The organism is Yinghuangia sp. YIM S09857 (assembly GCF_051388915.1).
Taxonomy (GTDB): Bacteria; Actinomycetota; Actinomycetes; order Streptomycetales; family Streptomycetaceae; genus Yinghuangia.
This window is the reverse complement of record NZ_JBPKBH010000015.1, coordinates 56,761-109,201: the sequence shown is the minus strand read 5'-3', so window position 1 is coordinate 109,201 and position 52,441 is coordinate 56,761. Positions and strand designations below refer to the sequence as shown.

At 70.2% G+C, this 52,441-nt stretch carries 49 protein-coding genes and 1 pseudogene; 25 read left to right on the top strand and 25 right to left on the bottom strand.

Going from position 1 to position 52,441, the window contains the following annotated elements; all coding sequences use genetic code 11:
- Positions 1-34 precede the first annotated feature (34 nt).
- Positions 35-247 (bottom strand): hypothetical protein, encoded by a 213-nt coding sequence (locus ACRX5S_RS28050; RefSeq protein WP_436775906.1) that lies wholly within the window; start codon positions 245-247, stop codon positions 35-37.
- Between the two features lie 197 nt (positions 248-444).
- Between ACRX5S_RS28050 and ACRX5S_RS28045 the strand changes: the two genes are divergently transcribed.
- From ACRX5S_RS28045 to ACRX5S_RS28005, 9 genes are all read left to right on the top strand, one after another.
- Entirely contained in the window at positions 445-1,080 is a 636-nt protein-coding gene (locus ACRX5S_RS28045) for a UdgX family uracil-DNA binding protein (protein WP_436775905.1), read from the top strand.
- A gap of 294 nt (positions 1,081-1,374) precedes the next feature.
- Positions 1,375-2,016: a hypothetical protein gene (locus ACRX5S_RS28040; protein WP_436775904.1), complete on the top strand. Its 642-nt coding sequence runs from the start codon at positions 1,375-1,377 to the stop codon at positions 2,014-2,016.
- A 170-nt stretch (positions 2,017-2,186) separates the two neighbouring features.
- Positions 2,187-3,143, top strand: coding sequence for a hypothetical protein (locus tag ACRX5S_RS28035; RefSeq protein ID WP_436775903.1), 957 nt, complete (start codon positions 2,187-2,189; stop codon positions 3,141-3,143).
- Between the two features lie 264 nt (positions 3,144-3,407).
- Positions 3,408-4,052, top strand: a complete 645-nt coding sequence (locus tag ACRX5S_RS28030) for a GNAT family N-acetyltransferase (protein WP_436775902.1) — start codon at positions 3,408-3,410, stop codon at positions 4,050-4,052.
- Positions 4,053-4,533: 481 nt separating this feature from the next.
- Positions 4,534-5,835 carry a serine/threonine-protein kinase gene (locus ACRX5S_RS28025; protein ID WP_436775982.1) on the top strand — a complete coding sequence of 434 codons (1,302 nt, stop codon included), beginning with the start codon at positions 4,534-4,536 and terminating at the stop codon, positions 5,833-5,835.
- A 180-nt stretch (positions 5,836-6,015) separates the two neighbouring features.
- Positions 6,016-6,357, top strand: a complete 342-nt coding sequence (locus ACRX5S_RS28020) for a hypothetical protein (protein WP_436775901.1) — start codon at positions 6,016-6,018, stop codon at positions 6,355-6,357.
- A 350-nt stretch (positions 6,358-6,707) separates the two neighbouring features.
- Positions 6,708-6,968, top strand: coding sequence for a DUF6480 family protein (locus ACRX5S_RS28015; RefSeq protein ID WP_436775900.1), 261 nt, complete (start codon positions 6,708-6,710; stop codon positions 6,966-6,968).
- A 7-nt stretch (positions 6,969-6,975) separates the two neighbouring features.
- On the top strand, positions 6,976-7,449 hold the full coding sequence (locus ACRX5S_RS28010; RefSeq protein WP_436775899.1) for a DUF6098 family protein: 474 nt from the start codon (positions 6,976-6,978) through the stop codon (positions 7,447-7,449).
- A 140-nt stretch (positions 7,450-7,589) separates the two neighbouring features.
- A complete protein-coding gene (locus tag ACRX5S_RS28005) occupies positions 7,590-7,985 on the top strand; it encodes a DUF2795 domain-containing protein (protein ID WP_436775898.1) in 396 nt (131 codons plus the stop codon).
- A 189-nt stretch (positions 7,986-8,174) separates the two neighbouring features.
- On the opposite strand, the gene ACRX5S_RS28000 is transcribed toward ACRX5S_RS28005, so the two are convergent.
- Both ACRX5S_RS28000 and ACRX5S_RS27995 read right to left on the bottom strand, forming a co-directional pair.
- Complete coding sequence (locus tag ACRX5S_RS28000) at positions 8,175-9,152, bottom strand: L-threonylcarbamoyladenylate synthase (protein ID WP_436775897.1); 978 nt, start codon at positions 9,150-9,152, stop codon at positions 8,175-8,177.
- A gap of 270 nt (positions 9,153-9,422) precedes the next feature.
- Positions 9,423-9,707 carry an isoamylase early set domain-containing protein gene (locus ACRX5S_RS27995; RefSeq protein ID WP_436775896.1) on the bottom strand — a complete coding sequence of 95 codons (285 nt, stop codon included), beginning with the start codon at positions 9,705-9,707 and terminating at the stop codon, positions 9,423-9,425.
- A 306-nt stretch (positions 9,708-10,013) separates the two neighbouring features.
- On the opposite strand from ACRX5S_RS27995, the pseudogene ACRX5S_RS27990 reads away from it, so the two are divergent.
- Positions 10,014-10,247: pseudogene (locus tag ACRX5S_RS27990) on the top strand (thiamine pyrophosphate-requiring protein); the annotation flags it as partial.
- A 27-nt stretch (positions 10,248-10,274) separates the two neighbouring features.
- Here ACRX5S_RS27990 and ACRX5S_RS27985 read toward each other — a convergent pair.
- A complete protein-coding gene (locus tag ACRX5S_RS27985; protein WP_436775981.1) occupies positions 10,275-11,366 on the bottom strand; it encodes a Rieske 2Fe-2S domain-containing protein in 1,092 nt (363 codons plus the stop codon).
- A gap of 267 nt (positions 11,367-11,633) precedes the next feature.
- Between ACRX5S_RS27985 and ACRX5S_RS27980 the strand changes: the two genes are divergently transcribed.
- Together ACRX5S_RS27980 and ACRX5S_RS27975 are read left to right on the top strand one after the other, a co-directional pair.
- Entirely contained in the window at positions 11,634-12,200 is a 567-nt protein-coding gene (locus tag ACRX5S_RS27980) for a hemerythrin domain-containing protein (RefSeq protein WP_436775895.1), read from the top strand.
- 427 nt (positions 12,201-12,627) lie between these two features.
- Positions 12,628-13,209 carry a nuclear transport factor 2 family protein gene (locus ACRX5S_RS27975; RefSeq protein ID WP_436775894.1) on the top strand — a complete coding sequence of 194 codons (582 nt, stop codon included), beginning with the start codon at positions 12,628-12,630 and terminating at the stop codon, positions 13,207-13,209.
- 178 nt (positions 13,210-13,387) lie between these two features.
- On the opposite strand, the gene ACRX5S_RS27970 is transcribed toward ACRX5S_RS27975, so the two are convergent.
- Positions 13,388-13,741: an SPW repeat domain-containing protein gene (locus ACRX5S_RS27970; RefSeq protein ID WP_436775980.1), complete on the bottom strand. Its 354-nt coding sequence runs from the start codon at positions 13,739-13,741 to the stop codon at positions 13,388-13,390.
- Positions 13,742-14,162: 421 nt separating this feature from the next.
- Here ACRX5S_RS27970 and ACRX5S_RS27965 point away from each other — a divergent pair, with 421 nt between their 5' ends.
- Positions 14,163-14,663 carry a VOC family protein gene (locus tag ACRX5S_RS27965; protein WP_436775893.1) on the top strand — a complete coding sequence of 167 codons (501 nt, stop codon included), beginning with the start codon at positions 14,163-14,165 and terminating at the stop codon, positions 14,661-14,663.
- 47 nt (positions 14,664-14,710) lie between these two features.
- Here the strand turns inward: ACRX5S_RS27965 and ACRX5S_RS27960 are convergent, their stop codons facing one another.
- From ACRX5S_RS27960 to ACRX5S_RS27950, 3 genes are all read right to left on the bottom strand, one after another.
- On the bottom strand, positions 14,711-16,279 hold the full coding sequence (locus tag ACRX5S_RS27960) for an FAD-dependent oxidoreductase (RefSeq protein ID WP_436775892.1): 1,569 nt from the start codon (positions 16,277-16,279) through the stop codon (positions 14,711-14,713).
- 233 nt (positions 16,280-16,512) lie between these two features.
- The gene (locus ACRX5S_RS27955; RefSeq protein ID WP_436775891.1) at positions 16,513-17,745 is read right to left on the bottom strand and encodes a cytochrome P450; all 1,233 of its coding nucleotides are present in this window, start codon (positions 17,743-17,745) and stop codon (positions 16,513-16,515) included.
- A 150-nt stretch (positions 17,746-17,895) separates the two neighbouring features.
- Complete coding sequence (locus tag ACRX5S_RS27950; RefSeq protein WP_436775890.1) at positions 17,896-18,474, bottom strand: TetR/AcrR family transcriptional regulator; 579 nt, start codon at positions 18,472-18,474, stop codon at positions 17,896-17,898.
- Between the two features lie 557 nt (positions 18,475-19,031).
- Between ACRX5S_RS27950 and ACRX5S_RS27945 the strand changes: the two genes are divergently transcribed.
- From ACRX5S_RS27945 to ACRX5S_RS27930, 4 genes are all read left to right on the top strand, one after another.
- Positions 19,032-20,249, top strand: a complete 1,218-nt coding sequence (locus ACRX5S_RS27945; RefSeq protein WP_436775889.1) for a zinc-dependent alcohol dehydrogenase — start codon at positions 19,032-19,034, stop codon at positions 20,247-20,249.
- An 84-nt stretch (positions 20,250-20,333) separates the two neighbouring features.
- Positions 20,334-21,059 carry a hypothetical protein gene (locus ACRX5S_RS27940; RefSeq protein WP_436775888.1) on the top strand — a complete coding sequence of 242 codons (726 nt, stop codon included), beginning with the start codon at positions 20,334-20,336 and terminating at the stop codon, positions 21,057-21,059.
- Between the two features lie 457 nt (positions 21,060-21,516).
- Positions 21,517-22,707 carry an IS110 family transposase gene (locus ACRX5S_RS27935; protein WP_436775887.1) on the top strand — a complete coding sequence of 397 codons (1,191 nt, stop codon included), beginning with the start codon at positions 21,517-21,519 and terminating at the stop codon, positions 22,705-22,707.
- 507 nt (positions 22,708-23,214) lie between these two features.
- Positions 23,215-24,138 (top strand): zinc-binding dehydrogenase, encoded by a 924-nt coding sequence (locus ACRX5S_RS27930; RefSeq protein WP_436775886.1) that lies wholly within the window; start codon positions 23,215-23,217, stop codon positions 24,136-24,138.
- Between the two features lie 603 nt (positions 24,139-24,741).
- Here the strand turns inward: ACRX5S_RS27930 and ACRX5S_RS27925 are convergent.
- Positions 24,742-25,362, bottom strand: a complete 621-nt coding sequence (locus tag ACRX5S_RS27925; RefSeq protein ID WP_436775885.1) for a TetR/AcrR family transcriptional regulator — start codon at positions 25,360-25,362, stop codon at positions 24,742-24,744.
- Between the two features lie 223 nt (positions 25,363-25,585).
- Between ACRX5S_RS27925 and ACRX5S_RS27920 the strand changes: the two genes are divergently transcribed.
- From ACRX5S_RS27920 to ACRX5S_RS27910, 3 genes are all read left to right on the top strand, one after another.
- On the top strand, positions 25,586-26,284 hold the full coding sequence (locus tag ACRX5S_RS27920; RefSeq protein WP_436775884.1) for an ATP-binding protein: 699 nt from the start codon (positions 25,586-25,588) through the stop codon (positions 26,282-26,284).
- Complete coding sequence (locus ACRX5S_RS27915; protein WP_436775883.1) at positions 26,188-27,081, top strand: alpha/beta hydrolase; 894 nt, start codon at positions 26,188-26,190, stop codon at positions 27,079-27,081. Before ACRX5S_RS27920 ends, ACRX5S_RS27915 begins: the two co-directional genes overlap by 97 nt.
- Before the next feature lie 117 nt (positions 27,082-27,198).
- Entirely contained in the window at positions 27,199-27,339 is a 141-nt protein-coding gene (locus ACRX5S_RS27910; RefSeq protein ID WP_436775882.1) for a hypothetical protein, read from the top strand.
- Positions 27,340-27,369: 30 nt separating this feature from the next.
- Here ACRX5S_RS27910 and ACRX5S_RS27905 read toward each other — a convergent pair whose 3' ends face one another.
- From ACRX5S_RS27905 to ACRX5S_RS27895, 3 genes are all read right to left on the bottom strand, one after another.
- Positions 27,370-27,855 (bottom strand): nuclear transport factor 2 family protein, encoded by a 486-nt coding sequence (locus ACRX5S_RS27905; RefSeq protein WP_436775881.1) that lies wholly within the window; start codon positions 27,853-27,855, stop codon positions 27,370-27,372.
- A gap of 114 nt (positions 27,856-27,969) precedes the next feature.
- Positions 27,970-29,757 carry an acyclic terpene utilization AtuA family protein gene (locus ACRX5S_RS27900; protein WP_436775880.1) on the bottom strand — a complete coding sequence of 596 codons (1,788 nt, stop codon included), beginning with the start codon at positions 29,755-29,757 and terminating at the stop codon, positions 27,970-27,972.
- Positions 29,758-30,256: 499 nt separating this feature from the next.
- On the bottom strand, positions 30,257-31,108 hold the full coding sequence (locus ACRX5S_RS27895; protein ID WP_436775879.1) for an IclR family transcriptional regulator: 852 nt from the start codon (positions 31,106-31,108) through the stop codon (positions 30,257-30,259).
- Between the two features lie 279 nt (positions 31,109-31,387).
- On the opposite strand from ACRX5S_RS27895, the gene ACRX5S_RS27890 reads away from it, so the two are divergent.
- The 3 genes from ACRX5S_RS27890 to ACRX5S_RS27880 all read left to right on the top strand — a co-directional run bounded on the left by ACRX5S_RS27890 (position 31,388) and on the right by ACRX5S_RS27880 (position 35,854).
- Entirely contained in the window at positions 31,388-33,760 is a 2,373-nt protein-coding gene (locus tag ACRX5S_RS27890; RefSeq protein ID WP_436775878.1) for a CoA transferase, read from the top strand.
- A 124-nt stretch (positions 33,761-33,884) separates the two neighbouring features.
- Entirely contained in the window at positions 33,885-35,057 is a 1,173-nt protein-coding gene (locus tag ACRX5S_RS27885) for an amidohydrolase family protein (protein WP_436775877.1), read from the top strand.
- Positions 35,054-35,854, top strand: coding sequence for an enoyl-CoA hydratase/isomerase family protein (locus ACRX5S_RS27880; protein WP_436775876.1), 801 nt, complete (start codon positions 35,054-35,056; stop codon positions 35,852-35,854). Before ACRX5S_RS27885 ends, ACRX5S_RS27880 begins: the two co-directional genes overlap by 4 nt.
- A 48-nt stretch (positions 35,855-35,902) precedes the next feature.
- Here the strand turns inward: ACRX5S_RS27880 and ACRX5S_RS27875 are convergent, their stop codons facing one another.
- From ACRX5S_RS27875 to ACRX5S_RS27860, 4 genes are all read right to left on the bottom strand, one after another.
- On the bottom strand, positions 35,903-36,739 hold the full coding sequence (locus ACRX5S_RS27875) for a hypothetical protein (protein WP_436775875.1): 837 nt from the start codon (positions 36,737-36,739) through the stop codon (positions 35,903-35,905).
- A 127-nt stretch (positions 36,740-36,866) separates the two neighbouring features.
- Positions 36,867-37,637: an enoyl-CoA hydratase-related protein gene (locus tag ACRX5S_RS27870; RefSeq protein ID WP_436775979.1), complete on the bottom strand. Its 771-nt coding sequence runs from the start codon at positions 37,635-37,637 to the stop codon at positions 36,867-36,869.
- 457 nt (positions 37,638-38,094) lie between these two features.
- Positions 38,095-39,198, bottom strand: a complete 1,104-nt coding sequence (locus ACRX5S_RS27865) for a GDSL-type esterase/lipase family protein (protein ID WP_436775874.1) — start codon at positions 39,196-39,198, stop codon at positions 38,095-38,097.
- Positions 39,199-39,579: 381 nt separating this feature from the next.
- Positions 39,580-39,720, bottom strand: a complete 141-nt coding sequence (locus tag ACRX5S_RS27860; protein WP_436775873.1) for a hypothetical protein — start codon at positions 39,718-39,720, stop codon at positions 39,580-39,582.
- Between the two features lie 209 nt (positions 39,721-39,929).
- Between ACRX5S_RS27860 and ACRX5S_RS27855 the strand changes: the two genes are divergently transcribed.
- Positions 39,930-40,649, top strand: coding sequence for an LppU/SCO3897 family protein (locus ACRX5S_RS27855; protein WP_436775872.1), 720 nt, complete (start codon positions 39,930-39,932; stop codon positions 40,647-40,649).
- Between the two features lie 199 nt (positions 40,650-40,848).
- Here the strand turns inward: ACRX5S_RS27855 and ACRX5S_RS27850 are convergent, their stop codons facing one another.
- The gene (locus ACRX5S_RS27850) at positions 40,849-41,433 is read right to left on the bottom strand and encodes a carboxymuconolactone decarboxylase family protein (protein ID WP_436775871.1); all 585 of its coding nucleotides are present in this window, start codon (positions 41,431-41,433) and stop codon (positions 40,849-40,851) included.
- 153 nt (positions 41,434-41,586) lie between these two features.
- Between ACRX5S_RS27850 and ACRX5S_RS27845 the strand changes: the two genes are divergently transcribed.
- Positions 41,587-41,910 (top strand): winged helix-turn-helix transcriptional regulator, encoded by a 324-nt coding sequence (locus ACRX5S_RS27845; RefSeq protein ID WP_436775870.1) that lies wholly within the window; start codon positions 41,587-41,589, stop codon positions 41,908-41,910.
- Positions 41,911-42,174: 264 nt separating this feature from the next.
- Here ACRX5S_RS27845 and ACRX5S_RS27840 read toward each other — a convergent pair whose 3' ends face one another.
- From ACRX5S_RS27840 to ACRX5S_RS27805, 8 genes are all read right to left on the bottom strand, one after another.
- Positions 42,175-43,014, bottom strand: a complete 840-nt coding sequence (locus tag ACRX5S_RS27840) for a hypothetical protein (RefSeq protein WP_436775869.1) — start codon at positions 43,012-43,014, stop codon at positions 42,175-42,177.
- Between the two features lie 41 nt (positions 43,015-43,055).
- A complete protein-coding gene (locus tag ACRX5S_RS27835; protein ID WP_436775868.1) occupies positions 43,056-43,544 on the bottom strand; it encodes a hypothetical protein in 489 nt (162 codons plus the stop codon).
- 341 nt (positions 43,545-43,885) lie between these two features.
- Entirely contained in the window at positions 43,886-45,046 is a 1,161-nt protein-coding gene (locus ACRX5S_RS27830; protein WP_436775867.1) for an acyl-CoA dehydrogenase family protein, read from the bottom strand.
- A 41-nt stretch (positions 45,047-45,087) separates the two neighbouring features.
- A complete protein-coding gene (locus ACRX5S_RS27825; protein WP_436775866.1) occupies positions 45,088-45,945 on the bottom strand; it encodes a 3-hydroxybutyryl-CoA dehydrogenase in 858 nt (285 codons plus the stop codon).
- A 227-nt stretch (positions 45,946-46,172) separates the two neighbouring features.
- Entirely contained in the window at positions 46,173-46,796 is a 624-nt protein-coding gene (locus ACRX5S_RS27820) for an isochorismatase family protein (protein WP_436775865.1), read from the bottom strand.
- Complete coding sequence (locus tag ACRX5S_RS27815; RefSeq protein WP_436775864.1) at positions 46,793-48,679, bottom strand: hydantoinase B/oxoprolinase family protein; 1,887 nt, start codon at positions 48,677-48,679, stop codon at positions 46,793-46,795. Before ACRX5S_RS27815 ends, ACRX5S_RS27820 begins: the two co-directional genes overlap by 4 nt.
- A gap of 3 nt (positions 48,680-48,682) precedes the next feature.
- Positions 48,683-50,788, bottom strand: coding sequence for a hydantoinase/oxoprolinase family protein (locus ACRX5S_RS27810; protein WP_436775863.1), 2,106 nt, complete (start codon positions 50,786-50,788; stop codon positions 48,683-48,685).
- A gap of 146 nt (positions 50,789-50,934) precedes the next feature.
- Positions 50,935-52,161 carry a CaiB/BaiF CoA transferase family protein gene (locus tag ACRX5S_RS27805; RefSeq protein WP_436775862.1) on the bottom strand — a complete coding sequence of 409 codons (1,227 nt, stop codon included), beginning with the start codon at positions 52,159-52,161 and terminating at the stop codon, positions 50,935-50,937.
- Between the last annotated feature and the right edge of the window lie 280 nt (positions 52,162-52,441).

Sequence of the window (52,441 nt, the reverse complement as noted above, 5' to 3'; positions counted from 1 at the left end):
CCCCCCCCCCCCCCCCCCCCGCGGCCCGGCGGCGTCAGTGCGGGGCCCCGCCGGCGGAGATGCGTACGCTCCAGCCGTCCTCCAATTCGGCGCCGTCGACCGTGACGGCTTCGACGGCGAGGGTTTCGGGATCGATCTCGGCCTGCACTCCATCGCCCGCGTACCGGGGGTAGCCGGAGACCCCGCTCTCCCCGGTGCGCCGCACGACCGCGGACCGGACCGCCGGCCCGCGAGCCTCTTCCGGCATGTCCTGCTCATTGAACGGAAAGATCAGAACCTCATATCGCTCCATGATCGGCGTCTACCCGCCGACCACGTGTCGACGCTCGTGGCCGGAGGTCCCCCCGGGTGATCCAGTACAAATGGAGGTAGCACCCGGCGGTCAGGGGTTCCGCAACGGGCGCACCGTCGTGTCACACGGGCCGCCGGGGGTAGCCGCAACGCATGGCGGCACGGTTCCAAGGTGCAGGACGCTACGTACCGGGCGACGCGCACCGTACGGTGGACGAATTGCGCGCGGCTGTCGAAAAGTGCCGCGGCTGCGACCTGTACAAGGACGCCACCACCGCCGTGTTCGGGGACGGCCCGCCGGGTGCTTCGCTCATGTTCGTGGGTGAGCAGCCCGGCGACCGGGAGGACCGCGCCGGAGAGCCGTTCGTCGGCCCCGCGGGCCGGCTTCTGGACCGGGCGTTGGCCGAGGCGGACATCGAACGGGCGGACGTCTACGTCACCAACGCGGTGAAGCACTTCCGCTTCCACCGCGAGGGCCCGGGCGGCAGACGACTCCACCGCGCGCCGACGTTGTCGCAGATGACGGCATGCCGCCCCTGGCTGGAGGCGGAGATCGACGAGGTGGACCCGCAGGTCGTCGTGGCCCTCGGCGCGACTGCGGCACGCAGTCTGTTCGGCCGGGACTTCCGCCTCACCGAACACCGCGGCGAGGAATTGAGCCTCCCCGGCGGAAGCCGGGCCGCCATGGCCACCATCCATCCGTCCGCGGTATTGCGCGCACCGGATCGCGATGCCGCGTTCGCCGGCCTCGTCGACGACCTGCGGCGTCTTCCCGGTTTCGGGAGCTGACCCAGGTGGCGGTCACCAGTTCGAGGGTGAGTTGCCCGACTTCGGGGTCGTAGGCGCCGCTTGTCGTAAGCGTGGCCGACGACTGCGTGCCCGGCGCGCACGCCGGCGAAATCCTTGCTGTTCAGGGACAGTTCGCCGATCGATCCGGCTGACTCACGGTCGACGCACGCGTCCCACCGGTGCCTGACAGCCGACCTGTTTGCTCAAAAACAGTATGAAAATGTTTGGTTTTTCCATGACCTGCTCACCTTCTCCGGAAACGATCGGCCGATCCGCCGGTTCGAGGAGGAGCACATGACGCGACCGCAACGCCTGGCGGTCATCGCCGTGGCGGCCATGCCCCTACTGCTGACGGCCTGCGGCGACGACAGCTCCCCCGACGCGGCGCCGACGACGCCGGCCCGAGAGTGCGCCTCCCCGTCAGGGATGGCCCAGGACGACTGGCTGGCACTCTGCGGGCCCAGTGGTGCCCGCCGGGCCCCGGGACCCGCCGACACGGCACCGGTCGGAGGCTGGGTCGTCCAGCCCAACGGCGTGCTCGTGTCCGTCTCGCGGGTCGAACCCGCCCCGGCCCCGCAGGTCGAGCCCGACGCCACCCGAGCAGGAGCCACGCTCGTGGTCGTCACACTGACCGTCACAAACCGTTCCGCCGCCCCCTACGATGTGTCCGGCGTGACCATCCGCGAGATGAGCCGCGTGGACGGCACCCGCGCCGAGCGCATCACGCACAGCCGACTTCCGCAGCAGGAACTCTCCGGCATGGTCGCCCCCGGTCAGACCGTTTTCGCGCAGCAGCTCTACAGCGTTCCCGACGCGCTGCGCCCCGGCTTCCGCATCATCGTCGCGATGACACCGCTCCCGTCCGCGCTACCGGACGCCATCTTCACCGGAACCGTCCCCGCCGCCGGGACCGGCACCGCCCCGGCGCCCTCCTGACGCAGGTTCCACCAGCCGCGGGCGCCCGCGGCCGTGGTCTTGATCTCGGCCCGCCCACCGTCGCCTGACACCCACCACGCCGCCGACCTGACGCTTCTGGAGCGTCGCCCGCCCGCGAGGGCGTCAACGACGCACAATCGTTCGACAGGGGCGATACGGGAGTTGATGGCATGTCAGGGCACGGCCGGTACGCGGAGGAATTCGTTCAGGCGTGGCGGGAACTCGACCTGATCTACGCGGACTTGGTTGCCGCCGCGGTGTGGCCCGGGGAGGCGCGCAGATGGGAGGCGAGGCGGCGCGAGCATGAGGCGGCGCGGAAGGAGACCGTCCCCACGCAGGCGGGGTTCGAGGCGAACACCGACCGATGGCGCAGCGAATCCCTGTGTCTGGCAGGCGAGTTGGAGAAGATGCGTTGCTCGACACCCGAACAGCGGGCGCGATCGCTCGATCCGTGGACCGCGCTGCGCCGGACGGGGGCGCAGCCGCAGGACGGCCAGAAGGAGGAGTACGACGCGACGCCGCGGTGGCCGGGATGGCGGGAGCGGCTCTGGCGCATGGCCCTGCACGCGGACGTACAACTCCCCAGACCGCTGCTGCCGGGAGAACTGGCGGAGGCGGAGGAGCAGTTGGCCGTACGGCTTCCTCGGGACTACCGGTGGTTCTTGCTGGAGGTGGCCGCAGGGATACCCAGCGGCCTTGCCGCGCCCAACCTCGCCCCACTGGTCCGGGACGCGTCCGGTGTATGGAGCTGGGACGGCATCGGCACCCGCACCGGTCTGCTCCGGCTGACCGAGGAGTTTCCCGCGCGCGAGGTCGATGCGCCGCCCGAGGACGAGCCGCAGCGCGGGGACTTCGCCAGCGACGAACGTTATCTGGCCGAGTTGGGCCGGTGGGAGAACGAACAGCCGCCCTATGACCGGGACCCCGTCGACGATCTGACCTGCGGCGCGCTGTGCCTGCACTCACTCGGCTGCGGGGACGCGGTCTGGCTGGTCGTCAGCGGGCCCCATGCGGGGCGGATGTGGGCCGACCACCTCGTCGTCGGAGGGGGTCTGTACGCCCTGCGCGGACGTCGGCGCTCGCCTGTGTTCTTCCGTGACTGGTTCCTCGACGCGTACGGCCGATGACACCGGACGGAGAGGTGCGTGCGACACCGCCAGTGACGAACAACCCGGCGACGCACGCTCCAACCGGTCCTACCTCGGCTGCATCCTGCACGAACTCCTCACCAGAACACGCCCGTTCGACGCTTCCGGAGCGGTGGCGACGATGAACTCCCACCTACGTCGAGCGCCCGCACCGCCCGGCCTCGACGCTCTCGTACTCGCACTGTCGGCCGCCCGGCGATCGGCCGTCGACCCCACGGAGGTCCGGTCGTGGAGAATGCGCGCATGGTGATCGCCATCCGCACCTTCACTGATGCAGACAGGACTGCGCTGCGCGCGCTCGCCCCGCGGGTCGGCGAGGGATCGCCGAGCGGGTCGCTGTGGGGCCACCCCGAGTCCGAGGCCGCCGTGTACCTCGACCCGTATGCGGACCTGCTCCCGGACTCACTGTGGCTCGCCTTCCTCGACGGCGCACTGGTCGGGTACCTCGCCGGGTGCCCTGACAGCGCCGAACTCCCGTCGGAGTCCCGGCGCATGGACCGCGCCATCCGGGAGCACCGCCTCCTCCTGCGCGCCCGGCCGGTCGCGTTCTTCGCACGGGCACTGGCCGACACCGGGTGGGCGGCGCTGCGCCGCCGACCCACCGCAGGCGACTTCGCCGATCCGGCCTGGCCGGCCCACCTGCACATCAACCTCGTCCCCGAGGCCCGCGGCACCAGAGCGGCGGAAGAGCTCATGACCCACTGGCTCCAGCAGCTCCGGACCGCCGGAACCCCGGGCTGCCACCTCCAAACCCTCGTGGAGAACACCCGCGCCGTGCGGTTCTTCAGCCGTATGGGCTTCACCCCGCACGGTCCGCAGCCGATGGTGCCCGGCCTGCGGTACCAGGGACGGCGGGTGCACCAGTTGACGATGGTGAAAAGCCTGTGACGTGGTTGCCGATGGTGATCGGTGACGTCCTCGACGAGGCGGGCCGCACCCGACGTGAACTCCCCCGGGGCCGCACCAGGGCACCGCCGCCCAGGCTGCGTGTCTGCCGGATCTTTGCACCGCTCACGAGCCCTGGATACCGCGCCTCGCGGCGTTGCGGACCCTTGCGGGCACGCGCGAGTACGCGCTTCGAGCCTGCGTTTGGGAGGGCCTCCATACCCGGCGAGCGACGCGCGACACCGGAGACCGGGAGCGGCACCAAGATCCGACAGACACGGCCTCGTCGTTCCCGGGCAGCCACGCCCCGCCTCGGCGACACCCGGTCTCCGGCGACCACGCCCGCAGCGCCGGTGCGATCGACAAGTCGGGGTCCGAGTCGGCTCACGGTTGCAGGCAGGCACGGGAGTGCGATGGGCTTGGCCGTTCGAGCAGCACCCGCCTGTTGGGCGGCGGGGCGGCGGGGCGTGGAGACGGGGGCGTGATGGAGCCGTTGGGCAGCGGGGATCCGCAGCAGGTCGACCGGTTTCGGCTGGTGGGCGTTTTGGGGGCCGGCGGAATGGGGCGCGTGTTTCTGGGCCGGGCACCGGACGGCGCGGCGGTGGCGGTGAAGGTGGTGCACCCGTACTTGCTGAACGGCGACCAAGGCGAGTTCCGGGCCAGGTTCGTTCGAGAGGTCCACACCGCTCGGGGAGTGGACACGGCGTTCACCGCGAGGGTGGTCGCCGCGGACGCGGACGCGGAGGTGCCTTGGCTGGCGACAGAGTTCGTTCCCGGGATTCCGCTGAGTGAGGCGGTGGCCCGGTTCGGGCCGCTGCCGCAGGAGTCGTTGCTCGCGTTGGGGGCGGGCCTGTTCGCCGCGCTGGCCGAGATCCACGCCGCCGGGTTGGTGCACCGGGACGTCAAGCCGTCCAACGTGATGCTGGGCGTCGACGGCCCGAAGGTCATCGACTTCGGGATCGCCCGCTCGGCCGGGGCGACCGGACTGACGCGGACGGGGCAGACCGTGGGCACGATGGGGTTCATGTCGCCCGAGCAGTTCGAACGCTCCGACGTCGGGCCGGAAAGCGACGTGTTCTCCGCCGGCGCGGTCCTGGCCTATGCCGCCACTGGCCGCCCGCCGTTTCCCGGCGACACCCTGCCCGTGCTGTTCGCCAACCTGACCACCCGCGACCCTGACCTCGCCGGCATGCCGGCGGCGCTCGCACCGCTCGTCGAGGCCACCCTCGCGAAGGACCCCGAGGACCGCCCCACGGCCGCATCCGCCCGAACGATGCTCCCCGCACCGCCGACCCACGTCGGGGCGGACCACGGATGGCTGCCCCTCGCGGTCACCCACGCCATCCTGCGCGCCGCCGCAACCGCACTCCGCACCCCCGGGGCCGCGCAGGACAGCGCAGCCCGCGACGCCGCACCGCCCCCGCAGAACTCCGGAAGGCAAACCGCCGCCGCTGCCCGATCCCAGCAGGTACCGAACGACATCACGCAGAATCCCGACCAGGCCACCTGGCCGCCCCCAGGCTCCCTCTGGGACGTTCTGGGGTCGATCTCCTTTGTGGTGCTCGGTCTGACCTGCCAGGTCCTCGTTGCCCGAAGGGCCCTCCATGGGTACCCGGGTGGGATGGACACGGCAAACTGGGTAGCTTCCATTGTTCTGGGATCAGGAGCCCAAATCGGAGGCATACAGCGTCTGCTCCGACCGCGCCTCGGGGAGAGGGACTCAAAGGTGCTGGCGGTCTTGGCGGCCGGGCTCGTCTTCGCCGTGTTCGCCTCATACGTCACGTAGCAAACGCACTATGACGTCTTGAGGTACGTCCCGCGGACTCCCGCGCGGACCGGCGCGTCCACCGACCGCCCACGTCTGAATTCCACCCACCGAAACGCCTGTTGGTCGGCAGGGATTTCGAACCGCCTAAGTTGCTGTCGGCACTGGTCGGTTCCGCGTGCCGGATTTGGGAGGTAGCGCATGTCACGTGTGCCGTTCGCTTCGTCGGCGGATACGGCCGCAAAGGACCAGACTCTGGAGGTCATCGGCAACGGGGTATATGCCTTCACCGCCGAGGGTGACCCGAATGTCGGGGCCGTCGAAGGCGAGGACTTTCTGGTCTGCTTCGAGGCGCTGGCCACTCCGGCTGCCGCGGGCAAGTGGCTGGAGCGACTGCGGCGGCACACGGACAAGCCCGTGCGCTTTCTCGTGCTGTCGCACTACCACACGGTGAACCGGAGTCGGGAGAACGATCCCGGCGCCGCGGGTCGCCGCGGATGCCGCATCGGCCGACCGCCCGGACGCCGCCGTCGCGTGCGGTAAATCGATATGAAATGACTGATTTTGACCAGGCGCGGCGTGCCGTCGGTGCTGCCGTTCGTGCCTACCGTGGATGTTCGGGAAGGCGTACGGTGCCCCGGGCCTCAGACCGGACGCCGGGCGGTCCTCCACCCGCGTGCCCCTCACTCCCCCACGGGCGCGCGGCTTTCCCGCACGGCGGCCCGGACGTCATCCCCCGAGCGCCCGGGCCGCCACACCCTCCATCCACCGCCGGGTCGCCAGGGGTGTGGTCTGCGACCTGACCGCGCTCCTCATCAGCTCCCACGCGTTGCGTTTCCCTCCACGGGGGTAGCCGCCGCAATACGACAGATCCGCGATCGTCGGAGGCCGCCATGAAGGGCACATTCCCGCGGCGCAGACACAGCGGCGCCGCCCACAGGGAAGCCACTCCCCCGGGTCTGGGTTCCTCCCGCGTCCCCAGCCACTCAGGCTTTGCGGGACACCCGGAACGGGCGGGGACCAGCGGCCTGTCCACCGAGGACGAACCCAATCCCTCGCCCCGCTGGGCTGTCGCCGGCCTGACCGGAGTCGCTCTTGTCGCCCTGGTGGTCGCGGCCATGCTCATCGGCATGGCAGTCGTGCTCCTGGTGTGAGGGCCACATGACGCCGGATGCGCGGAACAGCCGTCCCCGGCCACCGCGAACGCCCGACGGGACGCTCCCCGAACTCGCGTCCCTGAGCGAACTCGCGGGCATGGTGCGGGACTCCGACGAGGAGTTGTTCCTGCGCTGGTCACACGGACCGGCCGCCGACTCCGGGACGAGCATCGACCACGAGAGCGGCCTGGAAATGCCCGGCCTGTCGGCGACTGTCCTGGACGCACCGGCCTGGTGGACACGCCCACCGACGGAATGGCTGGCCCGCCAGATCCACAAGTACGCGCAACTCGGCGCCGAACCGGGCCGCTACGGCTGGGTTCTCACCGGACGCCAGGTCGCCCGCGGCGTGGACCACGAGCCGCTCCTGGACAAGGTCGTCCCAATCGCCCGGCTCGGCGAACCGCTGGTACGGGAGGCGCGACACGTCTACGAAACCCGGTTCCAGGTCGGCCGGGACTCCCGATCGCCGCCGTGATCGGCAGACGTGTCACCGCCGTTTCACTCGCGCACCGGCGGACAGCCGCGCAGGCGAGGTGGCACGGCCGTGTCCGCGCGGCCGTGGTCACCGGGCGGCCGAGACACGGTAGGCGATACCGGAGACCGAAGGGAGACGCCATGTCGGTCGAACGAGGCAGCGACAAGCACGGGCCGCGTCTGGACGACGCGATGAAGGCCGAGGTGGAGGGCCAGGTCCGCAGCGGCCACAGCACACGCGCCGAGGAATGGCACGAGCCGGAGCCGGAAGGGGAGGACCAGCGCGGGACGTACTCCCGCGGCGGCCCCGAGCCGGGTGCGGTTGAGGGCCTGGAACCCGAGCTCGTGGAACTCCGCTCCGAACTGGCCAGCCACCTCGACCGCCGGACCTTCCCGGCCGACCGTGCGGCGCTGGAGCGGGTGCTCGCCGAGCACCACGCCCCTGGGCCGCTGGTGGACGCGGTTCACGACCGGCTCCCGGAGGGACGTTCGTACCACAGCGTCGACGAAGCGGTCGTGGCGATGCGCGGAGCCTGACGACCCCGGGCCTGACAACGCGAGGCCTGACGACGCCGGGCCTGACGACGCCGGGCCTGACAGCGCGGGGCCTTGACAGCGCGGGCCTGACGACGCCGGGTCTGGCAGCGCTGGGCCCGGCAACGCGGGCCTGACGACGCCGGGTCTCGCGAGGAGTGACGGCAGCCGATCCGTCAGCCCGTGGGCCCGTCAGCCCGGGTCCCGGGGGCCCGCGGCCCGGCGGAGCCGGTTGGCGATCGCCAGGCCCAGCCCCTCCTCGGCGGGCAGGGACGCGACGATGAGGTCGCAGCCCCGCCGATCGAAGTCGCGCAGGAACACGTACAACCCGCGCGCGTACTCGGCCGACGCGGCCGGAACGGCCACGACAGCGTGCGCCTCGACGCGAGCTCCCGCGAAGGCCGGGGGCAGCAGGACACCGACCCGGTGCCCGAGCCCCTGCGCGAGCTCCGCTTCGGCGACGACGTTCTCCGGCTCGACCAGGACGACCCGGGCTCGCGGCGCATAGTGCGACGGGTGTTGGCCGGGCACCCGGACGGGGCTCGACTCGGGGACCGCGAGCGGGCGTCCCAGCGCTGCTTCGAGTGCCTCGCGGGCGACCCCGCCGGGGCGCAGAATCCCGGGCACCTCCCCCGTGACGTCGACGATGGTCGACTCCACGCCGACGTCGCACGGGCCGCCGTCCAACACGAAATCGACGGCATCGCCGAGCTCGGCGCGGACGTGGTCCGCCGTGGTGGGGCTCACCGACCCGAAGCGGTTCGCGGACGGAGCCGCGACACCCCCGCCGAACGCCGACAACAGGGCGAGAGCGACGGGATGGTCCGGCACGCGCACCGCCACCGTCTCAAGTCCGCCCGTCGCCTCCGGCGGCACCCGGCGGCCACGTCGCAATACCAGCGTGAGCGGTCCCGGCCAGAAATGTTCGGCCAAGACCCGGGCGGTCTTGGTGATGTCCGCGGCCCACTCCCCCAGGTGGTCCGCGTCGCCGAGATGGACGATCAGCGGATGCGAAGGCGGGCGCCCTTTGGTCCGGAAGACGCGCGCCACCGCGGCGGGATCCTCCGCGTTCGCGCCCAGTCCGTACACCGTCTCGGTCGGAAACGCCACCAACCCGCCCGCGCGCAGCACACCGGCCGCCGCCCCGATCTCACTGGTCTCGAATGCCACCCCCGTATCCTCCCACCGCTCGGCCGCGGCCCGGCGCGGGCCCGACACCCCGTTCCGGCGGCACGGGAGCGGCATCGAACGGGCGAGATCAACCACCATCCGTGCGCCGCGAGGTGGGAATCGACGCGGGGAGCGCGGCGACAAGGGCGATGACCAGCGCTTCTGCGTGTGCGCGGGCACCGACTCCACGAGCGGCCTGCTCCGGTCGTGAAGTCGGTGCCGCGCTGTCCGTGTCGCCCGCCGTCCGGGCGGGCGGCCGAGATGGCCGGGTCACGCGCGGGACAGGTCCAGGTAGCTGTTGCGACCGTCGTGCCCGTCCGCGTCCGGTTCGTCGAACCAGTGGCCGCCGTGCGCCAAGTACCGGAAGGACATGCGCTGTTCGTCTGGCAACGCCACGGTCACCGCTCGGCTCCCGTCCTTCCGCGTGGTCAACTCGTGCGTCCCGGGCGTCCATTCGTTGAAGTCGCCGACCACGCTGACCGCGGCACACGAGGGGTCGGGCGGCAGGACGAAGGTGACCTGGGTGGTGTTCTTGCGGCGGATGCGTTCCAGCACGGCGGGCTCCTCGGACGGATCGGTACGTGAACCACCGGACGGCGGCTTCGGACTGCCGCACATCCTGCGCCCGCGGCCTTCCCGCGGCGGCCACCCGGGCCACGCCGCGCCGAGGCTTCACCCGCACGGCCTTCACCCGGTCCGGCAGGACGGCCAGTACGCCCATGCCTCGCGGCTACCCACCGATCGCGAGAGGAACCCGCCGGATCGTCGTCCGCGGGACCCGCTCCATGGCCACACCCGCGACGCACAGTCAGGCGCGGGCCGTGGTGGCGGGCACCGGCCGGACAACGGGACGGCGGGGTGTCCGACCGGCCGTTCGTCGTCGACTTCGTCACCGACCCCGCCGTGCCGCCGATCCCCCCGCACGCGACGCTCGACCGGATCGAGGCGGCAGCGTCCAGCATCGTGCACGGCGACAGCGACCGCGGCGGCATGGTCCGCCAGGGCATCAAGGCCAAGCTCCAGGAAATGCCGCCCGGCGGCCGCGACCGCAGGAGCCGCCGCGAAAGCCGCCGCGGCGCGCGCGAAGGACAGTGATCCCGACGGGCGAACGCCGGCGCCGCCTCACGACGCGCCCGGCGCCACCCCGTTGTTCCGCAGGACGTCGCGGACCCGCAGAATCAGCGGGAAGACCTCGTGGTTGCGGTCCTCGCCCTGCTCGTCATAGGCCCGCTGCTCCGCCTCGACCGCCATCCGGTCCTGGGCGAACACCCGCTCGGTGAAACGGCGGATGAGCGGCCAGGCGAGATGGAGCACCCCGGGGACGGGCGGCTTCTCGATCATCAGCAGGCCGTACGCGTGACAGGTGCGCTGTTCGGCGTCCTCCGGCACGTAGGCGGCCCACAGCGAGAACGCCGGCAGTTCGGCGCCTTCGGGAACGGCCTCCAGCGTCTGGTACGGGTATTCGGTGCGGATGGTCACCACGTCGGGATTTTCCCGGCCGCCACGGCCCTCCGCGGACAGCAGTCCGGCCCCGCGGTCCTTGCGCCCTCCGGCCGGCACGAACAGGTAGCGGGCCTCGACGAACCGTTCGCCGCTGTCGTAGCCCAGCAGCTCGGGACGGATCCGGCCCAGCACCCGCCGGTGCAGGAACTGGTGGTTCATGTCCAGAAGGTTCTCGTGCATGAACGAGTAGTGGCACCGCACCGTGCGCGAGAACGTCATCGTGCGGTGCGTCGCCGCGTCGTACTGCGGAAGCACCGGGAACGGCGCACCGTCCGCCTGCTCCGGATCCCCGGGAAACACGAACACCAGGCCGTACGCCTCGCGGACCGGGTACGAACGCACCCCACGCGGCGGCCGTTCGCACCCCCGGGGCAGGTACGGAATCTGCGAGATGCGGCCGTTCCCGCGATAGGCCCAGGCGTGGTAGCAGCAGCGCAGCACGTCCCCCTCGACCACGCCCATGCTGAGCGGCACCTGCCGGTGCGCGCAGCGGTCCTCCAAGGCGTGTACCGCTCCGCCGCGCCCGCGGTACAACACGATCCGCTCTCCCGCGAAGACGGCCGCCACCGCTCGCCCTGTGCGCACAGCCCGTGACAGGGCGACCGGATACCAGAACTGCGTCGCGATCCCGACCCTGCGCAAGTCGCCGTGCCTTGGTCGGGTCTGTGGCGACCGCACGGAAGCAGCCGCGTCGACCCCGGTCCGAGACATGGAATCGGTCATGTGCCGCCCTCCGCACTCCAAGGGCGTGCGCCTGGCGCGAAGACGGGCACCAGGTTGCCGACGTGCGAGCACGAGGTCGCCGAATCACGAGCGTGTCCGTGTCGCACGATCCGCCCTTCTCTCCACGGTGGTCGCGATCACGGCGAACGGCAACTGCGGGGGCGAGGCGCGGCGGGGGTGTAACGCCGCGGTCATCGGGCAGCCGCATCTCGACGAAACACGCCGAAACCAACCAAGATCCCGGGAGTGAGCGGCATGGGTGCGAACGGCCACGGCGGCAACGTCGTCGACGAACTGACGGCGGACCACCGCGAGGTCGAGGAGATGTTCCACCGCCTGGAACTGTCCGCCGATGCGGAGGAACGCCGCAAACTCGCCGAGCAGTCCACCATCGAGCTGGTTCGCCACTCGGTCGCGGAGGAGGAGTACCTCTATCCCGCCGTCCGCGAGCACCTGCCCGACGGCGACCTGGTCGCGGACAAGGAACTCGCCGACCACGCCGGCGTGGAGAAGCTCCTCAAGGAATGGGAGAAGACCCCCGAACACGAGCCGCGCTTCAGCGAACTCCTGCGCGAGATCTCCACCGAGGTACGCGCGCACGTCGACGACGAGGAGAACCGCCTGTTCCCCTCGCTGGCGGCCCACTGCGGGCCCGACGTCCTCGACGACCTGGGGGACAAGGTCCGCAGGGCCAAGAAGCTCGCGCCCACCCGACCGCACCCCTCGGCCCCCGACACCCCGCCCGCCAACAAACTCCTCGCCCCCGGAACCGGCCTGGTCGACCGCGCACGCGACCTGGTGACCGGACGCGGCAGGAGCTGAAGCAAGCCACGGCGCTGCGGCCGACTCCTGATGGTTCGGCTGACGGACCCGGACACGGACGCCTGCAACCATGCTCACCGGCCCACCGCCCTCGGGCGGCGGATCCACGAAACACCTTCCAAACAGGCAGGCGTCGAACCACCGGACGAGCCGCTCGGCCGCTGGAGCTCCCCGCAAGTCATGGCCGCGCGCACGGCCAGTCCGACCGCCCGGAGCCAGGCTCCCTTCGTGCAGATGCGGGCGACCATCTGCCGGGTGAGCCGCCGGGCGTGCCGCTCCTCGCCGGTGGCGAGGAGGAGGCGGGCGAGGCCCGCGGTCGCGGCCGATTCCCAGAACAGGTCGCTGTGGTGCTGCCGCCGAGAGAACCGTTGTTCCGCCTCTTCCCAGGGGGGCGAATCCCGGCACATCCAGGCGCTATGCGCTCCCTTTGAACCCGGACATCAGGGTCGCCCGTGCGCAGGATTGCCCCAAAGCCGGCCCCGCCATCAGCCATCAGCCATCAGCCATCAGCCATCAGCCATCAGCCGTCAGCGAACAACGCGTCACCGAGATCATTCGTAGGCATAGTGAGACCATGTCGAACCGTGACCTGAGTTCTGATCTGTCGGACAGCCTGGGCGAGGCCGAGCGACGGCTGCAAGCCGCCCAGCTGGCATCGAACGTCCGGGAACTGACGGACTTGATCGACGACGCGGCCTGGTTCACCGGCCCGGACGGGAACATTTACACCAAGCAGGATGACTTGGACGCGCACAGGACCGGTTACCAGGTGTTGAGCCGCGTCCATGAGGAGGAGCTGCGGATCCTGGCCACATCGGACCTGGGGGTCACCTGGTTCCTCGGAGTGCTGGAAGGTGTGGTCGGCGGTCAGCCCATGGTCGCCCGCATGCGCTATACGCGGACCTGGATCCGCGGCGAGTCAGGGGATTGGAAGATCATCGCGGCGCACGCGATGCTTCTTGCCGATGGCGGGGATACGGACGCGAAGGCGGAGCCGGGAAACGCCTGAGACCACGGGCTGCGTGGTGCGCCGGCGGGTGCCGGGATCACGGACGGTCACCGGGTTCGCCCGGCCGACACGGCATGGCCTCCCGCGAGCCGTCTACTCGCAACGGATGGTGAAATCGGCACTCACAGGGTCGGCCCACCGGGGTACGGGGCCTCGCGGGTGCCGAGCCGGATCGCCCTCACGGGTGGTCGTCCCGGATGTGTTGGCGGCGCTCCTGGACCGACACGGCCAACGAGGCGGCAGCGAGTGCGAACAGCACCGCTCCGGAGGCGATGTCGTTGACGGGGGCCGCACCGGCCTGCGAACCGTCCGCATAACCGAAGACGAAAGGCGCCGCGACAAGCCACCCTCCGACAGCGGCGACCACCACGTCGAACGCGGGGCCGCGTCGCCGGACGAACTTCGCGCACGCCACCGCCACCACGATCATGCCGCCCAAGACCTCTTGCAGCCGCGCGTCGTCCGCCGGGTCGCTGAGCGGGTACGCGAGGAGCCATGACCCGGTGATCAGCCACACGCCGGTGACCAGCATCAAGGTGTTGAGTGGGCCGTCACGTATGTCAGCGGCGTGGGCAAGCGTTTGTGCGTGTTGTCGCCCCAGGTGGAACGAGTGACTGGGCATGACAGCGTGATCCCTCCTCCGCTTGTCTCCCGGGTCTCCTTGATCCGAGTCCTCTTGAGAGGCCGCTGCCCGCTTCGGCCCTCGCTACGCCCTGTGCCGCGGCAGAGATACGGGGCCGCGGAATCCCGGCGATTCACCGAGGAGGAGTGGGGTAGCCGCGTTCCACGAACGAGCAAGCCACCGATGATCCACGCCTCACCGCGCGGGAGGTGCCGGTCCCGCATGCAGTCGAACACTCGCTGAACGAGGACCGGCGACCGAACCGGGCGATGCGGCACGATGCGGCCATCCGTCCTCGGAATCGCGGTGTGCTCTGCCGTCCGGTCCGGCCATGGCAATGCGACCGTGTCGATACGACCGTGGCGATACGCCGCTGTGCGGTCCGCTCGTCGCGGTGCGGCCTGGTCGACCGGCTCCATCGACCGAAACACGTACCCGAAAGATCGGCGGACTCACGGTGCAGGTCAACGCGCTCATCATCGACTCCCAGGACCCCGAAAGACTGGCCGCGTTCTGGTCGGCGTTGCTGGGCAGGCCGATCGCCCGACGTGGAGGTCCCTATGTTTGGTTGCGTCGAGACAACGACCTCGGCCTGGGGTTCCAACAGGCCGAGACGCCCAAGCCGGACAAGAACCGTGTGCACCTCGACATCAGTTCGCCCGACCCGGCCGCCGAGCAACAGCGGGTGGAGGCACTCGGCGGTCGTCGGCTGGAGGAGTACTCAGACGGCGGCTTCCTGGTGATGGCTGACCCTGATGGAAACGAGTTCTGCATCATCCCCACCGGTGCCTTCGAGATGGACGACAACGGGCGTGCGAACTACCTCGATTGACCGGCCCGACGCCAGTGGAGACAATGCCCGGCGCCGTCCGCGTCCGGTCAGGCCTCGCCCGCTTCCTCGCCACCGCGTACGGCCGTCTCGTCGTCGACCGCGATCGGTTCCAACGGCCGGGTGGCCGGGCCGTTGAGCACCGCGCCGTCGACACCGAAGCGCGAGCCGTGGCACGGGCAGTCCCATGTACGTTCGGCGTCGTTGAAGTGCACGGTGCATCCGAGGTGGGTGCAGCTTGCCGATACGGCCCGCAGCCCGGTTTCCGCATCGTGGTAGACGGCAGCCCGGCGGCCGTGGACGCGGAGTACCTGGCCCGTGCCGGGCGCAACCTGCGCGGCGGCGTCGAGCTTCGGCACGCCGATCCGGTCGCCGACGAAGTGCCTTGCCACCTCGGCCTGTGCCTTGACGAGCGACGGGGCCTCGCGCAGCGGGTGCAATCGGCGTGGGTCGTAGACATCGGTCCAGGGGAGTTTCCCGCCGGTGATCATCCCGGCCAGCAGCCGGCCGGCCATGACCCCACCGCTCATGCCCCACCCGTCAAAACCGGTCGCCACGTACACGTGCCTGGTGCCCGGGTGGAAATGGCCGATGTACGGGATGCCGTCGGTGGTGGAGGTGTCCTGCGCCGCCCAGCGATACGTCGGCCGAAAACTCGGGAAGCGGTCGCGGGCCCATTGCGCCAGGCGGTCCTGACGGCGGACGACTCCGCTCGCCCCTGGGGTGAACTTCTCACCGGTCAGGATGAGCAACCGCTGCCCGTCCTCCGACGACGGCGCGCTGCGTACTGAGCGTGTACGCATTTCCGGGGTGACGTACATGCCGTCGGGGGCCTCATTCGCGGGAACCGGCCCGGCGACCACCAGCTCACGTACGGGGCGCAGTCGGGCGAACAACAGGGCGCGGTCGAAGACCGGGTAGTGGGTGGCCACGACGACATCGCGAGCGGTGACCTGTACGCCGCTCTCGGTGGTGACGCGGCATGGCGCGCCTTCGCTGAGCGCGACCACACGCGAGCCTTCGAACACCTGGCCGCCGTGGGCCAGGATGTCCGCCACCAGGGCGAGGAGGTACTTGCGCGGGTGGAACTGCACCTGATCGCGCAGCCGGACCGCACCGAGAACCGGGAACGGCAGGTCCGTCTCCTCGGTGTAGACGGCATCCAGTCCTGCCTCATGCGCGGCATCGGCCTCGGCGCGCACCTCGTCCCGCGTCTCGGGCGATTCCGCGTACACGTATGCGGCCGCGCGCTCCAGGTCGCAGTGGACGCCGAGTTCATCGGCCGTCGCGGCGACGTGCTCCACGGCGTCCTGCTGCGATCGGGCGTACAGACGTGCGGTCTCGCGCCCGGCCTCGCGGATCAAACGGGCATACCGGAGCCCGTGGAGCGAGGTGAGCTTCCCGGTGGTGTGGCCCGTCACGGACTCGGCCACGCGCAGCGCTTCGAGGACGGCCACCCGCTGCCCGGCGCGACTCAGTTCCCATGCAGTGCACAGGCCGGCGATGCCGCCGCCCACGACGGCCACGTCCACGTCCAGCGGCTCGCGGAGCGGCGGATGGTCTCCGCGCCGGGTGGTCGCCATCCAGTACGACTCGTACCGTTCGTTCTGCCGCGGCATGGCCGACCTCCGTTCGCGGCGGCGATGTGCCCGCTCAGGCGGCTGTCCGCGGCAACCCCCCGCGAAACGCGTCCGGCCTCCGGACACGGCCGCCACTCGGACACGGCCGCCACTCGGGGACGTGTCGCGGCGGCAGGTCGTGGGCGGGGTCCACGACCACAGCCGGCCCGCGGTCGGAAGCGGCCGCGGACCGGCTCGGCCGCGACGGACGCAGTCGCCCGGCGGCTTCGTCGTCAGACGTAGTTGACCTGGAGTTCCTTGATTCCGTTGATCCAGGCGTGGCGGAGGCGGCGGGGTTCGGCGGCCTTGGTGATGTCGGGCATCGCGTCGGCGATGGCCTCGAACATCAGGTTGATCTCCATGCGGGCGAGGCTCGCGCCGAGGCAGAAGTGCGGGCCGCCGCCGCCGAAGCCGAGGTGCGGGTTGGGGTCACGGGTGATGTTGAACTTGTGCGGGTCGGCGAAGACTTCGGGGTCGTAGTTCGCCGAGCTGTAGAACATCCCCACGCGCTGGCCCTCCTTGATCTCCTGACCGCCCAGAACGGTGTCGGCGGTCGCGGTGCGCTGGAAGGACATCACCGGGGACGAGCAGCGGATGATCTCGTCGGCTGTGGTCTCCGGGCGCGTCGCCTTGTAGAGGTCCCACTGCTCCGGGTTGTCGAAGAACGAGACCATGCCGTGGGTGATCGCGTTGCGCGTGGTCTCGTTGCCGGCCACGGCGAGCAGCAGGACGAAGTAGCCGAACTCGTCCGAGCCCAGCGAACCCTCCGATTCGGCGGCGACGAGTTTGGAGACGATGTCGTTCGCGGGGCATGCCTTGCGCGCCTCGGCCATGCCCATGGCGTACATCATGACCTCGGCGGCGGCCTGCTGGCCGACGGACTGGTCCACGGCGTAGTCGGGGTCGTCGTAGCCCATCATCTGGTTGGACCACTCGAATATGCGGCCGCGGTCCTCCTGGGGAATGCCGATCAGCTCGGCGATGGCCTGCAACGGCAGTTCGCAGGCGATCTCGGTGACGAAGTCGCCGCCGCCCTTCTTGACGGACTCGTGGACGATCCGAGCGGCGCGGTCGACCAGCGCGTCCTTGAGGGCGTTGATGGCGCGCGGGGTGAAGCCGCGCTGCACGATCGACCGCAGCCGGGTGTGCTCCGGCGGGTCCATGTTGACCATCATCACCTTGACGGCGTCGATGCCGCCGGGGTCCATCCCCTCCGCGAAGCGGATGATCACGTTGTTGCGGTGCGCGGAGTACAGCTCCGGCTTGGTGGAGATCTCCTTGACGTCCGCGTGCCGGGTGACCAGCCAGTAGCCGTCGTCACCGAAGTTGGACACCTGCGGTGACTGCGGGATCCACTTGACGGGGGCCGTCCGGCGCAGTTCCGCGAGTTCCTCCAGCGGCAGACGCTCGGTGTACAGGTCCGGGTCGGTCGGGTCGAAGCCGTCGTGGGCGACCGGACACGTCATGGGGGCCTCCTTGGGCGGGTTGGGGGCGGTGCTGCGGTGCCACGCGGCAGGTCGCGCTGCCACGGGGTGCGGTGAGCCGTGCGGTGGCGCGGGCGGATCGGCCGCCGGGCGGACGAGACGGGTTCGCCCTGCGGGGTGGGGCAGGTCGTGTCAGTCGGCGCCGGACGCGGCGGCTCTGCCGCCGCGCGGGGTGAGCAGGCGCCGGACGATGTCGAGGAGTACGGAACGGAGTTCGTCGTCCGGGAGGTGTGGGAACACGGCAACGGCGGAGTAGATGCCGCCCATCGCGACAGTCGAGGCGACCCGGAATTCGACGGGCCGTTCGCTGTCGTCGAGGATGCCGCGCACGCGCACGGTGATCGATTCGAGCCGGGGCCGGATCGCCGGGTGGCTGCCGACGGAGACGTCGCGGTCGAGGACGACGGCGAGGGTGCGGTGGCGGAGCAGGAAGTCGACGTACCCCTCGAACAGGACTCGCTGGCGCACCGCCTGCCCCTTGCGGCGCTCCGCGGCGTCCAGGACGCGGTCCAGCTCGTTGAGCGCGGGGCGCAGCAGGGCGTCGAGGAGTTCGTCCTTGGTGCGGAAGTGGTAATACAGCGCCGCCTTCGTGACGCCCACCCGGTCGGCGATCGCCTGGAGCGACGTACCCGCGAAGCCCTGCTCGGCGAACAGTTCGACGGCTGCGCCGAGGACTTTGTCGTACGTGTCCTCAGGTGCCGGTGCGGCCATCGCCCCTCCTCCCCTGCCAGTGTGCCCACTCGGCGGCGCGGGCTGGGCCTGCGGTGCGCACCGAACGTACGTCGAAGATTGACGAATGACAAGGCATGGCATGCAGAAAGTTGCATCGAATCCCGGTTTTGCAAGGGATTCATGCTTGCCAAGCGGCAAGTTGTCACGACGTATTGCCCATCTGCTTGCGTGGGTCCGGCAGCCCGCGTCGCAACCACCGGCCGGGCCTCCTCACGCGACGAGTCCTCGGGACGGCGAGGCGGTCGGCGTTCACATTCCGGTGCGCCGGGGCCCGCCCACGCTTCGCGGCGCCCTCTTCGGGTCACGCGGTTCGGGTCACGCGGTTTGGGTTGGGTCGCGCGGTTTGGGCCACGCGGTTTGGGCCACGCGGTTTGGACCACGCGGTTTGGGCCACGCGGTTTGAGTCGCGCGCCGGCGGACAGCCGCGCCGGCGGGGCGGCGCCGATCTGTCGGTCGGACCGCGCGGCGCCGGAGACGAAAAAGGACGAGGCCGCTCGATACGTCCACGCATCCGCGAACCACGGAAGAGGATGATCATGAAGGCAGTCGTTTGGCACGGCGTCGGCGACATCGCGCTGGAGGACGTACCGGATCCCGGGCTCCGGAGCGACGAGGACGCGGTCGTGCGCATCACCGGAAGCGCGATCTGCGGCACGGACCTGCACTTCATCAGGGGCACCATGCCGGGGATGAAGCCGGGTACCGTCCTCGGTCACGAGGCCGTCGGCGTCGTCGAGGCCCTGGGGTCGCAGGTCCGCAACTTCGAGGTGGGCGACCGCGTGGTGATCCCCTCGACAATCGGCTGCGGCCGATGCGTCTACTGCCGGGCCGGCTATTACGCGCAGTGTGACGAGGCCAATCCCCACGGGCCGTCGGCGGGGACCTCGTTCTACGGCGGGCCGGAACCGACCGGGCCGTTCGACGGACTCCAGGCCGAGTACGCGCGGGTGCCGTACGCGCACACCAACCTTGTGCCCATCCCGCCCGGCGTCAGCGACGAACAGGCGCTGATGGTCAGCGACATCCTGCCCACCGCATGGTTCGGCGCGCGGCTCGCCGAAGTCTCCCCCGGGGACGTCGTCGTGGTGCTCGGCGCCGGCCCGGTCGGTCAACTGGCGGCGCTGTCGGCACGTGTGCAGGGCGCGGGCCGCGTCCTCATCGTCGACGGGTACCGCGACCGCCTCGACACGGCCCGTCTCCAGAACGCCGAGACCATCGACTTCACCACGGAGGACCCGGTCGCCGCCGTGAGAGACCTGACCGGCGGCATCGGCGCGGACCGCATCGTCGACGCCGTGGGCGTGGATGCCCGGCGTCCGGCCCCAGGGTCCTCCGGTGGCGGCGCCGACGACGGAAGCGAAGAGGAGTTCGCCGCGGAACGCAGGCAGGCCGCTCCGGAGACGAACGAGGACGGCGACCTGTGGGTGCAGGGCAACGCCCCGAGCCAGGCGCTGCGTTGGGCCGTGGACATGGCCGCAAAGGCCGGAAGCATCGGCATCGTGGGCGTGTACCCGATGAACTTCGACCACTTCCCGATCGGGAAGGCGATGAACCGCAACCTCACCGTCAAGGCGGGCAACTGCAACCATCGCCGTTACGTTCCGGCCTTGTTGGGCCGGATCGCCGCGGGATCCATGGATCCGACCACCATCATCACGCAGCAGGAGCCGATGCCGGCGGCCGTCGAGGCGTACGAAGCCTTCGACCGGCGCAGGCCGGGGTGGACCAAGGTCACCTTGGACGTCGCTGGCTGAGGGCGCCCAAGACCTCAACCGACGCCCGGCCGCACCAGGGGCCCCCGCGGCCGTCGTCCCCGGCGCGCCACGGATGATGGACCCATGCACTCCGAGGAGACCACCTGCGCGCCGGGGACCGCGGCCGAGCACCTGATCGACCACCCCGGTTTCTGGCCCGCCTACCTGGAACCGTTCCTCGGAACCGAAATCGACCTGGTCGAAGCCTTCGACGCCAACCCGGGCGACGTCCGCGACGCCGCATCCACGCTGTTCGGCGGCGACAGCCACCACCTGCTCACGCTCGGTCTCGCCGACCGGCACGCCATCGAGATCCACATCACCAACCTGGACCTCGGCGACGAACGCGACAACAGCGTCGACTACACCGTCGTCCACCCCACATGGAGCCGCCCCGGTTTCCTCGCCACCATCGGCGCCGACGCCAGCGGCCCTGGACTGGCCTGGACGGAACTCCACTCAGTCGTCGCCTCCACGGCACCTGAGGCCCCGTTGTCCCCTACTGTTCGCCTACTGCTCCTCTTGCCGATCCTCGGTGACGAGGACACACCGCACGGCCGAGCCGCCCCCCTCATCGCGGACGCGTTCGCCGCACACGGGGCCATGCCCGCCGCCGTCCCGGTCCTCACCGAACTCGCCCTGGAAAGCCCCTACTTCGGCCCCGCTGCCTGGACCGTCGATCCGCAGCACGGCACCGGCGTCCTCATCTGCGACGGCCCTGACTGCGCGCGAACCGTCCCGATCGCACACGGCGGCATCACCGCCCGGCAGAGCCACCAACTCGCCCGCATCCTCGGCGCTGCCACCTGACCACCCCGCGAGCGCCGTCAACCCGCGAACACTCAACACCCGCCGAGCACTCGCGCCCCTCCCGAACCGTTGCACAATCGCCCCCGAAACTCGGGTTCTGGCTCAGGTTGTGTGGAGTCGCGACAGAGAGTTGACGGCGCGACGGCGGTGCGGGTGACGATTCGCATGCCGTCGTGTGTGCCCGCGCTCGTGTGGACGTCCTGACGCTCTATCAGCCGGTCCTACGTTGTTGATCGGGTTGATCAGGGCCAGTCGTATGGTCGTGGGGCCCAGAGACACCGGGCATGGCTTTCAGCCGGTTGCCCTCGATGGTTCCCGCCACCTGGCCGCCCGGTGTCTCACGACGACTCGGCTGCTGATTAGGAGCTGCGGGCCTCTTCGGGGGTATCGCTGAGTAGGACCACGCTGGCGAGGTCGTCCGGGACGAACAGCACACGTCGAACGACCGGAGGAACGCGTGGCCCGGATCTGGGCGGGGACGGACATCGGCAAGACGCATCACCACTGCGTGGTGCTGGACGCCGACGGCGGGCGGCTGCTCTCGCGCCGGGTCGCGAACGACGAGCCCGAACTGCTGGCGCTGCTGGCGGACGTGATAACGCTCGGCGAGGACGTCGTCTGGGCGGTCGACGTCGCCGACGGCATGGCCGCGCTGTGGGTCAACGTGCTGCTCAACCACGGCCAGCACCTCGTCTACATACCCGGTCTGGCGGTCAACCGCGCGGCTGCCGGCTACCGCGGCACGGGCAAGACCGACGCGAAGGACGCGACCGTCATCGCCGACCAGGCCCGCATGCGCCGCGATCTGACCGTGCTGCGGCCGGACGACGAACACACCGTCGAACTGCGGATCCTCACCGACCGCCGGTCCGACCTGGTCGCGGACCGCACCCGCCGGATCAACCGGCTGCGCGGCCAACTCTCCGGAATCTTCCCGGCGTTGGAACGCGCCGTGGACCTGGGCAACGTCGGTCCGCTGGTCCTGCTGACCGGCTACCAGACGCCGGCTGCAATCCGCCGGGCCGGCCGCAGGCGCCTGGCTACCTGGCTCGGCAACCGCAAAGTCCGCAGCGCCGAGGACCTGGCCGCCGTCGCGCTGGCCGCCGCCGAACGCCAGCACACCGCCGTCCCTGGGGAGAAGATCGCCGCGCAGGTGGTCCACACCCTGGCCAAGGAGGTGATGGGCCTCAACGAGCAGATCGCCGAGATCGACAAGCTCATTGCGGCTCGGTTTCGCGACCACGAACTCGCTGAGGTGATCTCCAGCCTGCCCGGCATCGGCCCGCTGCTCGGCGCCGAGTTCCTCGCCGCCACCGCCGGCGACCTGAGCCGCTATGTCACCGCCGACCGGCTGGCGAGTTTCGCGGGCGTCGCCCCGGTCCCTCGGGATTCCGGCGGCGTCAGCGGCAACCTGCACAGGCCCCGGCGCTACCACCGGGGCCTGCAACGGGTGTTCTACACCTCCGCGCTGATCAGCATCCGCAACTGCGAAGCATCCCGGCGCTTCTACGAACGCAAGCGCGCCGAGGGCAAACGCCACACGCAGGCCGTGGTCGCGCTCGCCCGGCGACGCGTCAACGTCCTGTGGGCGCTGATCCGTGACGGACGGTGCTACCAACGCGAACTCCCGGTCATATCAGCGGCTTGACAACCCCATTAGGAGGTGGCGGGCCCGTCTTTCCAGGTTCGCGTTCGCCACCCTTCGACCACCGACATCACCGCCGCGCCGAGTTCCTTACTCGGCCTGGCCGAGTTTCGGGAACTTGTGGGGGAAGAACCACGGCGCACCAGACATCCGTCCTCGTTCACTCGTCCATGCGTGGGGACATTGAGGTGTACTCGGACAGTCGATCAGGCGTGCAATCGATTGCGGGCTACCGGACACCGCTTCGCCGACCGGGTCCGAGCCCGGCAGGGGGCGGCGACCTGCTGCCCGCACGGCTCGACGCCGCCCGGCGGCAGCGACTGCGACTGCGACTGCGTGAGGGTGTCTTGTCACCTCGCGATTTGGGATTACGGATTTGACTTGAAGTCGGGTTCACGTCGCATGATCGGGATCCGCCGTGTTCGAGTGGATACGGCGGTGGAACGGACAGGGGCGGGCGCCATGCGGGTTGTTCAGGTGAAGCGGTTCGGTGGGCCGGAGGAACTGGTCTTGGGTGAGGCGCCTGCCCCGGTGGCCGGGGAGGATCAGGTCGTGGTCGACGTGGCGGTCGCCGGCATGACGTTCGTCGAGACCCAGATCCGGCGTGGCGTCGACAAGTGGCACGCGCAGCCGTCGCTGCCGTACGTGCCCGGTTCCCTGGTGGCCGGCCGGGTGGCCTCGGTCGGCGCGCAGGTGGACCCGGCCTGGCTCGGGCGGCGGGTGGTCGCCTCCACCGGGGATACCGGGGGTTTCGCCGAAAGGGCGGTCGCCGACGTCGAAGGGCTGTTCCCGGTGCCGGACGGACTGGACCTGCCCGAGGCGATCGCCCTCCACAGCGACGGCAGCACCGCCCAGGGGCTGGTCGAGAACGCCGGAATCAAGCGTGGCGACTGGGTGCTGGTCGAGGCGGCGGCCGGTGGGGTGGGCAGCCTGCTGGTGCAGCTCGCCCGTGCGGCAGGCGCCCGGGTCATCGGCGCCGCGCGCGGCACCCGCAAGCTCGAACTGGTCCGGGAACTGGGCGCCGAGGCGGCCGTGGACTACTCCGCACCGGACTGGACCGATCAGGTCCGCGAACTGACCGGCGGTGCGGGCCCCGACGTGGTGTTCGACGGCGTCGGCGGACCGATCGGGCGGGCCGCGTTCCAGGTGACCGCCCGGGGAGGCCGGTTCTCCGTGCACGGCGCGTCCAGCGGCGAGGTCAGCGTCATCGACTCCGACGAGGCTCGTGCCAGGGGCGTCGACGTCCTGGGTGTCGAGCAGCTCTTCGACTTCCGGCCGAACGTGGCGCGGTGGGCGGAGCAGATGATGGCCCAGGCCGCCGCCGGTATCGTCCGGCCGGTCATCGGGCAGACGTTCCCGCTGGAACAAGCCGCCGACGCCCACGCCGCGATCGAGAACCGGACCGCCCTGGGCAAGACTCTGCTCCTGATCTGACGATCCATCACGCCGACTGCCACACCTTCGCGTGGCAGAGGACCGCCAGGGCTGCCGCAACCCCGAGCGCCGCTCGACGGAGGCCGCGTCGACGGTACTGGGGCCGCTGAGGCTCCCCTCCTGTGACGGCGACGACCCGCTCCACCCAGGAGGCGTCATCGGAGACTCCGCTCACTGCCGGATCGGGCCGTCCGGTGACGACCACGACAACCACGCCCCCGACGAAGGCGTCACGGTCATGCGCCGCTCGGCACGGCCTCATTTTTCGGACGGCGCCAAGGACGACGCCGACGCGCCGTCCCCGTCGACGAACGGGCGAACGGACGACCGGGGTTCGGCGGCCGCACCACCGCCCCGCCCGCACCGGACGACCGACAACCGGCTGCGATCCGAGCCCTGTCCGGAAGGCGGGTCCCGAGCGGCGGCGGAGGCACGGGGAGTTCGCGGTCCGGGTCTGCGGCTGTGTTGTTCGACGCGGCCGTGCGCGTGCCGGCCGACAGCAGGAGCGTCGGTCCTTCCGCGCAGTCGGGCGAAGGTGCTGATGGACGGCTGCGTGATGGGCAGGCCGTCCTACGCACCTCAAGCTCACTTACGGGTCAAGCCTCAGGTTTCGGTGCGGTAGGCGCCGTTCACGGCGGCTGTGTACGTTGCCCGCGCCGCACGGTCGGCGAGTGCCGTGTCGATCTTCCTGCGCGACACGAGCATGCGGTAGTAGATGGGCGCGGCCAGCGCGGAGATGACCTCGACGCCGTCGGTGTCGCGGGCGAGTTCGCCGCGGGCGACCGCTCGTTCGACGATCACGGCGGCGCGCTGGTTGCGGTCGGCGAAGAAGTCGTGCAGCGCTTCACTCGCCCGCGGGTTCTTGGTGGCCGCCGCGACGACCGTTTCGATCAGCGCGCGAACGGTGGCGTTGCTTTCGTACAGGGCGACGATCGATCGTGCGAAGTCGCGGAGGTCGTCGCCCAGGGCCCCGGTGTCGGGGAAGGGCAGTTGCGTGGTCCCGAGCCTGGTCAACAGGTCGACGACCAGGCCTTCGACGCTGCGCCAGCGCCGGTAGACCGTGGTCACGTGCACGCCCGAGCGACGCGCGACGTTCTCCATCGTCAGTCCCGCGTAGCCGGCTTCTCCGAGTTCGACGGACACGGCGTCCAGGACTGCTTCACGGGTCCGCGCGGTCCGGCCGCCGGGGCGGCGGGAACCGTGTGTGTTCGCAGTCTCGCTCACGACGCTCCGACTCGACGATGATCCCGGACGGCCAGGCTACTGTCCCTGGCCGCGCGGCCCTGGTGCCACCACCCCGGGCCGCGGGGCCGCCACAATCAGGGGCTGTTAATACAAGAATACTAGCGTTAGTCTGAGTGGTGTTCAGGTCGGCCGCGACAGACCGCACGCGGCCGGCAGTCGATGCACTCGGGGCCATTCGTCCACAGCTCCCCGGAGATCCCCCGTGAACCTGCCCTGCTCATCCGCGGCGGCCGACGGACACGCCCGTACCACGACCGCCGCCCGCGCACCGGACGCGACCCACACGCCGGAGGGGACCACTCCGGAGTTGACCGAGCCGGCAATCGCAGCGCCGGAGGGTCGGCTGCTCGCCGAGCTCAGGGTGCCCGCGGACGGCAGCCTGGCCTCCGACGTCCGGGCATTCGTCCGCGACCGACTGGGCCGTCTCGGGGCCACGGACGGCGTCCTCGACGACGCCGTCCTGCTGGCCACCGAACTGTTCACGAATGCGCTCAGGTACGCACCCGGCACCAGGATCGGCGTCCGCTTCCTGCACGACCCGCGGGCCCGGACCTGCACCGTACTCGTCGACGACACCAGCCACCTGCCGCCACGACCGGGCGACCGGCACGCCGCAGCCCACGAGTCGGGACGGGGCCTCGCCGTCGTCGCCGCACTCGCCCACTCCTGGGGCTGGCACCCGTCAGTCGACGGCAAGAGCGTCTGGTTCTCGTTGCGCCTCCACCGCGTTCGGCATTCAGGACTCGAACACCCAGGACTCGAACACCCAGGACCCGAAAACCCAGGACCCGAAGGAGCCACACCATGCGCGAAGACATCGCGTTCGAGAGCGACGGCACCACCCTGCGGGGCTGGCTCTACCTCCCGGAAGGCGCCGCCCCGTTCCCGGCAGTCGTCCTGACCCACGGATTCGGCGCGGTCAAAGAGCAGTACACCGACCTCGTCGCCGAATCCCTCGCGGCGGCCGGCTTCGCCGCCCTGTTGTACGACCACCCGAACTTCGGTGCCAGCGACGGCCTGCCGCGCCAGGAGATCGACCCGTGGGCCCAGATAGCCGGTTACCGGAACGCGATCACGTACCTCCACACGCGCCCCGAGGTGGCCCACGACCGCATCGGCGTGTTCGGCACCAGCTACTCCGGGGGGCACGTACTGGTCGTCGGGGCGATCGACCGGCGCGTCAAGGCCGTGTACGCGCAGGTCCCGGTGATCAGCGGCGGAACCAGCCTCTCGCGCTTCATCAACTCCGAGGCGCTACAGGGCGTGCGCGAGATGTTCGCGGCCGACCGCCTGGCGCGTTTCCAGGGCGCCGAGCCCGGCCTGATCCCGCTGATAACCGAGGAACCGGGGCAGATGGCGGCGCTCGCGGACCGGGAGACGTACGCCTGGTACCAGACCATCGAACCCGAGCGCCTGGCCACGTGGCGCAACGAGGTCACCGTCCGCTCCGTCGAACTCCTCTCCGCCTACGAGCCGGTCGACTACATCGCGCGCATCTCCCCGACGCCGCTCCTCATGGTCGTGGCTCAGCACGACATCCTCACGCACAGCGACCTGGCCTTCGCCGCGTACGAACGGGCCCTCCACCCCAAGCGCCTCGCCACCCTCCCGGGCGGTCACTTCACCGTCTACGGCAAGGAGTTCGCAAACACCCAGACCCTCATGACCGACTTCTTCCGCGGACACCTCGCCCGCTGACCGGGCGGGTCTGATCAACCGCAGTTCCGATGAACAAGGAAACGCCGGAGATGACCACCGAGGCCGGTTCCGAGCAGCCGGCCTCGGTGAACCGCCGGAGCGAAGACGGACGAGCAGTTGATCACGTTGCCCGTCGGGCGCGCCCGTTCGGAGGTTCTGCAACTGACGGTCCAGGGCGGGTTGTTGCCGCACCTGACCAAGCACGTACTGGATGTCGATCCGGTCGAGCTGCGGGTCGCCGCCACGCACTCGCCATGACAGTCGCCGACGGCTGTCGGCGGTGCGGACTCAGATCTTGGTGTAGGTGATGTCCGTGCGATCGCGTCGGCCGACTGTGAAGTCGTCCCCGAAGCGAAAGCGCGGCAAGTCTGCGATCGGGACCGTGTACGTCCAGTCGAAGGCGCAGACCCGCTTGGCGATGAGCCACCGGCCGCCGCGACGCTCGAAGCGGTCGACGTAGCGCAGCGCCAGGATCATGTCGCTGTCGGCGCGGATGTGGTGGGCCTCGCAGTACGTGTCCACCTGTGCAACGTCGCCGTCTAGCCGGATGTACGGATCGGCGATGAAGTGGTGAGTGGCGTCGAAGTGCGGGAGCACCTCGCAGACCCACTTCGCGAACTCGGTGCCGGATCCTCGAAACGAATTGTGGTCGTCGAAGCCGTCCGGGTGGTAGCAGGACGCCATCAGGCCCTCGTCGAGGCGGTCCGTGCCACGAGCGAGGCGCTTGACGACGTCTTTGATCTCCTCGCGCGCGATCAACTCAGCGAGATCCACACGTACTCCTCTGCTTCTCCGGTCGGGTTCGGCGAGTTCTATGACACGGTCACATGACGGTCGAGGCACCGCAAGGAGCAGACCGGAACTGCTCGTTGCCGAGCCGAGCGCGGTTCAGCCCACGGCCGCCGCGACCTCGGCGGTGACCGGGACGGGGAACTCCATGAGCTGCTGCGCCATGGTCTTCGCGACCGGGTCCAGCCGGGGCGAGGCGTTGATGCCGCCGGGCAGGGCCCCGTGGAGTACGAGGTTGAGGGCGTGCACGCCCGGGAGGTCGAAGCGTTCGACGCGGGGTTCGGCGCCGTCGAAGAGGTGCTCGAACCACGCGGCAACCGCCGCCGGGTGCAGCGCCGCCCGAATGTGGGGCAGGTATTCGGGGCGGCGGGCGATCACGCCGATGTTGAACAGCTCGCCCTTGTCGCCGCTGCGCCCCCAGGCCAGGGCGATCAGCGGGACGGCGGCCGCGGGTTCGCCGACCGGTGCCGGCGCGCCCGGGCGGACCAGGTCGCCCGGCGCGAACGCGCCGCGGCGCGAACCGGTCGCGGGCAGGTCACGGCCGTCCAGGGTGATCCGCGGGGCGACCTCGGCCTTGTCGATCAGGAACGAGAAGAGCCCGGCCGTCGGTGTCACCTGGGCGGCCAGGCTGATCGACGTGCCCTGCGCCATGCCGGAGATCGCCATCCGCTGCTCGCGCATGAACAGCTCGACCGGCAGCCGGTCGTCGTGCTCGACGACGACCTTGGCGACGACCTCTCGGGACGGTGCCGTCCTGGCCCTCGCGCCGTACCCGGCCTCCTCGCCGATGGCCACGAAGTGTGTGGCCCGGAAGGCGGGCAGGTCGCGGGAGGCCAGCAGGCGTCGGCCGCGCTCGAAGAGCTCCCGCGCCTGGCGGGCCGCCTTCGCTCCGGCGTCGATCCCGCAGACCGGCTGGTAGACGACGCCGCGCCAGCCTGTGTCGTGGGTGACGCACACCTTGTAGGTGTCGGTCGGAGGACGGCCCGTGGCTCCGGTGACGAGGACCCGGTCCGGGCCCGCCTGTTCGAGACGCACGGTGCTGAAGTCGCAGGTGACGTCCGGGACGTAGTATGCCTGCGGGTCCGCCACCTCGTACAGGAGCTGCTCGGCGACCGTTCCGATGCTCACCAGGCCGCCGGTGCCGGCCGGTTTGGTGACGACGACGCTTCCGTCCGCCCGGCACTCCCCCACCGGAAAACCGATGCCCGCCCAGTCCGGGACGTCCCGCCAGTCGGTGAACGTGCCGCCGGTGACCTGGGCGCCGCACTCCAGCAGATGCCCGGTCGTCGTGCCGGCGGCCAGCAGGTCGAAGTCGTCCTCGCCCCAGCCGAACTCGTGGATCAGCGGCCCGAGCACGACGGCGCTGTCCACGACGCGCCCGGTGACCACGATGTCGGCGCCCTCGTCGAGCAGCCGGGCGATCGGGAACGCGCCCAGGTAGGCGTTTGCGCTCAGCACACGGTCGGGGAAGGCCGCGCCGGAGAACATGTCCGTGATCCCGCCCGAGCGGAACTCCTCGACGCGTTCACGCAGGTCGTCCCCGCCGACCACGCCGATCCGCGGCGCCAGGCCGGCCTCCTTCGCGTGCGCGGCCAGCGCCTCGGCGAGCCCGTCCGGGTTGAGCCCGCCGGCGTTCGCGACGACGCGAATCCCCCGGCCCAGGATCTCCGCCAGGTACGGGCCGACGTGGACGTCGACGAAGTCGGTGCCGAACCCTGCCGACGGGTCCGCCTTGGCCGCACGGCCCATGAGGCCCATCGACCCCTCGGCCAGGTAGTCGAACACCAGGTAGTCGAGGTCCTCGACACCCAGCAGTTGCGGCACGGAGAGCGTGCTGTCCGACGCGAAGGCGGTCGCTCCGCCGATCCGGACCACTTTGTCTGACATGTTCTTGCTCCCGGCGCTCTCGGGCACCCGGTCACGGGACCTCAGGCCGGGGCGGGCCGAGGCTAACACCGGCCGCCGCAGACAGGAACGGCCGTCCCCGGGGTCCGCGAGCCTCGCGGGCGCCCGCACCCGAGGGTGGTCCCGCACCGCCGGACGCGCTCTTCGCCACCGGCGCCCAGGGCATGAAGCAGGTGTGCCCCGACCAATCTGGCGCGGGAATCACGCCTTCCGGCAGGAACAACAACCACGTAAGCCGCGTAGACGGTCGGCCCCGGCGGGAGGCACTCGCAGAGGCAGGCCGCGGCTTGCGACTCGCTGAGAGCTCCGCCGCGCGCAGGGCGGGCAGGACGCGCCGCTCCAACGGTTCGAGGCCCTCCCACACCAGTGCGGGGTCAATGCCCCGGAACAGCGGATCCAAGGTGATCAGTCCGTCCGACGGCGTCTGACTCGTCGGGTGCGACGATGCGAAACCTGCCGCCGGCCCGCAGTGCCTCGACATTCAGGGAAGGCGTGCGACTCCGTGCAGTTCGACGCGCTCCGATCCGTGGTCGGCAGGCGCCGATCCCACCTTTTGGAGCGTGGATCCCGCGTCGGCCAGGCAAGCCACCGCGGACACGGCCAGTTCGTCACTGATGGCTCGGGCACACGCCAGGACCTGGGCACCTGCGTCTGCGGCCACCACGCGTGCAACGCGGTCCTCCACGGCGAAGAGCGTGACGGCCGCGACGGGCATGCCATATCGGTCCAGGATGGGCGCCGAAACCGTGGTGGTGTCCTCGCGGAACTCCCCGACGACGATGGCGTAGCCGTCCCGCTCCACCCGGGCCACCGCGTCCAGTACCGACTCCGGGTCGGTGAGGGAAGCGTCGGTGTACCGGCGCAGCGAGCGGTCCAGTACCTCGCGCCGGGTGCGCGCGGGGAGTCGGCTCAGGATCGCCCGGCCTGCGGCGCTGACATGGACGGGCAGCGGACCGTGCGTGAGTTCGATCGCACGGACGTCGGTGGCGTCGCCGGCCCCCGCAACGTAGGCCATGTGGCTGCCGTCGAGGACGAACAGGCCGGTGGGCAGTCCCGTTTCCTCGCGCAGCGCCCACAGGTGCGGGCGGGCGGCCTCGCGCGCGGCGACGATCACAGGGGCCGTGTCGGCCAGGACGGCGAACCGGGCGGAGACGAACCAGCGGCCGGGGTCGGACGCGTCACGGCGAAGCCAGCCGGCCTGATACAGCGTGTCCAACGCACGCTGGACGGATGCCTTGGGCACGCCGAGGTGACGTGACAGCTCCGACAGGCCGATCGGCTGCCTGGCCGCGACGCTCTCGAACACCCGGATCGCGGTGCGCACGCTCTTCATGCGGCCATGTTCCCACGCTCGAATCCACACCCCGTGGGGCGACCGCCGACCGCGTTCGGCACGTGCTCGGGCACGACGGAGCCGCGTTCAGTGCATTCCCAGGGCAGGCTCGGCGAGATCGCCCGTGAGGCTCCCCGCCGTGCCACGCCGCAGGTCGTCCGCCGGCTTCCGCCCATGGTTCCAAGGGCGTTCGCCCGATGCCGGCCGACAGGTCACAGCCGAAAATTGGACTACGTCATGCACTGGTTCGCATCGTGGACCGATGGTACGGTCCCCGCCATGAGCGAACTCGAACAGCTCGTGGTGCTCGATCTGTCCAAGGGCCTGGCGGGGGCGTACTGCGCCAAACTCCTGGCGGACGCGGGCGCCGATGTCACCCTCGTCGAGCCGCCGAACGGCACGGACATGCGCCGATGGGCCTGGGGTCGCGAACTCCGTCCGGAGCACGACGGGGACGGGGCGCTGTTCCGCTATCTGCGCCACGGACATCGTTCGGTCACGGCCGTCGACGCGGACCGGGCCCGGGTCGCCGAACTCGCGGCCGCGTCCGACATGGTCCTCACCGACAGCCCGGCAATTCTCGGGTCCGCAGCGGAACTGGCCGGTGAGCACCGGGACTTGATCGTGGTTTCCGTGACACCGTTCGGACTCACGGGGCCGGACGCCGAACGCCCGGGCACCGAGTTCACCGCCCAGGCCGAAGGCGGCGCGATCGCCGTTCGCGGTACACCCGACCGCCCGCCGCTCCAGTTGAGCGCGCGAGTGGTCGAATGGCTGGCGGGTGCGTGTGCGGCCGCCGCGGCCTTGGCGGCGCATCGCCGCCAACGCACCACCGGGGACGGCGACTTGATCGATGTATCGCTGTGCGAAGTGGCGAACATGACCGGGACGCTGCACACGGACTTGATGTACTCCCTGTCGGGACGACCGCCGCTGGATCCGGCGAAGCCCGCCCGGAACGTCGAGCTGCCGTCGATCGAACCCACAGCCGACGGATGGGTCGGTTTCAACACCAACTCCCGGCAGCAGTTCGAATCCTTCTGCCTCCTCATCGAACGCCCGGACCTGATCACGGAGGGCTCCTGGGCCTCATTGCAGACACGAGTCGCCAGGGCGGCCGAGTGGAACTCGATGGTCCGGGAATGGACCACGCGCCACACCACGGCCGAGATCACCGAGCGGGCCGTCGAGTTGCGCGTCCCGGTGGCCCCGGTGTGTGACGGCCGCTCGGTGACGGAGTTGGACCATGTCCTGGCCCGCGGCGTGCTCGTGGACGCCCCGTCGGGCGATTTCCGCATGCCGCGCCGTCCGTGGACCATCAACCTCGCACCCGAGCCGCCCAAACAGCGTGCGCCGGCGGCAGGCTCGCACAACGACGAGCCCGGACCGGTACGAGCCCCTCGCCCCTCGCCGTCCGGCCGACACACCCCGCCGCTCGCCGGCCTGCGGGTCGTCGACCTCACCGCGTGGTGGGCCGGACCCTCCGCCACCGGGCTGTTCGCCGCACTGGGCGCGGACGTCATCCACGTCGAGTCCACCGGACGTCCCGACGGCATGCGGATGACCGGGGGTATGTTCGCCGACCGGGGCGCCTGGTGGGAGTACAGCTCCATCTTCCTTGCCGCCAACACCAACAAGCGAGGGCTGACCCTCGATCTGAACCGGCCCCGCGGCCGAGACCTCCTGCTGCGCCTGGTCGAGCACGCCGATCTGGTGGTGGAGAACTTCACGCCGCGCGTGCTCGACGCGTTCGGCCTCGGCTGGGACGCGATTCACGCGGCGAACCCTCGCGCGGTCATGGTGCGCATGCCCGCCTTCGGCCTCGACGGACCGTGGCGGGACCGCCCGGGATTCGCGCAGACCATGGAACAGGTCACCGGATTGGCCTGGCTGACCGGCCACTCCGACGACCAGCCACGTATCCAGCGGGGCCCGTGCGATCCAAATGGCGGTATGCACGCGGCCTTTGCCGCGTTGGTAGCGCTGGCCAGACGCGACCGCACCGGCGTGGGCTGTCAGGTGGAAGCCCCGATGTTCGAGGCCGCCCTGGCGATCGCCGCCGAGCCCGTCCTCGAATGGACCGCCTACGGCAACGTGGTGGGACGCGACGGCAATCGCGGTCCGGCCGCCGCTCCGCAAGGCGTCTACGCCTGCGCCGGCGTCGACCGTTGGCTCGCTGTCGCGGCCGCCGACTCGACACAGTGGCAGGCATTGTGCCGGGTCATCGGCCGCCCCGAACTGGCCGCGGATCCCGCCCTCGCGTCCCAGGACGGACGACGACGCGCGCACGACCGGATCGACGAGGCGATCGGCGCGTGGGCGTCGACGCGCGAAGTCCCCGACGCCGCCGCCGCGTTGAACGCCGCCGGGGTGCCCGCTGCGGAAGCGGCCGATCCACGCTTGGCGCACCGGCGTCCGCAACTGGTCGCGCGCGGCTACTTCGAGGCCGTGGACCACCCTGTCGTCGGCATGCACGGCGTCCCGGGCCTGCCGTGGCGCGCGACCGGCGTGGACCGCTGGATCCGCACACCCGCACCCACCCTCGGACAGCACAACCGCGACGTCCTCTGCGGCCTCCTCGGCCTGAGCGACGAAGACCTGGCGGCTCTGGAACGCGACGGCATCGTCGGCACCCGTCCACGCGGTCTGTGATCCCAAGGCACGGCCGCCGCAAACCGTTCCCGCCCCCTCCCCGCACCACCGACGACACGGCTCCGCATGGCCGACAAGTCGGCCCTGCACGAGTCCTCCTCGTACCCATGGAAGGTCCAGCAACATGGCCACAGACCTCTTCGACCGCACCCGTGTGGTGGACGTCGACACTCACCTGACCGAGCCACCGGACGTGTGGACCGCGCGCGTGCCGGCGTCCCGGCACGACGACGTCCCGCACATCGAGCGCATCGACGGACGGGACACCTGGATGGCCGGCGGCAACCGCATCGGCTCGCCCGGGTTCTACTCCATGGCCGGCCACGACGGCGTCATGCCGGCCTCGGTCCCGGAGACCTACGCCGACATCGCGCCGGCGATGTACGACGCGAAGGCGCGCCTGGCCTTCATGGACGCCGAGGGCATCGACGTACAGGTGCTCTACCCGAACGTGGGCGGATTCGGGAACGGCTACTTCCTGAACCTGGGCGACCGCGAACTCGTCACCCAGTGCGTGCGCGCCTACAACGACTTCCTGACCGATTGGTGCTCCGCAGCCCCCGACCGGCTGATCGCGATCACCGCGTTGCCCTTCTGGGACGTCGACCTGGCCATCGAGGAGATGCAGCGCTGCCTCGGCAACGGCCACCGGGCGATCAACTTCTGCAACCAGCCCCAGGACTACGGTCAGCCCCCACTGGCCCACCGACACTGGGATCCGATCTGGGCGGCCGCGCAAGAGGCCGGCGTGCCGGTGAACTTCCACGTCGGCGGCGGCTCTATGGGCACCCAGTACGTCGACACCGCCGGCATGGGCTGGATGACGCACTTCGCGAAGACGTCGTCGCAGATCTTCATGGACAACATGAGGTGCGTCGCCGACCTCGTCTTCGGCGGCGTGTGCCACCGCTTCCCCGACCTGAACTTCATCTCGGTCGAGTCGGGCGTGGGCTGGATCCCGGGCGCGCTGGAGACGTTCGACTGGCAGTGGACCAACGGCGGAGTGCTCGACGAGCACCCCGAATACGACCTACTGCCGTCGGAATACTTCCGGCGGCAGATCTACGGCTGCTTCTGGTTCGAGAACCAGGTCGCGCGCGACGCCATCAACCTCTACCCCGACAACATCCTGTTCGAGACGGACTACCCGCATCCCACGTGCCAGCACCCCGGACCACGCACCAAGGCGCAGCGCCCGAGGGACTACGCCGAGCGGGTCTTCGCGGGTCTTCCGGACGAGGTGACCGTCAAGGTCCTCTCGGGTACCGCCGACAAGCTCTACGGACTCGCGCCATGAGCGCCGACAACCTCGCACCCGAGCCCACCTCGGCCCCCGACCTGGGCAGCCAGTACCTCGTGCCGCAGATCCGAGGCCGCGTACTGCACCTTCGTGTCGACCGCGCCGAGCGCCGCAACGCGTTCACCCAGGACATGTACCGAGGTCTGAAGCGGGCCGCGATCTGGGCGGACGAGCAGCCCTGGCTCGACGCCGTGTGCCTCACCGGCACCGACCGCTGGTTCGGCGCCGGCGGGGACATGGGCGGCAGAGCCGAAGACCGCGAAGGCCTCGCCACCGAATGGGACCCGACGGACCACTTCCCTTTCCGTCACATCGAGCGCTGCTCCAAGCTCTGGGTCGCGAAGGTCAACGGCCTGTGCATCGCAGGAGGCATGGACTTGATCCTGCACTGCGATGTGGTCATCGCGTCCGACCGCGCCCGCTTCCGAGTGCCCGAACTGCTCCGGGGCATCCCCGACGCGGCGATGTCCTCGCGCCTGGCCGCGGTTGTGGGGCTCAACCGCGCCAGGTACCTGTACTTCACGGCCGAGGAGTTCGACGCCGCCGAGGCCGCCGCAATGGGCTTGGTGGGCAAGGTCGTTCCGCACGACGACCTGGACGCGGCCACCGACCGGGCCCTGGCCGCCATCGGCCTGACCGGGCCCCGGGCCCGGGCGGCCGTCAAGCGGGACATGAACCAACGGCTGCCCGTGGCCGATCAGGAGATGTTCCGCCGTTCCATCGGCACTCCCGAAATGGTCGAGGGCATGCGTGCCTTCCTGGAGAAGCGGGAGGTCGACTGGCCCCGGGGGTGAGCCTCGGAGGTCGGTCGCGCGTTGCGCCGCAAGGGGCCTGGGGTGGGCTCATCGGAGCTCGTCCGTGTATCGATCGGTGCCTGGGACGACCGGGATGAACGGCGCCGCGAACCGCACGTGGGCCCGACCCCCGGCTTCGGCCCGTTCGCCGTTGCCCGCAAAGCGTCGTCCCCAGCACGTCTGCGGTGCCACGTCGAGGAAATGCAGCAGCGTCAGACGGCGTTCCAGGCCCGGTATGTCGGCGACGTCCGGCTGCTTGTCGGCAGGCAGCGGGCGAGGGGCGAACCAGACCGACTGCCCGATGGGGTTCTCGGGCGTGCGATGGACCCAGGGCAGGTATTCCTCACGGAGGTACGCGTCGAGGTCGGCTCGCGTGCCGCCCTCGGGCGCGTCGAGCACCTCCATCACGACGCCCGCGTAGGGGTGATCGAGGGCATGGAAGTCGCGAGGGCCCCGGACGTCTCGCCGCCACGATCCCCCGAAATCCTGGAACGCCGTGAACACGTGGCGGCGTTCGAGGTGGATACGATCCGCGGCCCGCAGGACCTGATTGGTGGCCACCGACCATCGGATGTGGTCGTCGACGTGCCCTGGGGTGATCCAGTACAGATGGAGGTAGCACCCGGCGGTCAGGGGCTCCGCAATGGGTGAGGGGTCGGGATAGCGCAGCAACTGGAGTTCGCGTGTCGCCACGAAACGCCGGCCCGCGAACATCCACGGCATGTACAGCGCGCCGGCGTAGAAGTGATCGTCCTCGTACCAGCGGTTGTAAACGTACTCGGTCCCCTGGTGAGGTTCGACCATCGAGATCAACGCGCCGCCGACACCTGTTTCGTGTCGACTCGCGGCTGCCAGTTCCGCGTATGCCTGATGAGATTCGTTCATCGGCCCCTCGCTCCTGTTTCCTCTGGTGACAGTTGACCTCAAGGGATCTCCCGGCGCGCAACCGCAACTGCCCGGGCCGAGACCCGCACGCCGGTGAGATGCGGTGACATGCCGGGTGGCGGGTGGTTCAGCGGCCCTCGAACCTGGCAGGCCGTTTCTCGGCGAACGCCCGCATCCCCTCTCTGGCGTCGCGCGAGCGCGTCACCGGGCCGACGTGCGAACTCTCGATCGGCCGGGCCTCGGCCTCCGGGAGCCACCCCGTCTCGACCGACGACGCTTTGCTGGCGTTGACGGCCAACGGCCCGTTGGCGCAGATCACCGCGGCGATCTCACGAGCCTTGGCAAGCGCCTCACCGCGCGGCACCAGGTGGCTGACCAGGCCCCACCGCAGGGCTTCGTCCGCGGACAGCACCCGTCCGGTGAGGAGCATGTCCATCGCCACGGCGTACGGAATCTGCCGTTTCAGGCGCATGGTCGAGCCGGCGCCGGCGATGAGGCCGCGCCTGACCTCCGGGACGGCGAAGGTGGCGTGTTCCTCGGCGATGCGGATGTCGGTCTGCTGGAGCATTTCGCAACCCCCGCCCATGCACTGGCCGTTGACCGCGGCGATGATCGGCTTCCGGCACCAGTGGTTCAGGAGGAGGCCGCGCGCGACGATGCCCGGGTCGTCCTTCAGCCGCTGTTGGATCAGGCGCGCCTCGTCGGTCACCTCGCCGGACATCCAGCCGTCCGACAGATCTCCGCCGGCGCAGTAGGCATCCTCCCCGGCGCCCGTGAGGATGACGCAGCGGACCGAGTCGTCGGCGTCGACCATGTCCCACGCATCCGCGAACCGCACGAGCATGTCGGGCACCAGCGCGTTGCGGCGATGCGGACGGTTCATGGTCAACGTGACCACAGGCCCGTCACGCTCCACCAGCAGAGAGGTTTCCGATCGGTCCGACACGCGGCCTCCTGAACTGTCGTGGTACTGCGACGGATCCGAAGGACGGCGCGACGAGACGCCGCCCTCCGGATAACCCCCTATGACAATGTCATACCGCATCCATGCCGAAGCCGGGTTCACGCGGCTGGTTGGAGGGGGCGGGCCAGGGCGGAGAAGTCCGGTTCACCCGCGACAAGCTGCGCAGTTTCCTGCGGTCCTCGCCGCCCGGAACCTCACCGCGAAGGTGGCGGTACCGCGGACGTCGCGCAGGACCACGTCGGCGTCACCATCGGCCGACCTGCCTGCGCGCGCCAAGCGGGCCCGTCCCCCGGTCGTCCGGGGGACGGGCCGCACACTTGAGAGTGTGGCCGCGCCCTGTCCGGCCGCGGCGGCACGTTCGGCGCGGCGGCTGCTTGTTGCGGCTCGTTGCTCAGCTGAGGGATTGCAGGCGCATCTGGTCGGGGCCCTTGCCTGCGGTGTTGGTGCAGCGGCGGTCGGCGGCCGGCTGCTGGAGTTGCAGGGTCAGGCAGGTGCCGAGGGCCTGTTGGCCGAAGCTGTTGGGGTGCAGGGACTCCTGGAGCTGGCCTTGGGTGAGGCCGGTGGTCACGAAGCGCATCCACTCGCTGGTCTCTCCGGCGGGCGGGTTCGTGCCGTCGGCGTGCCGGGTGGTGGTCGAGCAGACTTCGCGGCCCTCGAACGCGCGGGACAGGTCGAGGAATTCCGCGCCGCTGTCGTGGGCCGCGTCGGCGAGAGCCGCGCTGATCCGGGGGACCAGGTCGTCATGGGCCCAGGTGAGGTCCCGGTCGAAGAAGGGGCAGCCGCCGACGGTGAAGCGGTCGTACTTCTCGCCGGGATAGCGCATCCGGCCGGCGTCGGGCAACGGGGACGGGTAGGACTGCAAGACCAGCCGGTAGGAGCCGGGCTCGTGGCCCGCCCGGTCGAGGGCCGTCCGGACGTCGGCAAGCGTGGCGGCCGCGGCCTGCCGCATCCCCGGCAGCCGTTCCTCGACCTGCTGGGACGCCTGCGGTGCGCAGGGGGAACCGAGGAACGGCTTGAGGAAGTTCGTCGTGCACTGGGTGATGATGTCGGAGAACCCGAGGTCGTTGCCGCCGATCGAGACCACCACCGCCTGCACCGGCTGCCCGGTCACCGCTGTACGGAGCTGGTCGGCCTGGGAGATCTCGCCCTTGAACGGCACACCGCCGTTCTCCGGCAGCCGCACAGCCGCGGACGTCGCGCCTGAGCAGGCCAGGTTGAGGCGGCGGACGTCCAGCGTGAGGGACTGGACCTCGGCCACGTCCGAGCGGTTGCAGCCGTTCGCGAAGGACGGGCCGTACACGCGGAGCGGGTCGCTCACACCGGCGTTCGGGTCGTAGGCCCGGTCGGTTCCGGCCCAACCGCCCGCAAACTGGTTGCTGTTGCCGGCCCAACGGCCGCCCTCCCCGGAGATGAAGCTGTCGCCCAGGCTCACCACCCACGGCGGATCCGCCGCCGTCGGCACACCTGCCGCATCCGCGGGCACCGCGCCCGTCACACTCGCAACGCACACGGCGGCCGCCGCCACCGCCAAGGTCTTGCGACATCACGAAGAAGAGGTCATACCGCTAGACCTCGGCAGCCCAACCGCCGCAGGTTACGGTCGACGCCTGATGTCCAGCCGAATGGGCCAAAGAGGCTCATCCTGTCCCGCAACGCGGGACGCTGCACCCCGAGGTGCATTGCCACGTGGTCTTGGGCGAACCAATCCGGACGGACGCGCCGTCGCGTCCGTGGTATCCGCCGCTGAGCTCGGCGTCCAGCGTCGCCTGCGCCACGCGCATAACCTCCGCGCTGCCCGAAACTGTTGTCCGACAACTTCGTCACCATGCGGGCGCCACCCAGGGTGAGTCCCCCTCCTGACGCAGCAGGCCCAGGTTCAGCGGGCGCGGACTCCGGCGACCTCAAGGTCCGAGCACGATGCGGTCCGTTCGGACAGTGCGTCCCAGTCGACCTGGTCGACCGCCAGGTCCTGACGCAGCCGAGGTTGAACGGCAATCGGCGAGGCCGGGTCGATCACTGTCGGGCTCCTGCTGCCACTCGCCTGGCGAACGCGTCGGCGTGAGTGCGCACGGCAATTGCCGTTTCCGAACAACGTTGCCACCAGTAGTGTTTGCGCCTGCCCGTCCCCGCGAACACACCGAGGCCACCGTGACCGGCACGCCCGAAACACCGTCCCCTGCGGATTCCGACGAATCGTCCGAACCGGAACCGCCGAGAAAGCCGGGCATGCTCGGACCGGCCTACCACCGCCCTCTGCCGGACCCGGACTACGGTGCGGGCGCGCGCTTCAGGTGCTCCACCTGCGGCTCGTACCCGGCGGCGGACGTGAACCTGCGCGGCCACCGCGGATTCGTGGTGTGGATGGAGTTCATCAAGGAGACCGGACCGTTCTGTCGGTCGTGCGGGCTGTCCGAGTACCGCGACATGACGTCGGCGACCCTGCTCAAGGGATGGTGGAGCCCCTTCTCGCTGGTTCTCGCGCCGCTCACACTGCTGGTCAACTACGACGCGTACGCCCGGATCCGGGCGTTGGACGAACCGGTGCCGGGGAGCCCACGCGCGCCGATGGCGATCGGCAAGCCGGTGCACCGGAGGCCCGCCATCGCCATGCTGCTGGTGCCGATCGTCACGCTGGTCGCGATCATCGTGTGGGTCGGGCGCTCCGATTCCGACGGGGAAGCCGGAAACGACACGGCGAAAGTCCGCGCGGGCCATTGCGTCGTGACATCGGGTCAGTTGCTCGACCCCACGCTGCGGATCACCGACTGCGTCCCGCAGGCGGAACCGGTCTTCAGGGTCGTCGACCGCATCGAGGACCCCACCGCGATCCTGACCGACTGCCCCGAGCCCACGACGGACACGTTCATGGCGATGGGGTCGGACGGAGTGCTCGACTACCTGATTTGCCTGGCCCCGCTGGGGACGCCGACAGGGGCGAGCGCCTGACGCGAGCCTCGATGAACCTTCCGCCGAACGGCGGTCCGGACCTGGGACGGGCACCCGATCACGGCCGGCCGCGACCGTTACCGACCTACTCACCCGCCCGCCCCCACAAGCTCGTTCGGGCTCAACACCCCGACATTTTCACGCACCCGCCCCCTGCTACCACCGGAAGTGCGGCAGACCCGTTCGACTTACCGACCCCTCACGGGTCGGTCCCGGTCGTGATGGGGAGGAAGTCCGCGAAGCGAGGTGCGCCCGGCTCGTGCGGCACGCGCGTCGCGCGCGCGGCGAAGCTGACGGCGTGGTACCACCCGCACAGCAGAAGCAGATCGAGCAACTGGAGCTCATCGAAGTCCGACACAAGTCGTGTCCACAGCGCGTCATCGATGTCGGAACGCTCGTGCAGCGCGTCGACGGCGAGGATGAGCAGCCGTTCCCTCTCGGACGTCCAGCACTCGTCAGCGGGGCCGCCGTGCGCCAGGGATGCCGCCTGCTCGCGGGTGAGTCCGACGCGCTCTGCGAACGTCATCATGTGCACGCCCCACTCGTACTCGCAGTTGCACAACGCGCACGTCCGGTCGATGACGATCTCGCGCTCCCGCATGGTCAGGGTCAGCTGTCCGCCCAATTCGTAGCGACCCCACCCGTGCATGGCGTCGGCCAACGGGATGTTTCTGGCGAACAACCGGAACAGGCCGATCGGCGGGGCCTCCCCGGGCATCATGCGGGCGAGCAGTGCGCCGGCCCGGTCGGTGTACGGCGGGTCCAGCAGGGCTATCCGCGACATCGGCTCTCCCGTCACGTTCGTTTCGAAATCAGAAACACCGAGTGGATGCGTGGATGCTAGTGTTTCGAATAACGAAACACAAGGATTGGGGTGGGCATGCCGACACCGCACCCGGGGGCACCGGTTCGTGGATCGACGACCGGCCGTCCCCTCATGGCCGCGATGGACCTGTTCGGCCGCCGGTGGGCGCTGCGGATTCTCTGGGAACTGCGTGCGGGTCCGCTCGGCCCTCGCGCGCTGCTGGCGCGGTGCGAAGGGCTCTCGTCCAGCGTTCTCTACCAGCGGCTCCGTGAACTCACGTCGAGCGGGATCATCTCCCCCTCGGCCGATGGCTACGAGCTCACGCGGCTGGGGACAGCACTCGGGAACGCCCTCCGGCCGCTCGACGAATGGGCGATCACCTGGGCGCAGGAGCAAGAACGCAACGAGCATGAGCCCCAAGGAGACGTGGTCACGCCCGACGAGTCGGAGCGGTGAAGGACCAGATGCCCCACCTCTCATGATCAACTCATTGCCCCGCGGACCCGTATCTCGGCGATACCCCCGGTACGACGACGGCCCCGGTAGTCAGAGCTACCGAGGCCGTGCCGCGCGGTCATTCCACAACGAGCGCTCTGCCTCCACGCCGCAGGCGATGAACGCGACCGGACGAATCCTGCACACCGCCCCGCACGACGCCGCCGAGGCAACCACGGTGCTGCGCACGCAATCGGACCGGCTGCTGCGGGTCTTCGTGCAGTGTCAGGCGGACGCGGCGCTGTGCAGGGCGGCCAGGTTTTTGCGGCCGTCGGCGATGAGGCGGTCGTAGACGGCGCTTTGGCGTTCGTAGGCGTCGCCGTCGATCTCGCCGTTGCCGAGCTGGTCGGCGAGTTCTCCCGCGCGCTTCTCGAAGTTGGCGAGTCGGTCCTCGTAGAGCTTGGCCAAGCCGACGTGGGACTCGCGTTCGGCCTGGGCGTCGGAGTACCAGATCTCGTAGGTGTACCGGTACTCGTAGATGGCGTCGTTGTTGAAGAACGAGTTCGAGCGGTAGGAGTCGGCGGCGATCGAGACGAACATCTGCAATCCGTAGCCCAGACTCTCCTGCTTGAACTCGGAGGTGTAGTTCGTGCTGATGGACCCGCCGAAGGAGGTCATCACCGAGGAGATGACGTCGAAGACCTTGCCTGCGATGAAGCCTTCGAAGGCCTCCATCGACGCCGCCCCCGCGCCGACCGCCTTCTCCGCGGTCTTCTTGACCTTGTCGGCGGTGTCCTGCTTCACCTTGGCGCCGGCCTCGGCCGCGTTTGCCTCGTAGTTCGGGTCTTCGGTCCCCGCGAAGACGGCCTTGGAGATCGCGTCGATGATCTTCTTGAGGTTGTCGAACGACAACTCGGCGATCTGCTGGAACTCCGTGGACTGACCCGAGAGCAGTTCGAGCCTGTCGTCGATCTTGCTCTGCTTGTAGAACTGCTCGCGGGCGGCGGCAACTTGGGCCGTGTCCCCTTTCGCCTTCTCCTTGAGGTCGTTGGCCAGGTGGTCGAGGTAGGCCTTGAACTCCTCGTTCTTCTGCGTCAGATCGTGAATGGTCGGTGTGTGTCCCATGTCGGGCTCCCGTCGATCGCCGAATCAACCGATTGGTTGCTTCATGGGGACCACTCCCGCGGACACGCCGAAGTGATGCGCGCGGCGCGGCATCTCGGCCCGAAGACAGCCCGTATGGCCGAACCTTGTTCGCTTCCGGCCGAAGATGTTCGCCTTCTTTCGGAGCGTGAGCCGCCTCCCACAGATGCCGATGTCGGGCTGTTGGGCGATGGAGCCGGTTCCGCCGCCCGCAGGATCGATTCGATCGCCCAGGGGTCGTCCGGTCCGGCGGCGCGGACGACGGCGAGCTCGACACCGGGCATGGCGATCCAGCGCTCCAGAGCGGGGTACGGGTGAACCGCGAACAACCGGTACTCGGCGCGTCCCTCGTCGTCCTCCTCCGCCGTCTCCGGATCGATCAGTCCTTCGGCTGGGCAGCCGCGCTCCGCGAGTTCGGCCGCGAACGCGAGGATGTTCGCGCGTGTGAACGCGTCGATTGCCGCCTCGTCGCCGTCTTCGGCGGCATCGGCGGATCCAGGGGTGTGAGTCACCGGTCGGTCGCCTTCCAGGCACAGGTCCAAGTACTCCAGGACCATGGTGTCGAACGCGACCGCTCGGCGTCCGCGAGGCCCTACGCCTCGCGCACCACCGCCGTCGGCTGCGGAACCGACCCGTGGTGCTTGATAGTTGAGACGGATCTTGTTCATCCGCTCCGGCGCCCTTCTGGCGGGAAGCTGAGTGCGTTGCGGAAGGCCTGGCTGGAGTCGGTCAGGCGGGGGACGTCGCGCCTCGCGGCCTACGCCCGCTGCCCGCCGCTCGCTGGCCTCTGCCTCTGGCCTCTGGCCTCTGGCCTCTGGCCTCTGGCCTCTGGCCTCTGGCCGCGCATGGTCGCCTACTTCGGGAGGTTGCGGGCCATGACGATGCGCTGGACCTGGTTCGTGCCCTCGTAGATTTGGGTGATCTTGGCGTCGCGCATCATGCGTTCGACCGGGTAGTCGCGCGTGTAGCCGTAGCCGCCCAGGAGTTGGACGGCGTCGACGGTGATCTCCATGGCGGCGTCCGAGGCGTAGCACTTGGCGGCGGCGCCGAAGAAGGTCAGGTCGCCGTCGCCGCGCTCGGACTTCGCCGCGGCCTGGTACGTCAGCGCGCGGGCGGCCTCCAGTTTCATGGCCATGTCGGCGAGCATGAACTGCACGCCCTGGAAGTCGGCGACCGGCTTGCCGAACTGCCTGCGCTCGGTGACGTAGCCCTTCGCGTAGTCCAGCGCCCCCTGCGCGATGCCCAGCGCCTGCGCGGCGATCGTGACGCGCGTGTGGTCGAGGGTGGCCATCGCCGTGGCGAAGCCGGTGCCCTGCGCCCCGATCATGCGGGACGCCGGGATGCGCACGCTGTCGAGGTAGACCTCGCGCGTCGGGGAGCCCTTGATACCGAGCTTCTTCTCCGGCGCACCGAACGAGACCCCCGCGTCGGACTTCTCCACCACGAACGCCGAGATGCCGCGCGAGCGCTTGGCCGGGTCGGTCACCGCCATCACGGTGTAGTACTCGGACACCCCCGCATTGGTGATCCACCGCTTGACGCCGTCCAGGACGTAGAAGTCCCCGTCCCGAACCGCCCGGGTCTTCATCCCCGCGGCGTCCGAGCCGGCCTCCGGCTCGGAGAGGCAGTACGAGAACATCGCCTCCCCCCGCGCCACCGGCGCCAGGTACCGCTTCTTCAACTCCTCCGACCCCGACAGCATCAGCGGCATCGTGCCCAGCTTGTTGACCGCCGGGATCAACGACGACGACGCACACACCCGCGCCACCTCCTCGATCACGATCACCGTCGCCAGCGCATCCGCCCCCGACCCGCCGTACGCCTCCGGCACGTGCACCGCATGCAGATCGCTCGCGGTCAGCGCGTCCAACGCCTCCTGCGGGAAACGGCCCGCCTCGTCCACCTCGGCCGCATACGGCGCGATCCTCGCCTCCGCCAACGCCCGCACCGAACTCCGGAGCATCTCGTGCTCCTCACCGATGCGAAACAAATCGAAGTCGCCTCGTCCAGCCACGTGCGGGCCTTTCCTTGCGTTGTGAACTGTGTGTTCGTATGTCAGTACGTGTGGAAGCCACGCGCGGTCTTTCGTCCCAGTAGGCCCGCATCCACCATGCGCAGCAGCAGGGGCGGCAGGGCGTAGAGCGGTTCCTTGAACTCCGCGTACATCGACTCGGCGATCGCGGCGACGGTGTCGAGGCCGATGAGGTCGGACAGACGCAGCGGGCCGAGCGGATGGGCGCAACCGAGGACCATGCCTTGGTCGATGTCCTCGGCGGAGGCGAACCCCGACTCCAGCATGCGGACCGCCGACAACAGATACGGCACCAGCAGCGCGTTGACGACGAAGCCGGCACGGTCCTGCGAACGGATGACCGTCTTGCGCAGCGCCGATTCGGCGAAGTCCGCGGTCACCGCGACGGTGTCGTCGGAGGTGACCAGGGAGGGGATGACCTCGACGAGGCGCTGGACGGGCACGGGGTTGAAGAAGTGCAGCCCGACCACACGCTCCGGACGGCGCGTGGCCGTACCGAGTTTCATGATCGGGATGGACGAGGTGTTCGAGGCGAGGACGGCGTGGTCCTGGGCCAGCACGCGGTCGAGCTCGGCGAAGATGGCGAGTTTCGTGCCCTCGTCTTCGGAGGCGGCCTCGATCGCGAGGTCTCGGTCGGCGAAGTCGGCGAGGTCACAGGTGTAGCGGATCATCGCGTCGGCGCGCCGCCGTGCGGCTTCGTCGACCTTTCCGGCGCGCTGAGCACGGTCCAGAGAGGTGGTGACGCGCTGCCGCGCGGCCGCGAGGGCTGCCTGATCGGTTTCGCGGATCAGGACGTCCAGGTCCGCGCGGGCGCATACCTCGGCGATCCCGGCGCCCATCTGGCCGCCGCCGACGACGCCGACCCTGCGTATGGGGGTCATGTGTTCCATGCTTTCGGTGTTTCGGGGCAAGAGCAGTCGAGGCGATGGTGCGGGCCGGTGGGAGGCGCGCGTGGTGTCCTCCCACCGGCCCGCTGCTTCAGCCCCTGCCGAGGAGGGTCAGTGCCTCGGTGAGGTCGATGACGTCCGCGTACTTCGCCTGGAGGTCGAGCAGGTTGGCGTCGTGCACGGTGGCGTTGCGGTCNTCCCCCCCCCCCCCCCCCGCTGCTTCAGCCCCTGCCGAGGAGGGTCAGTGCCTCGGTGAGGTCGATGACGTCCGCGTACTTCGCCTGGAGGTCGAGCAGGTTGGCGTCGTGCACGGTGGCGTTGCGGTCGCCGCACGCATCGGCGACCACGAGGGGGCGGAACCCGTGTTGGAGGGCGTCGGTGGCCGACGCGCGCACGCAGCCGCTGGTGGTGAGCCCGCAGATATACAGCGTGTCGACGTTCATGGCGCGCAGGGTGGAGGCGAGCGAGGTGCCGAAGAATGCGCTCGCGTACTGCTTGACCACGACCACCTCGCCGTCGCGCGGGGCGGGGTCGGCGACGAACGCGCCCAGCGGGCCGTCGCCTTCGAAGACGGCGAGTGCGGGCACCTTGCGTCGGAAGAGACCTCCGTCGGCTCCGCCCGGTGTCAGGCGCACCGTGGTGAAGAGCACGGGGACGTCCGCCTCCCGGGCGGCGGCGACGAGTCGCGCGGCGGCGGCGACGGCGTCCTCGACCGGTGCCTTGATGGCCGAGGTGTCGTCCAGGTACGCGCGGACGACGTCGATGACGAGCACGGCCGGTGTGAGGCCGGGGCCCAGGCGTGCGCCGAAGCCGATCGAGCGGTATTCGTCGCGGAGTTCGTTCATGTGAGAGCCTCTCGGACTCCGACGGGGGGTGTGGGGGCGGGCAGTCCCGTCTCGGCCTGGCAGCGTTCGAGGATCGTCGCGAGTGGCGGCCCCATGTCGAACACCGGTGTCTCGCCGCGTTCGGCGGCCAGCCGTGCGCGTGCCGCGGCTGTGGCGGCCTCGTCCACGATGCCGTTCGCGTCGCAGACCACACCGTACCCGTCGCGGGCTCCGTCGGATGTGACCAGTCCCCGGCGGACCTCCAGGCCGACGAGTGCGGCGTCGCGCTGGTACGGGTCGCCCCAACCGCCGCCTCCCCAGGTGACGAAGTGCAGGATGTCACCCGGCCGGACGGGCACATCGTGGCACTTGCTGGGCAGGACTTCGGTGGTGCCGTCGGCGCGCGCGATCCACTTGCGGCCGCGGGCGCCGGGACGACCGCCGTTGACTCCCCACGGATAGGTGAGCCAGCGGTCGTCGTGGATGGCGATCGTGCCCGGTTCGGCGAAGCGGTACGCCACGTCGACGGCGTTGCCGCCGCGGTGCAGCCCGGGGCCGCCGGAGTCGGCGACGGTCTCCCAGCGTTCGATGCGCAGCGGGTAGTACGACTCGAGGTACTCGCAGGGGATGTTGACGAAGGACGGCCACAGGGAGTGGCCGTCGGGCCCGTCCCCGATCGGACGACCCGGGATTCCGCCGAAGCCGATCGAGTAGAGCTGGAACCACTCCCCCGCCTGGTCCCCGGAGGTGCGGTAGCCGGAGTACATGAAGTGCGGGGAGGAGGAGAAGCCGGCGGCGTTGAGGATCTCGGGGTTCTTCTGTCCGAGCAGTCCGCCGAACAGGTCGAAGACCCGGCCGATCCCGTGGTTGCGGGCGTTGAGGGCGGCCGGGCGGCGGGGCTTCCAGAAGGAGTCGTCCGGGATGGTGACGTCGATGAGCGGATAGAAGCCGTCGTTCCAGAGGATCTGCGGGTCGGCCACGGTGATGACGTAGATGCCGAAGAACATCCGGACGAGGTTTTCGTTGATGTAGTAGTTGACCGGCCCGACCGCCTGGGGCGCGGCCTTGCCGAAGTCGAGGTGCACCTTTTCGCCGTGCCGGGTGAGCGAGATGGTGAGCTCGTAGGGGCCGTAGCCGCAGCCGTCGTCGCAGATCCAGTCGGTGAACTCCAGGGTCTCGCCGTCCTCGAACAGCGTGGCGAGCAGGACCTTCATCGCCTGGTAGTTGCGTTCCAGCAGCGCGTCGAGGGTGGACAGGTAGACGTCCACGCCGAAGCGGTCGCACAGTTCGCCGATGCGGCGGGCGGCGGTGCGGCAGGCGGCGACCAGGCCGTTGAGGTCGGCGCGGTTCCAGTCGGGCATGCGCACCTGGTTGAGGATCACCGCGAGTGCGTCCTCGTTCAGCCGCCCGGCGTCGTACAGCTTGAACGGCGGGATGACGACGCCTTCTTCGTAGATGGTGCGGGCGTCGGACGGCATCGAGGACGGCGTCTTGCCGCCGACGTCGGACATGTGCCCGAACATCGACGCCCAACCGACCAGACGTCCGCGGTGGAAGATGGGCAGGACGATCAGCCAGTCGTTGGCGTGGCTGATCGCGGCGCCGCACGCGTAGGGATCCGAGGTCAGGAGCACGTCGCCCTCGCGGATCGTGCCCTCGAAGCCGGCCAGGAAGTCCGGTACGGACAGCCCGAATTGGCCCACGACCATCTTGCCGTCCGGATCCGCGATGAGCGGGAACTCGTCGTGCTGCTCGCGGATTCCGGGAGAGAGGGCGGTGCGGAAGAGGACCTCGTCCATCTCGTGGCGGGCGTTGCGCAGCGCGTTCTCGATGATGTCGAGGGTGACCGGGTCCACGGACACCTTGGCGACGGGCGTGGCGTCGCTCTGCTGGATGCGGGCCATGGATTACTCCGTGCTCTCGGCGGGGGCGGTCGGGATGTGGCCTGCCGACTCGGCGGCGTGCGGCCGGATCAGCAGGCACCCGGTGGGGTCGACTGTGGCCGCGTGTCCGGGCAGGACGAGCGTGGTGGAGTCCATCTCGGTGATGACGGCCGGGCCGACGACGGTGTTGCCGGCGAGGAGTTTGTCGCGGTCGTAGATGCGCGCGCTCCGGTGTTCGCCGTCCACCCACAGTTCGGTTTCGCGGATCAGGGCGTCGCCCGGGTCTGCGGTTCCGGTCGGCAGCACCCGGCCGGCGACGTCGGGACGCGGGCCGCTGACGGCGACGCGGAGGTTGATGACCTCCTTGTCGTTGGTGAGCAGGAACGAGAACAGCCGCTGGTGTTCGGCGTCGAAGGCGGTGCTCAGCGCACCGAGGAGGTCGTCCGCGGCGAGGATGTCCGGGGTCAGCCGTACGGGGATCTCGAAGCCTTGGCCGTGGTACCGCACGTCGACTTCGTACTCGGTCTGCTGCGTCGTGCGCGCTACGCCTTCGGCGGCGAGCCTCTCGCCCGCGCCCTCGGCCAATTCCTTGAGCATGGCGCGTAGTTCCGCCGCATCGGTGGCGGAGAAGCGCCGGACGACGGTACGCGCGCTTTCGTCGCGAGGGCAGGTGGTGGCGTCTCCATAGGCGCACAGCACGCCGGGCGAGGGCGGCACGATGACGGGCCATGCGCCCGTCAGGCGACCGAGGGCGTTGGCGTGGAGGGGCCCCGCGCCGCCGAAGGCCACGAGGGCGAAGTCACGGGGGTCGTAGCCCTGTTGGACGCTGACCAGCCGAAGCGCGCCGAACATGTTCTCGTTGACGATGTCGATGATGCCCGCGGCGGCTGCCTCGGGGCCGTCCAGTCCCATGGCGTCCGCCACCGTCGCGACGGCGGTTCGGGCGGCGTGACGGTCCAGCGTGACCTCGCCGCCGGCGAGTTGGTCCGGCAGGTAGCCGAGCACGACGTTGGCGTCGGTGACGGTGGGCGCCGTGCCGCCGTGCCCGTACGCGGCGGGACCCGGGCGGGCGCCGGCCGACTGGGGCCCGACGCGCAGTGCCCTGGTCAGTTCCGGGACGTGGGCGATGGATCCGCCGCCCGCCCCGACCGTGCGGACGTCCACGCTGGACGCGCGCACGGTGAGGTCGCCGACGGTGGTCTCACGGCCGATGCGCGGGACGCCCCCGAGGACCAGGGCGACGTCGGTGGACGTACCGCCCATGTCGAACGTGAGCAGGTCGGTGTACCCGGCCTGGCCGGCGGACCAGACCGCGCCGGTCACGCCGCCCGCGGGTCCGGAGAGGAGCAGGGACACCGGATCCTCGGCGGCCTTGTCGGCCGAGGTGAGGCCGCCGTCGCTGCGCAGGATGGACAGCGGTGCGCTGATGCGGTGGTCGCGCAGGTTCTTGTCGAGGTTGCGGACGTAGCGCGCGACTTCCGGCTGCACGTAGCTGTTGGCGACGGTGGTGACGGTGCGTTCGTACTCGCGCATCTCGGGCAGGACCTGGCTGGACAACGACACGGGCACGCCCGGCAGTTCCTCGGCGGCGAGCGCCGCCAGGGCCTGCTCGTGCGCGCTGTTCGCGTACGCGTTGATCAGCGCGATGGTGAGGGCCTCGATGCCGCTGTCGGCCAGTCGGCGCAGCGCCGCGCGGGCGTCGGCGAGGTCGAGCGGTTCGACCTCGGTGCCGTCCGCGGCTATGCGCCCGCGTACCTCGACGGTGTTGTCCAGGGCGGCGAGGGGCTCGGGTTTGGGCCAGATGATCCAGCCGGCGAGGCCGCCGGGCACATAGGAGCGCGCGATCTGCAGTACCTGCCGGAAGCCCGCCGTGGTGACCAGGCCGACCCGGGCCCCCCGGCCCTCCAGGATGGCGTTGGTCGCGACGGTGGTGCCGTGCAGAACTTGGTTGATGTCCGCGAGGTCGACGCCCGCCTCGCGGCAGGCTTTGCCGATGCCCGCGAGGACGCCGACCGATTGGTCGAGCGGAGTGGAGGGGGTCTTGGCGCGGAAGGTGGTGCCGGTGTTCTGGTCGACGAGGAGCACGTCGGTGAACGTGCCGCCGACGTCGACGCCGAGGCGGTATCCCATCGGGGTCCTCCGGGGGAGACGGGTTGCCACCCGGCATTTCGCAAGGCCGGGTGTCGAACGAGGTTGGTGGTTCCGCTTCTTCTGTACGGGTGCGCCTGGCCGTCGTCCGTTCCGCGCGGGGTGGCGCGCGGAACGGACGACGGGGTTCAGACGATTCCGCGCGCGGCGAGGTCGTCCATCTGCTCGGTCGTGAGTCCGAGGAGATCGCCGTAGACCCGGGTGTTGTGTTCGCCGAGGTCGGGGCCGAGGTGGCGGACCGCGCCGGGCGTGGCGCTGAGCTTGGGGAACACGTTGTGCATGGGGAATTCGCCCAGTTCCGGGTGCATGAGCTTCACGATGGCTTCGCGCGCCGCGAAGTGCGGGTCGGCGAACATGTCGCGCGCGGTGTAGATGCGTCCGGCGGGGACGCCCGCGGTGTTGAGGAGGTCGAGCAGTGCGTCCGCCGGGAGTTCGGCGGTCCACGCGGCGATGATGTCGTCGAGTTCGGCCATGTTGGCGCCGCGGGTGGCGTGGGTGGCGTATCGCGTGTCCTCGGCGAGTTCGGTACGGCCCATGGCGGCGGCGAGTCGCGTGAAGACGGTGTCCTGGTTGGCGGCGATGAGGACCATGTCGCCGTCCTTGGTGGGGTACACGTTGCTCGGGGACACGTTGGGCAGCACCGGCCCGGTGCGTTCGCGCTGGTAGCCCCCGACCCCCCATTCGGGGAGCAGCGACTCCATCATCGCCAGCACGGCCTCGTAGATCGCGGAGTCGACGACCTGGCCCTGCCCGGTGCGTTCGCGGTGGTGCAGCGCGGACAGCGCGCCGATGGCGGCGAACACCGCGGCGAGGGCATCGCCGATGGAAATCCCGGTCCGGGACGGGTTCTTGTCGGGGTCGCCGGTGATGTAGCGGAGTCCGCCCATGGCTTCGCCGATCGAGCCGTAGCCGGCCTGCGGCGCGTACGGGCCGGTCTGCCCGAAGCCGGTGACGCGGACGACGATCAGGCCGGGGTTGGTGGTGGCGAGGTCGGCGGGGTCGAGCCCCCAGCGCTCCAGGGTTCCGGGGCGGAAGTTCTCGACGAGGATGTCCGCGCTGTCGATGATCCGCCGGGCCAGGCGCTGGCCTTCGGGGTCGCGGAGGTTGCAGGTCACGGACATCTTGTTGCGTGCGACCACCGGCCACCACAGCGACTTGCCGTACGGGCGCTCGCGCCCCCACTGCCGCATCGGGTCGCCCGAGCCCGGCGGCTCCAGCTTGACCACCTCGGCTCCGAAGTCGCCGAGGAGTTGGCCGCAGAACGGTCCGGCCAGCAATTGCCCCATCTCGACGACGCGCAGGCCGGCGAGCGGGCCGCCGACGGGGGTCTCAGGGGTCGTGGAAGGGGTGCTCATCGGGCGCTCCGGGGGTGGGTCGGGGTGGGGTCGGGGTCGGGGTCGGGTCGGGGTGGGGTCGGGGTGGGGTCGGAATCGGGTCAGGGTGCGGTCGGGGTCGGGGTCGGGGTCGGTCAGGGTGGATCGGGTCGGGGTGGGTCGGGTCGAGGTGGGGTCGAGGTGACGTCGGGGTGGGGGTCAGGCTGGTGGCGGCGGAATGCCGACGGGCTCGCCGGTCGCCCCGCTGATCCGCACGCCCTGCGCCGCGGCGCCGGTGTCGTACCCACGGGCCGCCCCGCGG

What these genes read in the sequence shown, in the direction of transcription:
- ACRX5S_RS28050 (WP_436775906.1), bottom strand. Translation starts at nt 247, where the DNA reads ATGCCGGAAGAGGCTCGCGGGCCGGCGGTCCGGTCCGCGGTCGTGCGG.
- ACRX5S_RS28045 (WP_436775905.1), top strand. Translation starts at nt 445, where the DNA reads ATGGCGGCACGGTTCCAAGGTGCAGGACGCTACGTACCGGGCGACGCG.
- ACRX5S_RS28040 (WP_436775904.1), top strand. Translation starts at nt 1,375, where the DNA reads ATGACGCGACCGCAACGCCTGGCGGTCATCGCCGTGGCGGCCATGCCC.
- ACRX5S_RS28035 (WP_436775903.1), top strand. Translation starts at nt 2,187, where the DNA reads ATGTCAGGGCACGGCCGGTACGCGGAGGAATTCGTTCAGGCGTGGCGG.
- ACRX5S_RS28030 (WP_436775902.1), top strand. Translation starts at nt 3,408, where the DNA reads ATGGTGATCGCCATCCGCACCTTCACTGATGCAGACAGGACTGCGCTG.
- ACRX5S_RS28025 (WP_436775982.1), top strand. Translation starts at nt 4,534, where the DNA reads ATGGAGCCGTTGGGCAGCGGGGATCCGCAGCAGGTCGACCGGTTTCGG.
- ACRX5S_RS28020 (WP_436775901.1), top strand. Translation starts at nt 6,016, where the DNA reads ATGTCACGTGTGCCGTTCGCTTCGTCGGCGGATACGGCCGCAAAGGAC.
- ACRX5S_RS28015 (WP_436775900.1), top strand. Translation starts at nt 6,708, where the DNA reads ATGAAGGGCACATTCCCGCGGCGCAGACACAGCGGCGCCGCCCACAGG.
- ACRX5S_RS28010 (WP_436775899.1), top strand. Translation starts at nt 6,976, where the DNA reads ATGACGCCGGATGCGCGGAACAGCCGTCCCCGGCCACCGCGAACGCCC.
- ACRX5S_RS28005 (WP_436775898.1), top strand. Translation starts at nt 7,590, where the DNA reads ATGTCGGTCGAACGAGGCAGCGACAAGCACGGGCCGCGTCTGGACGAC.
- ACRX5S_RS27985 (WP_436775981.1), bottom strand. Translation starts at nt 11,366, where the DNA reads ATGTCTCGGACCGGGGTCGACGCGGCTGCTTCCGTGCGGTCGCCACAG.
- ACRX5S_RS27980 (WP_436775895.1), top strand. Translation starts at nt 11,634, where the DNA reads ATGGGTGCGAACGGCCACGGCGGCAACGTCGTCGACGAACTGACGGCG.
- ACRX5S_RS27970 (WP_436775980.1), bottom strand. Translation starts at nt 13,741, where the DNA reads ATGCTGGTCACCGGCGTGTGGCTGATCACCGGGTCATGGCTCCTCGCG.
- ACRX5S_RS27965 (WP_436775893.1), top strand. Translation starts at nt 14,163, where the DNA reads ATGGCAATGCGACCGTGTCGATACGACCGTGGCGATACGCCGCTGTGC.
- ACRX5S_RS27960 (WP_436775892.1), bottom strand. Translation starts at nt 16,279, where the DNA reads ATGCCGCGGCAGAACGAACGGTACGAGTCGTACTGGATGGCGACCACC.
- ACRX5S_RS27955 (WP_436775891.1), bottom strand. Translation starts at nt 17,745, where the DNA reads ATGACGTGTCCGGTCGCCCACGACGGCTTCGACCCGACCGACCCGGAC.
- ACRX5S_RS27950 (WP_436775890.1), bottom strand. Translation starts at nt 18,474, where the DNA reads ATGGCCGCACCGGCACCTGAGGACACGTACGACAAAGTCCTCGGCGCA.
- ACRX5S_RS27945 (WP_436775889.1), top strand. Translation starts at nt 19,032, where the DNA reads ATGAAGGCAGTCGTTTGGCACGGCGTCGGCGACATCGCGCTGGAGGAC.
- ACRX5S_RS27940 (WP_436775888.1), top strand. Translation starts at nt 20,334, where the DNA reads ATGCACTCCGAGGAGACCACCTGCGCGCCGGGGACCGCGGCCGAGCAC.
- ACRX5S_RS27915 (WP_436775883.1), top strand. Translation starts at nt 26,188, where the DNA reads ATGCGCGAAGACATCGCGTTCGAGAGCGACGGCACCACCCTGCGGGGC.
- ACRX5S_RS27900 (WP_436775880.1), bottom strand. Translation starts at nt 29,757, where the DNA reads ATGTCAGACAAAGTGGTCCGGATCGGCGGAGCGACCGCCTTCGCGTCG.
- ACRX5S_RS27895 (WP_436775879.1), bottom strand. Translation starts at nt 31,108, where the DNA reads ATGAAGAGCGTGCGCACCGCGATCCGGGTGTTCGAGAGCGTCGCGGCC.
- ACRX5S_RS27890 (WP_436775878.1), top strand. Translation starts at nt 31,388, where the DNA reads ATGAGCGAACTCGAACAGCTCGTGGTGCTCGATCTGTCCAAGGGCCTG.
- ACRX5S_RS27885 (WP_436775877.1), top strand. Translation starts at nt 33,885, where the DNA reads ATGGCCACAGACCTCTTCGACCGCACCCGTGTGGTGGACGTCGACACT.
- ACRX5S_RS27880 (WP_436775876.1), top strand. Translation starts at nt 35,054, where the DNA reads ATGAGCGCCGACAACCTCGCACCCGAGCCCACCTCGGCCCCCGACCTG.
- ACRX5S_RS27875 (WP_436775875.1), bottom strand. Translation starts at nt 36,739, where the DNA reads ATGAACGAATCTCATCAGGCATACGCGGAACTGGCAGCCGCGAGTCGA.
- ACRX5S_RS27855 (WP_436775872.1), top strand. Translation starts at nt 39,930, where the DNA reads ATGCTCGGACCGGCCTACCACCGCCCTCTGCCGGACCCGGACTACGGT.
- ACRX5S_RS27850 (WP_436775871.1), bottom strand. Translation starts at nt 41,433, where the DNA reads ATGTCGCGGATAGCCCTGCTGGACCCGCCGTACACCGACCGGGCCGGC.
- ACRX5S_RS27845 (WP_436775870.1), top strand. Translation starts at nt 41,587, where the DNA reads ATGGCCGCGATGGACCTGTTCGGCCGCCGGTGGGCGCTGCGGATTCTC.
- ACRX5S_RS27840 (WP_436775869.1), bottom strand. Translation starts at nt 43,014, where the DNA reads ATGGGACACACACCGACCATTCACGATCTGACGCAGAAGAACGAGGAG.
- ACRX5S_RS27825 (WP_436775866.1), bottom strand. Translation starts at nt 45,945, where the DNA reads ATGACCCCCATACGCAGGGTCGGCGTCGTCGGCGGCGGCCAGATGGGC.
- ACRX5S_RS27820 (WP_436775865.1), bottom strand. Translation starts at nt 46,796, where the DNA reads ATGAACGAACTCCGCGACGAATACCGCTCGATCGGCTTCGGCGCACGC.
- ACRX5S_RS27815 (WP_436775864.1), bottom strand. Translation starts at nt 48,679, where the DNA reads ATGGCCCGCATCCAGCAGAGCGACGCCACGCCCGTCGCCAAGGTGTCC.
- ACRX5S_RS27810 (WP_436775863.1), bottom strand. Translation starts at nt 50,788, where the DNA reads ATGGGATACCGCCTCGGCGTCGACGTCGGCGGCACGTTCACCGACGTG.
- ACRX5S_RS27805 (WP_436775862.1), bottom strand. Translation starts at nt 52,161, where the DNA reads ATGAGCACCCCTTCCACGACCCCTGAGACCCCCGTCGGCGGCCCGCTC.